The 57,671-nt window shown below is 72.9% G+C and carries 37 protein-coding genes and 1 pseudogene (1 of these 38 running past the window's edge); 20 read left to right on the top strand and 18 right to left on the bottom strand.

Annotation, left to right across the window (positions count from 1 at the left end; genetic code table 11):
* Both BL253_RS16205 and BL253_RS16200 read left to right on the top strand, forming a co-directional pair.
* Positions 1 to 1,811 carry the 3' portion of an ABC transporter permease subunit gene (locus tag BL253_RS16205; RefSeq protein WP_081438364.1) on the top strand. Its footprint begins 1,612 nt before the window's first position, so the window shows 1,811 of its 3,423 coding nt (coding positions 1,613-3,423); its start codon lies beyond the left edge, outside the window; it ends in the stop codon at positions 1,809 to 1,811.
* Positions 1,808 to 2,563, top strand: a complete 756-nt coding sequence (locus BL253_RS16200; RefSeq protein WP_241834844.1) for an ABC transporter ATP-binding protein — start codon at positions 1,808 to 1,810, stop codon at positions 2,561 to 2,563. The genes BL253_RS16205 and BL253_RS16200 overlap by 4 nt, the downstream gene beginning before the upstream one ends.
* On the opposite strand, the gene BL253_RS16195 is transcribed toward BL253_RS16200, so the two are convergent.
* Both BL253_RS16195 and mtnA read right to left on the bottom strand, forming a co-directional pair.
* Positions 2,545 to 3,687 (bottom strand): LacI family DNA-binding transcriptional regulator, encoded by a 1,143-nt coding sequence (locus BL253_RS16195; RefSeq protein WP_076817797.1) that lies wholly within the window; start codon positions 3,685 to 3,687, stop codon positions 2,545 to 2,547. The genes BL253_RS16200 and BL253_RS16195 overlap by 19 nt on opposite strands.
* A gap of 225 nt (positions 3,688 to 3,912) precedes the next feature.
* Positions 3,913 to 5,160: an S-methyl-5-thioribose-1-phosphate isomerase gene (gene mtnA, locus BL253_RS16190; protein ID WP_274535214.1), complete on the bottom strand. Its 1,248-nt coding sequence runs from the start codon at positions 5,158 to 5,160 to the stop codon at positions 3,913 to 3,915.
* 175 nt (positions 5,161 to 5,335) lie between these two features.
* On the opposite strand from mtnA, the gene BL253_RS16185 reads away from it, so the two are divergent.
* The 5 genes from BL253_RS16185 to hrpA all read left to right on the top strand — a co-directional run bounded on the left by BL253_RS16185 (position 5,336) and on the right by hrpA (position 15,680).
* On the top strand, positions 5,336 to 5,944 hold the full coding sequence (locus tag BL253_RS16185; protein WP_076817796.1) for a 1,2-dihydroxy-3-keto-5-methylthiopentene dioxygenase: 609 nt from the start codon (positions 5,336 to 5,338) through the stop codon (positions 5,942 to 5,944).
* A gap of 101 nt (positions 5,945 to 6,045) precedes the next feature.
* A complete protein-coding gene (locus BL253_RS16180; protein ID WP_076817794.1) occupies positions 6,046 to 8,067 on the top strand; it encodes an AfsR/SARP family transcriptional regulator in 2,022 nt (673 codons plus the stop codon).
* 64 nt (positions 8,068 to 8,131) lie between these two features.
* Entirely contained in the window at positions 8,132 to 8,791 is a 660-nt protein-coding gene (locus BL253_RS16175) for a peroxiredoxin (RefSeq protein ID WP_076817792.1), read from the top strand.
* A gap of 407 nt (positions 8,792 to 9,198) precedes the next feature.
* Positions 9,199 to 10,743: an NAD(P)/FAD-dependent oxidoreductase gene (locus BL253_RS16170; protein ID WP_241834843.1), complete on the top strand. Its 1,545-nt coding sequence runs from the start codon at positions 9,199 to 9,201 to the stop codon at positions 10,741 to 10,743.
* Positions 10,744 to 11,408: 665 nt separating this feature from the next.
* Positions 11,409 to 15,680, top strand: coding sequence for an ATP-dependent RNA helicase HrpA (gene hrpA / locus BL253_RS16165; RefSeq protein WP_241834858.1), 4,272 nt, complete (start codon positions 11,409 to 11,411; stop codon positions 15,678 to 15,680).
* A gap of 39 nt (positions 15,681 to 15,719) precedes the next feature.
* Here hrpA and BL253_RS16160 read toward each other — a convergent pair whose 3' ends face one another.
* The 4 genes from BL253_RS16160 to BL253_RS16145 all read right to left on the bottom strand — a co-directional run bounded on the left by BL253_RS16160 (position 15,720) and on the right by BL253_RS16145 (position 21,604).
* Entirely contained in the window at positions 15,720 to 17,003 is a 1,284-nt protein-coding gene (locus tag BL253_RS16160) for an ATP-binding protein (protein WP_076817778.1), read from the bottom strand.
* Between the two features lie 507 nt (positions 17,004 to 17,510).
* Positions 17,511 to 19,133 carry a succinic semialdehyde dehydrogenase gene (locus BL253_RS16155; protein WP_076817774.1) on the bottom strand — a complete coding sequence of 541 codons (1,623 nt, stop codon included), beginning with the start codon at positions 19,131 to 19,133 and terminating at the stop codon, positions 17,511 to 17,513.
* A gap of 186 nt (positions 19,134 to 19,319) precedes the next feature.
* A complete protein-coding gene (locus BL253_RS16150) occupies positions 19,320 to 20,096 on the bottom strand; it encodes a GDSL-type esterase/lipase family protein (protein ID WP_076817773.1) in 777 nt (258 codons plus the stop codon).
* Positions 20,093 to 21,604, bottom strand: coding sequence for an MFS transporter (locus tag BL253_RS16145; protein WP_076817771.1), 1,512 nt, complete (start codon positions 21,602 to 21,604; stop codon positions 20,093 to 20,095). Before BL253_RS16145 ends, BL253_RS16150 begins: the two co-directional genes overlap by 4 nt.
* 67 nt (positions 21,605 to 21,671) lie before the next feature.
* On the opposite strand from BL253_RS16145, the gene BL253_RS16140 reads away from it, so the two are divergent.
* Positions 21,672 to 22,289: a TetR/AcrR family transcriptional regulator gene (locus tag BL253_RS16140; RefSeq protein WP_076817769.1), complete on the top strand. Its 618-nt coding sequence runs from the start codon at positions 21,672 to 21,674 to the stop codon at positions 22,287 to 22,289.
* Positions 22,290 to 22,453: 164 nt separating this feature from the next.
* On the opposite strand, the gene BL253_RS16135 is transcribed toward BL253_RS16140, so the two are convergent.
* From BL253_RS16135 to BL253_RS16115, 4 genes are all read right to left on the bottom strand, one after another.
* Complete coding sequence (locus BL253_RS16135) at positions 22,454 to 23,845, bottom strand: NAD(P)(+) transhydrogenase (Re/Si-specific) subunit beta (RefSeq protein WP_076817768.1); 1,392 nt, start codon at positions 23,843 to 23,845, stop codon at positions 22,454 to 22,456.
* Positions 23,842 to 24,267, bottom strand: coding sequence for an NAD(P) transhydrogenase subunit alpha part 2 (locus tag BL253_RS16130; protein WP_076817767.1), 426 nt, complete (start codon positions 24,265 to 24,267; stop codon positions 23,842 to 23,844). Before BL253_RS16130 ends, BL253_RS16135 begins: the two co-directional genes overlap by 4 nt.
* Positions 24,268 to 24,272: 5 nt before the next feature.
* Positions 24,273 to 25,565: an NAD(P) transhydrogenase subunit alpha gene (locus BL253_RS16125; protein WP_241834842.1), complete on the bottom strand. Its 1,293-nt coding sequence runs from the start codon at positions 25,563 to 25,565 to the stop codon at positions 24,273 to 24,275.
* A gap of 1,265 nt (positions 25,566 to 26,830) precedes the next feature.
* The gene (locus BL253_RS16115) at positions 26,831 to 27,553 is read right to left on the bottom strand and encodes an SACE_7040 family transcriptional regulator (RefSeq protein WP_198946281.1); all 723 of its coding nucleotides are present in this window, start codon (positions 27,551 to 27,553) and stop codon (positions 26,831 to 26,833) included.
* Positions 27,554 to 27,832: 279 nt separating this feature from the next.
* Here BL253_RS16115 and BL253_RS16110 point away from each other — a divergent pair, with 279 nt between their 5' ends.
* Positions 27,833 to 28,732, top strand: coding sequence for an SMP-30/gluconolactonase/LRE family protein (locus tag BL253_RS16110; RefSeq protein WP_198946280.1), 900 nt, complete (start codon positions 27,833 to 27,835; stop codon positions 28,730 to 28,732).
* A 268-nt stretch (positions 28,733 to 29,000) separates the two neighbouring features.
* Positions 29,001 to 31,742 (top strand): ATP-binding protein, encoded by a 2,742-nt coding sequence (locus BL253_RS16105; RefSeq protein WP_096336018.1) that lies wholly within the window; start codon positions 29,001 to 29,003, stop codon positions 31,740 to 31,742.
* Between the two features lie 36 nt (positions 31,743 to 31,778).
* Here the strand turns inward: BL253_RS16105 and BL253_RS16100 are convergent, their stop codons facing one another.
* On the bottom strand, positions 31,779 to 33,470 hold the full coding sequence (locus tag BL253_RS16100) for a glycerol-3-phosphate dehydrogenase/oxidase (RefSeq protein WP_076817759.1): 1,692 nt from the start codon (positions 33,468 to 33,470) through the stop codon (positions 31,779 to 31,781).
* A gap of 256 nt (positions 33,471 to 33,726) precedes the next feature.
* On the opposite strand from BL253_RS16100, the gene BL253_RS16095 reads away from it, so the two are divergent.
* The 5 genes from BL253_RS16095 to BL253_RS16075 all read left to right on the top strand — a co-directional run bounded on the left by BL253_RS16095 (position 33,727) and on the right by BL253_RS16075 (position 41,731).
* Complete coding sequence (locus BL253_RS16095; protein ID WP_076817758.1) at positions 33,727 to 35,544, top strand: FAD-binding oxidoreductase; 1,818 nt, start codon at positions 33,727 to 33,729, stop codon at positions 35,542 to 35,544.
* Between the two features lie 118 nt (positions 35,545 to 35,662).
* Positions 35,663 to 35,821, top strand: coding sequence for a hypothetical protein (locus tag BL253_RS42915; protein WP_198946279.1), 159 nt, complete (start codon positions 35,663 to 35,665; stop codon positions 35,819 to 35,821).
* A 142-nt stretch (positions 35,822 to 35,963) separates the two neighbouring features.
* On the top strand, positions 35,964 to 36,737 hold the full coding sequence (locus tag BL253_RS16085) for an SDR family NAD(P)-dependent oxidoreductase (protein WP_076817756.1): 774 nt from the start codon (positions 35,964 to 35,966) through the stop codon (positions 36,735 to 36,737).
* 266 nt (positions 36,738 to 37,003) lie between these two features.
* Positions 37,004 to 38,536, top strand: coding sequence for a DUF2993 domain-containing protein (locus BL253_RS16080; RefSeq protein WP_241834841.1), 1,533 nt, complete (start codon positions 37,004 to 37,006; stop codon positions 38,534 to 38,536).
* 627 nt (positions 38,537 to 39,163) lie between these two features.
* A complete protein-coding gene (locus tag BL253_RS16075; RefSeq protein WP_076817754.1) occupies positions 39,164 to 41,731 on the top strand; it encodes an ATP-binding cassette domain-containing protein in 2,568 nt (855 codons plus the stop codon).
* Between the two features lie 81 nt (positions 41,732 to 41,812).
* Here BL253_RS16075 and BL253_RS16070 read toward each other — a convergent pair whose 3' ends face one another.
* Both BL253_RS16070 and BL253_RS16065 read right to left on the bottom strand, forming a co-directional pair.
* Positions 41,813 to 43,090 (bottom strand): cytochrome P450, encoded by a 1,278-nt coding sequence (locus BL253_RS16070; protein ID WP_076817753.1) that lies wholly within the window; start codon positions 43,088 to 43,090, stop codon positions 41,813 to 41,815.
* A 10-nt stretch (positions 43,091 to 43,100) separates the two neighbouring features.
* Positions 43,101 to 43,565: a 2,4'-dihydroxyacetophenone dioxygenase family protein gene (locus BL253_RS16065; protein WP_076817752.1), complete on the bottom strand. Its 465-nt coding sequence runs from the start codon at positions 43,563 to 43,565 to the stop codon at positions 43,101 to 43,103.
* 1,000 nt (positions 43,566 to 44,565) lie between these two features.
* Between BL253_RS16065 and BL253_RS16060 the strand changes: the two genes are divergently transcribed.
* Entirely contained in the window at positions 44,566 to 46,779 is a 2,214-nt protein-coding gene (locus BL253_RS16060; RefSeq protein WP_076817751.1) for a protein kinase domain-containing protein, read from the top strand.
* A gap of 93 nt (positions 46,780 to 46,872) precedes the next feature.
* Here BL253_RS16060 and BL253_RS42290 read toward each other — a convergent pair whose 3' ends face one another.
* On the bottom strand, positions 46,873 to 47,493 hold the full coding sequence (locus BL253_RS42290) for a hypothetical protein (RefSeq protein WP_158230364.1): 621 nt from the start codon (positions 47,491 to 47,493) through the stop codon (positions 46,873 to 46,875).
* A 110-nt stretch (positions 47,494 to 47,603) separates the two neighbouring features.
* On the opposite strand from BL253_RS42290, the gene BL253_RS16050 reads away from it, so the two are divergent.
* The 3 genes from BL253_RS16050 (at position 47,604) to BL253_RS16040 (ending at position 52,308) form a co-directional block, all read left to right on the top strand.
* Positions 47,604 to 48,950, top strand: coding sequence for a M20 family metallopeptidase (locus BL253_RS16050; RefSeq protein ID WP_081438363.1), 1,347 nt, complete (start codon positions 47,604 to 47,606; stop codon positions 48,948 to 48,950).
* A 36-nt stretch (positions 48,951 to 48,986) separates the two neighbouring features.
* A complete protein-coding gene (locus BL253_RS16045) occupies positions 48,987 to 50,102 on the top strand; it encodes an ArsR/SmtB family transcription factor (protein WP_076817747.1) in 1,116 nt (371 codons plus the stop codon).
* A gap of 247 nt (positions 50,103 to 50,349) precedes the next feature.
* Complete coding sequence (locus BL253_RS16040; RefSeq protein ID WP_158230363.1) at positions 50,350 to 52,308, top strand: MFS transporter; 1,959 nt, start codon at positions 50,350 to 50,352, stop codon at positions 52,306 to 52,308.
* Positions 52,309 to 52,409: 101 nt separating this feature from the next.
* On the opposite strand, the gene BL253_RS16035 is transcribed toward BL253_RS16040, so the two are convergent.
* The 3 genes from BL253_RS16035 to BL253_RS16025 form a co-directional block, all read right to left on the bottom strand.
* The gene (locus BL253_RS16035; RefSeq protein WP_131831500.1) at positions 52,410 to 53,273 is read right to left on the bottom strand and encodes a poly(ethylene terephthalate) hydrolase family protein; all 864 of its coding nucleotides are present in this window, start codon (positions 53,271 to 53,273) and stop codon (positions 52,410 to 52,412) included.
* 1,101 nt (positions 53,274 to 54,374) lie between these two features.
* Positions 54,375 to 55,484: a nucleotidyltransferase domain-containing protein gene (locus BL253_RS16030; protein WP_241834840.1), complete on the bottom strand. Its 1,110-nt coding sequence runs from the start codon at positions 55,482 to 55,484 to the stop codon at positions 54,375 to 54,377.
* Between the two features lie 93 nt (positions 55,485 to 55,577).
* Positions 55,578 to 56,441 carry an alpha/beta fold hydrolase gene (locus tag BL253_RS16025; protein WP_076817743.1) on the bottom strand — a complete coding sequence of 288 codons (864 nt, stop codon included), beginning with the start codon at positions 56,439 to 56,441 and terminating at the stop codon, positions 55,578 to 55,580.
* Between the two features lie 563 nt (positions 56,442 to 57,004).
* Between BL253_RS16025 and BL253_RS43770 the strand changes: the two are divergent.
* Positions 57,005 to 57,298 (top strand): annotated as a pseudogene (locus BL253_RS43770) (SAM-dependent methyltransferase); the annotation flags it as partial.
* Positions 57,299 to 57,371: 73 nt separating this feature from the next.
* On the opposite strand, the gene BL253_RS16015 reads toward BL253_RS43770, so the two are convergent.
* Positions 57,372 to 57,671: WD40 repeat domain-containing protein (locus BL253_RS16015; protein WP_420801675.1), on the bottom strand; the 300-nt coding region annotated here is incomplete at its 5' end.

Below are 57,671 nucleotides of genomic sequence, written 5' to 3'. Positions count from 1 at the left end.
TCGGCGGTGTGCTCTATGCCTTCTATCTCTACGGCTCGCGCGGCAACATCGACTACGGCGGCATAACGTTCTCGCCGTTCAGCTCGATCCTGCTGATCGCGTTCGCGGTGCTCGGCGGCGTCGGCTGGGTCAGCGGCGCGTTCGCCGGCGCGGCCTGGGCCGCCGGCACGCTCGGGACCCGGTTCGGGGCCTGGCTCGGGAAGCTGCTGACCGATGTGGCGGCGTTCGCCAGGACGATGATCGCCCTCCTGGGCGCGGTGGCTGGTTTCAGCGCCGGCGCCGGCGCCCTTCGGCCGCGCGGCACGGCGCCGGACACGGCCGGCGACCAGGCCGAGGGTGACGACGGTGAGATGGACGGCGTGGGCGACGCGTCCGCGCCGGGAGACGCGACGCGGGCGGGCGCGGGCCAGCCGGCTTCGGCGCGGCCGGCCTCGCGCCGGCTCTGGCCATGGGCGGGCGCGCTGGTGTTCGCCGCCGCCGCGGTCGGAGTCAGCGGCTGGGTGCTCGACTGGCTGACCCAGCTCGACCGCTACGTGCCGCTGATCGGCGGCGTCGTGCTCGTCACGATCCTCGCCACCTCCGGCGGGGGGATGGCGCCTGGCAACGCGGCGCTGGCCAGCGCCGTCGCCGCTCGCTTCACGCCACCGTCGAGGAGGGCAGCGCGCGCGGCGCGCGAGCACCGGCGGCTCGCCCAGCTGCTGGCCGGCCCGGCGGGTGCCACGCCGGTCGTCGCCCCGGGGGCGCCGGGCGATGCGACCGTCACCACGTCCGTGGAGCACGTCGCCGCGGCGACGGCGGCCGCGACGGCCACGGCCACGGCCGCGGCCGTCGCGGGCACGGCGGCCAGGACGGCCGCGACCAGCACCGTCGCGGCCGCCGCGGCAGCGGGCGCGCGTGCCGCGAGACTCGCCGCGCTCGCGGGCGGCGCGGGGGTGATCCGGCCGGCGACGCTGTCGATCTGGGGTCTGACGGTCCGGTTCGGCGCCGTCACCGCCGTGGACGACGTGAGCCTGCGGGTCACGCCCGGCCAGATCGTCGGCCTGATCGGCCCGAACGGCGCGGGCAAGACCACCGTGATCGACGCGATCACCGGTTACACCCCGGCCAGGGCACGGCAGCTGACGCTCGGCGAGCACCGGCTCGACCGGCTGCCGGCACACCGGCGGGCGCGGCGCGGCGTCCAGCGCTCGTTCCAGAACCTCGAGCTCTTCGAAGACCTGACCGTGCTGGAGAACATCGAGGCCGCCAGTGACCCGCGTGATCTGCGCGCCTACCTGACGAACCTGTTCTGGCCGCGCACGAGCGTGCTGCCGCCGGCGGCGCGCGCGGCCATCGAGGCGTTCGGCCTGGCCGGCGACCTCACCCGTACCGTCACCGAACTGCCCTACGGCCGGCGCCGGCTGCTCGCGATCGCGCGGGCGGTCGCCGCCCGCCCGTCGGTGTTGCTGCTCGACGAGCCCTGCGCCGGGCTGGACGAGCAGGAGAGCGCCGAGGTCGCGGCCCTGCTGCGCCGGCTCGCCGACGAGTGGGGCCTGGGCATCCTGCTGAACGAGCACGACATGGACGTCGTCATGTCCGTCTGCGACCGGGTCGTCGTCCTCGACGCCGGCAGGACCATCGCCGAGGGCACCCCCGCGCAGGTCCGTGACGACCCGATGGTGCAGCTGGCCTACCTCGGGGAGAAGGTCACCGTCCCGCCCAGGCGGCGCGCTCCCGCCCAGCGGCCGTCGGCCGAGCGCGCCAGCGAGCCGGGCCTGACGGGCGAGTCGGGCCTGGCCGGCGAGCCGGTGGCGCCGGGGGCGGCCCGATGAGCGCGAAGGTGGGGGTGGCCAGGCAGCTGGCCGGCCGCGGCCGCCGGTCGCGGCCGGCGGCCGCCGCGCCTCCGGTGCTCGCGGCGCATGGGCTGTCGGCGGGCTACGGCGGGGCGCCGGTCGTCCGCCGGCTTGACATCCAGGTGCGCGCGGGCGAGGTCGTCGTCCTGCTCGGGCCGAACGGCGCGGGAAAGACGACGACGCTGCTCGCCCTCGCCGGGGCGCTCGCGCCGCAGGCGGGTGAGGTGCACTGGGCGGGCAGCGCGACGGCGGCGCCGCTGCACCGGCGCGCCCGTTCCGGGCTGAGCCTCGTCCCCGAGGACCGTTCGGTGATCATGAGCCTGACCGTGCGCGAGAACCTGCGCGTCGGCCGCTGCGACCCGGCGCTGGCGCTGGCGACGTTCCCCGAGCTGGCGGAGCACCTCGACCGCAGGGCCGGGCTGCTCTCCGGCGGCCAGCAGCAGATGGTGACGCTCGCCAGGGCGTTGGCCCGCCGCCCGACCGCGCTGCTCGCCGACGAGCTCTCGCTGGGGCTCGCGCCCCAGATCGTCACTCGGCTGCTGACCGCGGTGCGCGCCGCCGCCGACGAGGGCCTGGCCGTGCTGCTCGTCGAGCAGCATGTCCGCAGCGCCCTGACGATCGCCGACCACGTCCACGTCCTGCGCCACGGCCGGCTCGCCTGGTCCGGCACGGCGGCCGAGGCCGAGGCCAACCGCGACGCCGTCGCCAGCGCCTACCTGCCGCTGGCCTGACCGGACCGGATCGGGTCTGAGGACTCGAGACCGCGCCCTCGCTCCACCTCGGTCGGAGGGAGCATGCGCTGCTCGGCCCGGGTGTCGCCGGAGGCGACCATGCGCAGGGCGGTCACGGCGATGCTGGGCACCGGGCTGCGCACGGCCGCGTAGGCGTGGCGGACCGCCGCGCCCAGCGGTGGCGGGTCGTCGTCGAACCCGACAACCGCCACGTCGTCGCCGAGGCGGAGCCCCCGCTCGCGGCACACCTCGACGGCCGCCGTGGCGAGGCCGTCGTGGGCGGCGAAGATCGCCTCCGGCGGTCCGTCGGCCTCGAACGAGGCGCCGAGTGTCGCGGCGGCGTCCGGCACCCCGAGCCTGGAGCGCACCAGCCGGACCGGCTCGCCGAGCTCGGCCTGGTGGGAGAGATAGGTCTCGGTCCGTTCCCGTACGCACGGCAGGTCGTCCGGGCCCGCGACCAGCGTGACGCGCCGCCGGCCGAGCCCGGCCAGGTGCGTGAGCGCGGCCCGCGACGCGCGCGGGTTGTCGACGTCGACCGCGGCGACCTCCGGCGAGCAGGTCCCGAGCGTGACCGTCCGCCGCAGCATCTGGCGCGGCAGCGCGCCGAGTGCCTCGTGGCTGGGGTTGATGACGATGAGGCCGGCGAGCGCGCGGTCGACGGCGAGCGCTCGCAGCCCGGCGCCGTCCCCGTGCTCCAGCCTGCGCAGGAAGACGCCGAGGCCCGCCGTGCCGGCCTCCTTCGCGGCGGCGTAGGCGACCGTGCCGAAGAACCGGTCCTCCTCCGGGCACCAGGGATGCGAGATCGCCACGATGGCGACGCGGTCGCCCCGCCCGCCGGCGAGCGCGCGAGCGGCGAGGCTCGGCACGAAGCCGAGCTCGCCGGCCGCGGCGAGTACCCGGTCCCGGGTGGCTGGGATGACGTGGGTACTGCCGTTGAGGACGCGGGAGACGGTCGCACGTGACACCCCGGCGAGCGCCGCGACGTCCTCGATGGTGTGACGCCGCTGCGTCGCGTCGGCGTCTGCCGTTCCGTCATGCGCCGAGTGGTCGACGACACGGCCGGCGGCGCCCCCAGGCCGGCTTTCCGTGGGCCGCCCGGCCGCCGTCCACTTGGTATGACTCATGACGACCAGTGTCGGACGATCACCCTGGCCGCTTCAACGCCTCCACCGACCAGATCGACGCGTGCCGGTCAGGCGGTGATCGTCGTCTGTGCCCTGCCGGGGTTACCAGCCCGATCGTGATCAGCCCGATCGTGACCACCGGAGAGCACAGATGACGATCAAGGTACGTGCCGGCGCTGGGGGCGGGCGGTCGTGAGCTCGCGAGTCGTCGTTGTCCGCGCGAAGTCACAGATGTGGGGCTTGGGCACCGTGTTCCGTGATGAGGGCGCTGACCAGGCTCGCGGGGGTGACGTCGAAGGCTGGGTTGTGGGCACGAGCACCGGGCGGGGCGACGCGGCGGCCGGACCAGGCCAGCACCTCGTCGTCGGCGCGCCACTCGATCGGGATCAGGGATCCGCGGGGCAGGTCCTCGTCCACCGCTGCGGCCGAGGCGGCGACGACGAACGGGATGCCGGCGTGCGCGCAGGCCAGCGCCACGCCGAGGGTGCCGACCTTGTTCGCGACGTCGCCGTTCACCGCGACGCGGTCCGCGCCGACGACGGCCACGTCGACGAGGCCGCCGACGATCGTGCCGGCCGCGGCGCCATCCACCTGCACCCGGTAGTCGACGCCGGCCTGGGACAGCTCCCAGGCGGTGAGCCGGCTGCCCTGCAGCGACGGCCGGGTCTCGTCGACGTAGACCAGCTCGACGCGGCCGCGGGCGTGCAGCTCGTGGATGATCCCGAGGCCGGTATCCCGGGCGGCGGTGGCCGGCGTGCCGGTGCCGCGGTGGGTGAGGACGCGTAGCGAGCGGTCGCCGAGCCGGCCGAGGATCCAGTCGGCGCCGTGGCGGCCGATCGCGCGGCTCGCCCGCTCGTCGGCCTCGGCGAGGGCATGCCCGACCGCCACGACCGCGTCCAGGCCGTCGTCGACGACGGCATAGGCGGCGTCGACGCCCTGTACGAGCGCGAGCGCCGTCGGCCGGGCGGCGCGCAGCCGGCCGACGGCGGCGGTGAACGTGGAGCCGTCCCAGCCCTCACGCGCCGCCTGCACGATCGCGAGGGCGACGCCGTAGGCACCGGCGATCCCGAGTGCGGGCTCGCCTCGGACGACGAGCCGGCGGATGGCGGCCACCAGGTCGTCGACCCGGTGGACGTCCACGTTCGCGAGACGGTCCGGCAGCTGGGTCTCATCCAGCAGACGGACGGACGCACCCGTCCAGGCGACCGGGCGCGGGCTCGCCGTCCACGCCGCCCCGGCTCCCGCCCCCGGCGGCGTGGCCGGCCGCCGTGCCGGCCGCGGGCGCGGTGGAGACGGCCGCGGCTGGGGCTGGCCGGGCGGGGACGGTGAGGATGGCGGCCGCGACAGCGTGGAGAGGTCGGGAGACGGCGGCGGCCACCGGTGCGGTGGCCGGGGGGCTGGCCGCGGCGGGGGCCAGCTGGAACCAGCCAGCGGGACGGATCCGCTCTGGTCCGGGTCTGGCGGCTCCGACATGCCGGCACTATGCGGATCGTGACCGGCCCCGGTCAAGCGGGCGGCGCCGGTGCCACATCGTTGCCACCGGAACCTCGTGATGGCGCCCGCGCCTTGACTCGGGTTTTCCGTCGGCCGGAAGATCAGCGGGTCCCGTCCTGAGGACGGCGGTTCGGCGTGGGCCGGGGAGGCACGGATGACCGCTCTGACGACCTGGCCGGCGCACGACCCGACGACCGTGGCACTGGCGACCACCAACGCGGCGCTGATCGGCTCGTTCCTCGGTGGGCTCGGTTTCCGGTTCGAGCGCTGGCCGCTGGTGGCTGGTCCGCGTTCCGCCGCGCGGGCCGAGGACGTCCTCGCCGCCTACCGTGACCCGATCGAGCGGGTCGCCCGGGCCGACGGCTTCGCCCAGGTCGACGTGGTCGCGCTGCGCCCGACCGGCGCGCCGAGCTTCGCGGCGACGGCGGCGGTGGCCCGGGCGAAGTTCCGCGCCGAGCACACCCACGCCGACGACGAGGTCCGCTTCTTCGCCGCCGGCCGCGGCGTCTTCTACCTGCACACCCGCGACGCCACCCGGGGCGAGGAGGTGCACGCCGTGCTGTGCGAGGCCGGCGACCTGCTGTTCGTACCCGCCGGGACCACTCACTGGTTCGACATGGGGGCGACGCCCTCGTTCACCGCGGTCCGGTTCCTCCACGACCCCGACGGCTGGGTAGGTGACTTCACCGGCAGCGACATCGCCCTTCGCTTCCCCGACTTCGACACGCTCGCGTGCGGCGGCGCCGCCGCGGCCGGGGCGTGACGGGCGGTCCCCGCGGCGATGGTCGCGCTCGGCGTCGATCCGGACTCCTCATCCTCCTCACCTGGCACGATGGCTGGTGGGGCACGTAATGGGGGTATCGGGTGGAAGTCCTCTGGATCGAGCTGTTCGGCCGGTTCCGGGTCGTGGTCGGAGACCGGGCCGTGCCGGACGCCGCGTGGTCGCGTCGCAAGCCGGCGGCGCTGGTCAAGCTGCTCGCGCTGGCTCCGGGACATCGGCTGCGCCGCGAGCAGGTGATGGACGTGCTGTGGCCGGAGCTCGACCCGTCGGCCGCCGCGGCGAACCTTCGCAAGGCGCTGCACGCGGCGCGCCGGGCGCTGGGCGGCTCCGATGGCGCGGACGGCGCGGGCCTCATCGTCTCGATCGGTGATCTGCTGTGCCTGCCGTCGGAGCGCCTGCGCGTCGATGTGGACGACTACCGGACGTTCGCCGCGGCGGCGCGGCGAACCCAGGACGTCAATGCCTACTCGAGCGCCCTGGAGCTCTACCGGGACGGTCTGCTGCCCGAGGACGTCTACGACGACTGGGCGGGCGGCCCCCGCGACGAGCTGCGCGACGACTGGACCGCGCTGGCCAGGGAGCTCGCCCGGCTGCTCGAGGCTCGCGGTGAGGTCAACGAGGCCGCGCACACGGTGGCCCGGCTGGTTGGCGCGGATCCGTCGCACGAGGAGAACAACGCCTGGCTGATGCGGCTGTACGCGCTGGCGGGACGGCGCGATGACGCTCGGCGGCAGTACGACCGGCTGCGCGAGCGGCTCGCCGCCGAGCTGGGTACCGAGCCGGGCCCGCGGACGCAGCGCCTCTACGAGGAGATCCGCGGCGACGCGCGGGCCGAGCCGGCGCTGTCGACGGATCTGTGGGAGAAGGTCGGCGACCTCCGGGTGCAGGCGGGCGACGCCGTCGCCGCCGTACGGGCCTACGAGCAGGCGCTCGCGGCCTCGACCGACGCGGCGGCGTGCGCGCGGCTACACCGCCGGTGCGCCACCGCCCTGTTGATGCAGCACCTGCCGGACGCGGCCGAGCCGCACCTCGCCGCCGCCGACGGGTTCGCGCGGGACGAGGCCGAGCGGGGGCGGATCGCCTGCGCGCGGGCGAGCGTCATGTGGGAGCGCAGCGAGCTCGGCGCGGCCCAGGACCTGGCCACGAGCGCACACGCGGCGGCCGTGGCGCACGGCGACGAGGACGGCGTGACGGACGCGCTGGAGATACTCGCGATGATCTCGCATATGCGGGGCGACTGGCGCACCTCGCTTCAGGCCACGATCCGGCGGCTCGCGGCCGACGACCTGGGCGGCCGGGTCAGCCGGTTCTACGAGATCAACCACTGCATCGGGCAGCACCAGCTCTACGGGGACGGCAGCGCCGGCGACGTCGAGGAGTACGCGCGGCAGACGCTGGTGCTGGCCGAGCGGGCCGACGCGATCGCGGCGCAGGCGTTCGCCTGGTGCCTGCTCGGCGAGTCGCTGCTGCTGCGCGGCCACTGGGACGAGGCGGGTGCCTGCCTCGAACGCAGCTGCGAGCTCTACACGCCGATGGGCAGCAGATCCGTCGCGCTGCCGTGGATGCGCCTGGCCGAGCTCGCCGTCTGCACCGGCGCCCCCGACGACGCCGCGCCGTACCTGAAGCGGGCCACCGCCATCGCGACCGTCGCCCCGACGTCCCGGCGCCATGCCTGGGGACGGCTGCACGCGACGGCCGCGCTGGTCGCCCTGGAACAGGGTGACCAGGAGCGGGCGCTGCGGTCGGTCGGCGCGGCGCGGGCCGCGGTGGCCCGGTACGGCGACTGCCCGAGCTGCGGCGCGATGCTCAACCAGGTCGGCGCCGAGGCGCTCGCGCTGGCCGGGGACCGCGCGGGCGCCCGGGCCTTCGCCGAGGCGGCGAGGAACACGGCGGAGCGCTTCGACAGCTCGGCCTGGAGCGCGATGGCGGAGGCGGCCGCCGGCAGTGCCGCGGCGGCGGACGGCGACCCGGCTCAGGCTCACGCGAGGTTCGAGGCGGCGGCGGCGCTGTACGAGAAGGCCGAGCAGCCGTTCTGGGCGGCCCGGTCGCGACGGCAGGCGATCGCCGCCGCGCGAGGGAACGTTCAGGGAACGAGGCGTCCGTAGAGTCGCCTCTGACCTGAACATAACCCGGCGCGGCGCGCGCCGGACATATCCGACGGAGACAACGATGAGTCTGACGATCGGCGACACCGCCCCCGACTTCGTGGCCGCGACCACGGAGGGCCCGATCTCCTTCCACGACTGGATCGGCGACTCCTGGGCGGTGCTCTTCTCGCACCCCAAGAACTTCACGCCCATCTGCACCACCGAGCTCGGCTACGTCGCCTCGATCAAGCCCGAGTTCGACCGCCGGGGCGTGAAGATCATCGGCCTGTCGGWGGACCCGGTCGAGCTGCACGCTGACTGGGCCAAGGACATCGAGGAGACGCAGGGCACCGCGCCCAACTACCCGCTGATCGGCGACGCCGACTTCACGATCTCGAAGGCCTACGGCATGCTGGGCGCCGACGTCAGCGGCGACCCGTCCGACCGGACGGCGGCGGACAACCAGACCGTGCGCAACGTGTTCGTCATCGKCCCGGACAAGAAGATCAAGCTGATCCTGGTGTACCCGATGACGACCGGCCGCAACTTCGACGAGGTCCTGCGCGTGATCGACTCGCTGCAGCTCACCGCGAAGCACAAGGTGGCCACGCCGGTGAACTGGAAGCAGGGCGAGAACGTCGTGATCGCCGGCTCCGTCAACAACGACCAGGCCAAGGAGATCTTCGGTACCTGGGAGGCGCCGAAGCCCTACCTGCGCATCGTTCCGCAGCCGGGCGCCTGACCCACGGCACTCGGCCGCGCTCGCGGCTGGCGTTGGTCGACCTGGTACCCGGTGGGCGCTGGGTCGACCGACGCCGAAGGCGTCGGCGAGACGTGGCGGACGTGTGCGCCGCGGAATAGAAGTTGTCCAGTTCTGCTTGGAAAGTACGTGATTCTGGCGGATTTCTCCGGCGACTGGCGGCCACCGGCGGTGGCGGGTCGGCTCAGGTGATCGGGACGGTTCGGGGGTCGTGATACAGCGACATTCTCCCGGGGTGTGATTTCTGCGACAGGGCCGCCTGGCGTATGCGAACGGTCCGCGGGTTGAAGGTCACTCCGGTACGGCTGTCAGCCCCTGACGTTCCTGTGAGATGGTCTGGGGGAACGGCGGAAACCGCGCTCGCCCGAGTGGATGAGTGGAGAGGAATTGTGACCGCGAACACTGTTACCACCAGTGGTACCCAAGTCGGCGCGATCGAGGATGGTGTCTACCGGCACCGCGTCCTGGTCATTGGCTCAGGGTTCGGTGGGCTGTTCGCCGCCCAGGCGCTTCGCAGCGCCTGGGCTGACGTCACGATCGTGGGGAAGACGTCCCACCATCTCTTCCAGCCGCTGCTCTACCAGGTCGCGACCGGGATCCTCTCGGAGGGGGAGATCGCCCCGTCGACCCGCGAGGTGCTGCGCCGCCAGCGCAACGTCCGGGTCGTGCTCGGCGAGGTCACCAACATCGACCTCGAGGCGAGGACCGTCACCTCGGAACTGGTCGGGCGTACGGCCGTGCACCATTACGACAGCCTGATCGTCGCCGCCGGCGCCGGGCAGTCGTATTTCGGTAACGACCGGTTCGCCGAGCACGCGCCCGGGATGAAGAGCATCGACGACGCCCTCGAGCTGCGCGGCCGCATTCTCGGCATGTTCGAGCTGGCGGAGGCGTCCACCGACGAGGCGGATATTGAGCGGCTGCTCACCTTCGTCGTTGTCGGCGCGGGCCCGACCGGTGTCGAGATGGCCGGCCAGATCGCCGAGCTCGCGCACCGGACTCTCCGCAGGGATTTCCGCCACATCGACCCGCGCAAGGCGCGGATTGTGCTGCTCGACGCGGCTCCCGTCGTGCTTCCCGCCTTCGGCGACAAGCTCGGTGGTTACGCCGCCGAGCGGCTGGAGAAGCTGGGTGTCGAGGTTCAGCTCGGCGCGATGGTGACCGACGTCGACGCGACCGGTATCGAGGTCAAGGAGGCCGACGGCACGGGGCGGCGCATCGAGTCGGTCTGCAAGGTGTGGGCGGCCGGAGTGCAGGCGAGCCCGCTGGGCAGGCAGCTCGCCGAGCAGAGCGGCGCGGGAATCGACCGGGCCGGCCGGGTCGAGGTCCAGCCGGACCTGACCCTGCCCGGTCACCCGGAGGTCTACGTCATCGGCGACATGATGTCGCTGAACCGGCTGCCGGGAGTGGCCCAGGTCGCCATCCAGGGCGGCCGGCACGCGGCCCGTGACATCCGAGCCCGGATCGAGGGCCGGCAGTCCGGCAAGCTGTTCAAGTACCACGACAAGGGCAGCATGGCGACGATCTCGCGGTTCAGCGCGGTCGCCAGCATCGGCGGGCTGAAGCTCACCGGCTTCGTGGCATGGCTGATGTGGCTGGCCGTGCACCTCGTCTACATCATCGGCTTCAAGCACCGCGTGACGACGCTGCTGCACTGGGCCGTGAGCTTCGTCGGCCGGGGCCGCTCGGAGCGGACCGTGACACATCAGCAGATCTTCGCCAGGACGGCGATCAGCCGCCTCGGGGACGACTTCTCGCCGTCRCTGCCGCCGGACCCCGACGCCCGGCCATCGTGGCGGGGGAACGGCGCGGCGCCCCTCATGCCTGGTCCGGCCATCCCGGCCAACCCAGCCATCCCGGCCGGCCCAGCGACGGTTACCGAGGCGGCGGCCCCTGAGGAGGGGCTGGAGCCTGCCGCCTCCGGTGTCGCGTGACCCGGGTCGGGTGATCGGCGTGGCCAGCGCTGGTCGCCGGCCACTGGCGCTGAGCGTCCCTCCCAGCCCGGCGGGGGCTCGATATTGGCTTGCGGCGGCGGCGCGGCGGGAATATGCATGGTGGACGCATGCGTCTGACATGCGGGGACGCGGACGGGGACGCCGCATGATGCGTCGCGAGTCGCCCGCCGTGACCGCCTTGGTGTAGCCGGGGCTGTGAGACCCTCGATTACCGCTGTAAGCCCTGATCAGGAAACATGGACTCCGCTCGCGCCGTGACGTTGCCGCACGCCCAGCAGCCGGTCGAACCGCTGACCGGCGGTGCCGTCGACCCCGCCGCCGCCCAGACGGACCGGCCGGCCACTTCGGCGGCCTCGGCCTCAGGCTCGGCCTCGGTCGGGGGCAGCCGCGGCGCGCCGGAGCGGGCTGGCCGTCCGGGCCGCCGGCGCCGGCCTGGAGCGTCGGGCCGCTCGGGTGGTGACGCGGCCGGTGGCGGCCGTGGTGACGCGGGCGGCGGCCGTGGTGGCGTGGCCGGCGGCGGCCGTGGTGGGGTGTCGGGCCGCGGGCCGGTGGGGAAGCAGCGTGACGGCGGCGGCCGGCCCGTCGATCTCGGGCCCGCCGAGCGGTCGGAGCTCGCGGGGCTGTCGGCGAGGCTGCCCGCGCTGATGCCGCGCGACGGGCACCGGCTGGCGCGGCGCCTCGACGCGGTCCGCCACGATCCGGACGCCGAGGCGCGGGCCCGCGCGGTCGGCGAGATCACCGGTGAGGTCGAGACGGCGGAGATTCGCGTCGCGTTGCGCCGCGACGCCGTGCCGGCGCTGAAATACCCGGACGAGCTGCCGGTCAGCCAGCGCAGGGACGAGATCCTCGCGGCGATCCGCGACAACCAGGTCGTCATCGTGGCCGGCGAGACCGGCTCAGGCAAGACGACGCAGATCCCGAAGATCTGCCTTGAGCTCGGCCGCGGTGTCACCGGGATGATCGGGCACACCCAGCCGCGGCGGCTGGCCGCTCGCACCGTCGCCGACCGGATCGCCGAGGAGACGGGCGCGGGGAGCCTGGGCGGGATCATCGGCTACCAGGTGCGGTTCACMGACCAGGTCGGCGAGGACACRCTGGTCAAGCTGATGACCGACGGCATCCTGCTCRCCGAGCTGGCCACGGACCGGCTGCTGCGCCAGTACGACACGCTCATCATCGACGAGGCGCACGAGCGCAGCCTCAACATCGACTTCATCCTCGGCTACCTGCACCGGATCCTGCCGCGCCGGCCGGACCTGAAGGTCGTCATCACCTCGGCGACGATCGAGACGGAGCGGTTCTCCCGGCACTTCGGCGACGCGCCGATCATCGAGGTGTCCGGCCGGACCTATCCGGTCGAGGTCCGCTACCGGCCCGTCATCGACCCGGACGACCCGGACGCCGATCCGGACCGGGATGTCGTCACCGCGATCTGCGACGCGGCCGACGAGCTGTCGGCCGCCGGGCCCGGCGACATCCTCGTCTTCCTGTCCGGCGAGCGGGAGATCCGCGACACCGCGGACGCGCTGGCCCGCCGGCCGAGGCCGAGCAGGGAACTGCTGCCCTGGGAGATCCTGCCGCTGTACGCGCGGTTGTCCGCCGCCGAGCAACATCGGGTGTTCCAGCCGCATCAGGGCCGGCGGATCGTGCTCGCGACGAATGTCGCCGAGACGTCGTTGACCGTCCCGGGAATCAAGTACGTCATCGACGCCGGCACGGCCCGGATCTCCCGGTACAGCCACCGGCTGAAGGTGCAGCGGCTGCCGATCGAGCCGGTGTCGCGGGCGTCGGCGAACCAGCGGGCCGGACGCTGCGGGCGGACGTCCGCCGGCATCTGCGTCCGCCTCTACTCGGAGGACGACTTCGAGGGCCGGCCCGAATACACCGACCCGGAGATCCTCCGTACCAACCTCGCGTCCGTGATCCTGTCGATGGCGTCGCTGGGGCTCGGCGAGGTCGCGGACTTCCCGTTCCTCGACCCGCCCGACCCCCGCCAGATCACCGACGGCATGGCGCTGCTCCACGAGCTCGGCGCGTTCGAGTCGCCGCGGCGGCCGCCCGCCCCGGCGAGACCGGCCGCCGGCGCCGAGACCGGCGCGCCCGAAGCCGCCGGCGCCGACGGTGCCGTCGACGCCAGCCGCGGGGCCGTCTCAGGTGACGGACCGGGTCACGGACCGGGCCGCGGGGGTGAGGCGCGCGGCGGCGGGCACATGCCGAGGCTGACGCCGCTCGGGCGCCGGCTCGCCCGGCTGCCGATCGACCCGCGGCTGGCCCGCATGATCGTGGCGGCGGAGGAGCAGGGCGCTCTCGCGGAGGTGCTCGTCATCGCCGCGGCGCTGGCCGTCGGGGACCCCCGCGAGCGCCCGCCCGACGCCCAGCAGGCGGCGGCGGAGAAACACGCCCGGTTCACCGAGCCGACGTCGGACTTCCTCGGCCACCTGAACCTGTGGAACTACCTGCGGGAGAAGGCCGCGGAGCTGTCGTCCAACCAGTTCCGCAAGATGTGCCGCACCGAGTTCCTGCACTACCTGCGGGTCCGGGAATGGCAGGACGTCCACAGCCAGCTGCGCCAGTCGGCCCGCTCGCTGGGCCTGTCGACGAACGCCACCCCGGCGAGCCCCCAGCAGGTGCACGCCGCGCTGCTCACCGGCCTGCTGTCGCACATAGGCCTGTTCGACCCGGAGAAACGGGACTACCTGGGCGCGCGCGGCGCGCGGTTCGCCGTCTTCCCCGGCTCGGCGCTGTTCAAGAAGCCGCCGCGCTGGGTGGTCGCCGCCGAGCTGGTCGAGACGTCGCGGCTGTGGGGACGGGTCGCGGCGAAGATCGAGCCCGAGTGGGTCGAGCCACTCGCCGGGCACCTRGTCCGCCGTTCCTACAGCGAGCCGCGCTGGTCGCGCCGGTCCGCCGCCGTCGTCGCCACCGAGAAGGTGACGTTGTACGGCGTGCCGATCGTGGCCGCGCGKACGGTCAACTACGGCGCGATCGACCCCGTTCTCTGCCGGGAGCTGTTCATCCGGCACGCGCTCGTCGAGGGCGACTGGGAGACGCGGCACGCGTTCTTCTCCGAGAACCGGCGGCTGCTCGCGGACGCCGAGGAGCTCGAGCACCGCGCCCGCCGCCGCGACATCGTCGTCGACGACCAGACGATCTTCGACTTCTACGACGCGCGCATACCCGCGGACGTCGTCTCGGGCCGCCATTTCGACGCCTGGTGGAAGAAGACCCGTCCGGGTACGCCCGACCTGCTCGTCCTCACCCCGGAGATGCTCGTCAACCCGAGCGCGGCGGGCGTGAGCGCCGCGGACTTCCCGGACCTCTGGCCAGGCCGGCCCGGGGACGAGCACCAGATCGCCCTGACCTACCAGTTCGAGCCCGGGTCGGCCGCCGACGGCGTGACGGCGCACATCCCACTCGCGATTCTCAACCAGATCGAGCCGGACGGTTTCGACTGGCAGGTGCCCGGGCTGCGCGAGGATCTCGTCACCGAGCTGATCCGCTCGCTGCCGAAGGCACTGCGGCGCAGCTTCGTCCCCGCGCCCAACTACGCGCGCGCGGTGCTGGACCGCGTCGGCCCGGCCGACGGCCCGCTGCTCGCCGTCGTCGAACGCGAGCTGAACCGGATCGGGGGCGGCACGACCGTCTCCCGCGCGGACTGGGACCTGAGCCGGCTGCCAGCGCACCTGAGGATCACGTTCCGCGTCTACGACGGCCAGAAGCAGCGTGACGGCCAGAAGCAGCGTGACGGCCAGAAGCAGCATGACGGCCAGAAACAGCGCGATGGGAACGCCGAGCGGCCGTCGCCGCCGGGGGCGGCGCTCGCCGAGGGCAAGGACCTCGACGAGCTCAAGCGCCAGCTGGCGCCGAAGCTGACGGCGGCGGTGTCGGCCGCCGGCGGGAACCTGGAACGGACCGGCCTGACCGGCTGGGGCGACCTGGGTACCATCCCGCGCACCGTCGAGCGCAGGTCCGGACGTCATGTGGTCCGTGGCTACCCAGCGCTGGTAGCCGAGCCTTCCGGGGGCGCCGCGCTTCGGGTGCTGGCGACCGAGGCCGAGCAGGGCAGGGCCCATCCCGTCGGCACCAGGGCCCTGGTTCTCGCATCGGTGCCGTCACCGGTGCGGTACATCAACACCCAGCTCTCGAACGCGTCGAAACTCGCCCTGCGCCACCATCCGCACGCGAGCATCGGCGACCTGCTCGACGACGCCGTCGCCGCGGCCGCCGACGCGCTGATCGCCGAGGCGGGCGGCCCGGTATGGGACGAGGCCGCGTTCGAGCGGCTACGAGACGCGGTCCGGGGGGAACTGCCCGATCGCTCGCTCGCCGTCGTCCGATCCGTCCAGCAGGTTCTCACCCTCGCCCACGACGTGAAGACCCGGACGGAGGCGCTGGGGGGTGGTTCACCAGCGGGCGGTTCGTCAGCGAGCCGCCCGGCGGCCGGCCGCCCCGTCCAGGTCAAGGACCTGCGGTCATTGTCCTCGGCCTTCGCCGCCGCCCAGGGCGGCGGCGGCACGCGGACCGCCGTCAAGGTCACCCCGGCGCTCGCCGCGAGCCTCGACGACCTGCGCCGCCAGCTCGCCGCGCTCGTCTACCCGGGGTTCGTCACGGCCACCGGCGCCGATCGTCTCGACGACCTGACCCGTTACCTGACCGGCGCCCTGCGCCGCCTGGACCGTCTCCCGGCCGACGTGGCCAGCGAGCAGCCCAAGCTGGCCAAGATCGCCCGTGTCCGCGCCGCCTACGACGAGCTGACGGCGGACTTCCTTCCGCCGGGCACGCCGCCGGGCCCCGACCTCCTGAACATCCGCTGGATGATCGAGGAACTGCGCGTCAGCCTCTTCGCCCAGACGCTGCGCACCCCCTACCCCGTCTCCGAGGAGCGCCTCTACCGCGCCATGGACGACCTCGCCCCCTGACATCGTCTGCCTGGTTAGGCCAGAGGCCGGTATGGGGGTCTATGACGATGACGGGGACGGTGGGGTAGTCCAGAGAGTGGAGATCGGTACTGCTCGCATGCGCGGACCGAATCGGAGCACCTCGGCGCCCGCGTAAAGGACGTAGCCGGCGTGAAAGTGCTCATCTCCTAGCCGTTCATAGAGGTGACGCAATCCACGAAAGTCCTCCGCGCGTACAGTCTCGGCCGCTTTCACCTCGATGCCCACGATCTCTCCGGACGAGCGTTCCAGCACCGCGTCTACCTCGTGACGGTCTTGGTCCCGGTAGTGAAACATGGAGACTGGTTCTTCGGACCAGGTCAGCTGCCGGGCCAGTTCGCCGAGCGCAAAATTTTCGATCAGCGGTCCGATGGCGGCCGCCGGATGAGAAGCCTGGCGAATCGTCATTCCCGTCAGATGGCCGGCGAGGCCAGAGTCCACGAATATGACCTTGGGCTTGTGGKTGACCCTGGCTGTGAGGTTTCTTGACCAGGCTGGGATTCTWCGGACAACGTAGACGAGCTCAAGCGCGTCGATGTATCGCCGAACGGTTGTGACCGGCACTTCCAGGTCGCTGCTGAGGCGGTGGGGAACAAGTATGCCGCTCATCACCGCGRCCAGAGCATGGACGAGTCTGCGCAGTTCCGCGATCTTCTCGATCTCGGAGACCTGGCGGATATCTCGAACGACGAGATCATCTATATATGCTTCAAAGAAGCGCGAGCGCCRCCGGGGGTCAACTCGTCGAACGGCCCCGGGAAACCCTCCCTGCAGCGCGCGCTCAATATAGTCCCGGCGGCGTAGTGGGCTGCGTGCCAGAACTGGCTCGGTCTCGGTGAAGACCCTGTCCACGAACCCGTCAGGCTGCCCGTTGATCTCGCCCTGAGAGAGTGGCCACAGCTCGATGGTCTCGGATCTCCCGGGGAGGATGTCCGGAATGCTCCGCATCGCCCATAGCTGAGCGGATCCGGTGAGCAGGAAGCGGCCTGGCCGGGGATTCCGATCGACTTCACGCTTGATCGGAAGTAGTAGTCTCGGCATGCGCTGGATCTCGTCGATCATGATGAGACCGTCGTGGCTGACGAAGCCGGTGGGATCATATTCCGCGGCGGTTCGGGTGGCCTCGTCGTCCAGGTAAAGGGCCAGYGTGTTGTCGCGAGCGCCAACCGTGATCTCGGCAAGGGTGCTCTTGCCGACCTGGCGCGCGCCGCTGATGACGACTACCCGTGTGTCGGCGAGTGCCTCCGATACGCGTTCGGCGGCGCGCCGAGGGAAGAGGTCAAGGCTCAGCTGCTCGGACATCATCCCGACCTCCGTTGGCTCTGCGGGCCGATGTTGGTTCTGGACCCGGTCCCGGTCGGTTCGCGGCCATGGTCACGGTCAGTTTACAGGCATGATCGTGGTTGGTTCACGACCATGGTCACGGTCAGTTTACGGCCATGGTCACGGTCGTTTTGAGGGCATGATCCCGGTCGGTTTGTGGCCATGATCATGTTCGATCCGCGGAGGCGGTCACGGTCGAGGCGCCGACCATGGTTCCGCGGAACCATGGTCGGCCGGGCGGAGCCCGCGCCGGGCTCCCATGGGCTGCGGTCGGTGACAGCCCACCCGCGTACGAACGGGGCTACTCGACAGCGGAACGACCACGTGGGTGTGGCGGACTGTGCGTGGTCATGCGGGCAGATGGATCGTGGAGGGCGCGGCGGACTGACCGTGATCATGTTGGCAGACTGGCCGTCGATCATGTGGTGGCCGCRCCGACGCGGTCCGGACACCGACCACGATCCCGACAGCTGGCGCGATGCGCCGGCCCTACCGGATGTGGAGGCGCTTCAGGGCGGTGAGGGTGTGGGTGAGGACGGTGGCGTAGCGGTCGGGGCCGAGGAAGGCGGGCGGGTCGAAACCGAGGAGGTGCTGGCTGGCGACGGTCTGGGGTTCGGTGAGCTTGAGCAGGCCCTCGTCGCCGTGGCGCCGGCCGAGACCGGAGGCCTTCATGCCGCCCATGGGCGCTCCCTGCGAMCCGTAGGCCGACGCGTAGCCCTCGTTGATGTTGACCGTGCCGGCGTCGATGCGTGCCGCGACCGCGCGGGCATGACCGGTGTCCCGGCTCCACACGCAGGCGTTCAGGCCGTACTCGGTGTCGTTGGCCGCGGCGACCGCGGCCTCGTCGCCGTCCACCGGGTAGATCGCCACGACGGGCCCGAACGTCTCGTCGCGGTAGAGAGACATGTCGGGGGTGACGTCGGTGAGCACGGTCGGCTCGTAGAACAGCGGGCCCAGGTCGGGGCGCTGCCTGCCGCCGGCGAGCACCGTCGCTCCCCGGGAGACCGCGTCGTCGACGTGCGCGCGGACGGCGTCGAGCTGGCGCTGGTAGGTGAGCGAGCCCACGTCGGTCGTGCGGTCGAGGGTGGCGCCGAGCCGGAGCCGGCCGACCGCGCCCACGAACGCCCGCACGAACGCGTCGTGCACGGAACGGTCGACGTAGATCCGCTCGATGGAGACGCACAGCTGACCGGCGTTGTTGAAGCAGGCCCGGATGGCGCCTCTGGCCGCCTTGTCGACGTCGGCGTCGGCGAGCACGACCATCGGGTTCTTGCCGCCCAGCTCGAGGGAGCACCCGATCAGCCGCTGGCCGGCGCGCGCGGCGATCGTCCGGCCGGCGGTGGTCGACCCGGTGAACGCGACGAAGTCCGCGCCGTCGATCAGCGGGTCGCCGATGGTGTCCCGGTCACCCAGCACCACCTGCCACAGCGCGGACGGCAGGCCGGCCTCGATCGCCAGCTCGCGTAGCCAGAGCGCGGACAACGCCGTCTGCGTGTCCGGCTTCTGCACGACCGCGTTGCCCGCCACCAGGGCCGGCAGGACGTCGTCGGACAGCGCGAGCGGGTAGTTCCACGGGGTGATCACGCAGACGACGCCCTTCGGCCGGCGTGACTCGACGGCCCGCGTCAACACGGGGAACGCGCCGGGCCGGCGGCGCGGCGCGAGCAGCCGGGGCGCTCTGCGGCTGAAGTGCTGCGCGCAGGCGGCGACCTCGAGCACCTCCTCGAACGCGTGCCCACGGGCCTTGCCGGTCTCCCACTGCAGGATGTCGAGCGCCTCGTCCCGCCGACGCAGCACCAGGTCGTGCAGCAGGGCGAGGACGGTGGACCGGTCGCGGACCGGTGTGGCGGCCCATGAGGCCTGCGCCGCCCGCGCTGAGGCGTAGGCGGCCTGGACGTCATCGGCCGTCGACTGCGGCAACGAGACCAGCGGCTCGCCGGTGAACGGGGCCGTGACCGTCGTCGGCTCGCCCGTGGCGGTCACGCCCGCGACCAGCCGCGCCAGCAGCGCCGCGTCGAGCCGGCGCGTAAGCCCGGTGGCCGCGGCGGCGGGGGGCGTGGCCGCGGGGGGCGAGGCGGCGGGGGAGGCGCCTACGGGCGTCGTCGCGGTCATCGCGTTCCTCCTGGCACGGACTGCGGGCAGCCAAGGGCGTGGCCCGGCGGGCCGGGCCTTCGATCGGTAGGCCCAATTTTGTCCCTGAGCCGCGCCGGCCGTAGCTCTGCCGAACGGTAACCACGCTACGCCGGCCCCGTCACCCGGATCCGGGATCAGCGCGCTCGCGGGCCAGCACGGCCGGGCTCACTGACGATCCACCCGCTGCCCGGCGTCGGGGTCCCCCAGACGGGCCGCGAGCGTTCGGATGATCGCGGCCGACGCGATGGCGTGGCCGGCCGCGTTGGCGTGCACGCGGTCGCTGGCGAAGATCGCCGGGTCGGCCGCGCGCGGATGGTGATGGGTGTCGACGTGCAGGCCCCCGACCTGGGCCGCGACGGCGGCGGTGATCACGTCGAGCCGGTCGAGCCGGCTGGCCATCGTCGCCCCGGTCCGTGGCGAGACCAGCCCCGAGCGGGCGAGGTCGAACAGGCCGATGGTCACCACCAGCACACCCCGGTCGGCGAGCGGGAGGGCGATGTCCAGCAGCTCGCGCCAGGCCCGGTCGGGGTCGTAGTCGGGGCGGAGCGTGTCATTGCCGCCGGCGGCGATCAGCGCGAGGTCCGGCTCGAACCGCAGCGCCGCGGGCAGCTGGCCGTCGCGGACGTCGGTGAGACAGGCCCACGGCACGCCGAGGTTGAGATAGTCGAGGTTGAGATAGTCCAGATGGCGGGCGTCACCGGGTTCGCCTGACCGGTGAGGCCGGTCCCGCGGTGCCTTTCTCCCGTCGGCGAGCGCCGCCGCGAGCCGGTCGGCGAAGCACAGGTCCCGGTAGCCGGCGCGGGGTTCGCGCACCCCGGCGGCGATGCTGTCGCCCAGCACCACCAGCCGCCGCCACGGCGCGGCGCGCAGCAGGGCGGCCTCCTCGGCGGGGGTCAGACAGTCGGGATCCGTCCGCTCCAGGGTGTCGTCAAGGACGGTCACCGGCCGGCCTCCTGGGTGGGCCGGCTCGGGCGACGCGACGGGCGCAGCAGGAGGCCGACGACGGCGACCGCGCCGCACAGCGCCGTCATCATCCAGTAGACGTCCCGGAAAGCGCCGATGCCGTCGCCAGGCTGGCCGTCGAGCAGGAGCGCGGTCGCGGCCACCCCGACCGCCCCGCCGACCTGGCGCGCCGCGATGTTCAGGCCGACCGCCGCCGCGAACCGCCGGGGCTCCACCGCCAGGGCCGCGGCGCTGGACACCCCGACGCTGACCGCGCCGATGCCGACGCCGAGGCCCAGCCCGGCCGGCAGCCAGACGGTGAGGAAGCGCGGGTCGGCGGGAAGCCAGATCGCGAGCACCAGTGAGGTCACGGTGATCAGGGTGCCGCCGCCGACGACCAGCACCCAGGGCGCCGGTTGCCGCCGGGACCGGCCGATCGAGACACCGACGAGCGCGGCCCAGCCGGCCGTCGGCGTCATCGCGAGGCCGGCGGTGAGCACCGAGTACTGCCAGGCTTCCACGAGGAACAGCACGCCGAGCAGCAGCGACGCGTACAGCGCGGCGCCGAACAGCGCGGAGATCACGTTGGCGAGCGCGTAGCCCGGGCTGCGCCACAGGTCGACCTCGATGGCCGGGGCCGGATGGTGGGCCGACCGGCCGACGGCCGCGGCCATGCCCAGGACGCCCCCCAGCAGGAACCCCAGCGTCGCCGGGCTCGCCCAGCCCCACCGCTCCGCCTCGGTCAGGCCGAGGACGACGGCACCGATGCCGCCGGCGAGCAGGACGGTGGCCAGGGCGTCAGGCGCGCGGCGCCGCGCGGTGTCGGCCCCGGTTGGCGCGGTCGCGGGCTGGTAGCGGACGGCGCGTTCGATCAACCACAACCCGATCGGCAGGTTGACGCAGAACAGCACCCGCCAGCTGGCGACGTCCACGAGAATTCCGCCGACCGCCGGGCCGGCGACCGCCGCGAGCCCCGCCGAGGCGCTCCACAGGCCGATGGCGGCGGCGCGGCGGTCGGGCGGAGTGTCGGCGAGCACGATCGCGAACGACGCGGGGATCAGCAGCGCCGCGCCGACTCCCTGCGCGGCGCGGGCGGCGAGGAGGACCCAGAACAGCGGCGCGACCACCGCCAGCAGCGAGGCGGCCGTGAACAGGGCCGCGCCGGCGACGAACAGCCGGCGGCGGCCGAACAGGTCGGCAAGCCGTCCGGAGGGCGCGAGGAGCGCGGCGAACGGCAGCGCGTAAAGCGTCACCACCCAGGACACCGAGGTCACGCCGACCTCGAAGTCGCGGGCGAGGTCGGGGACCGCCAGGTTGGTGATCGTCGCGTCCAGGAAGGCCAGGAACGAACCACCACAGGCGAGCACCATCGCGGTTCGGGCCGAGCGGGCTGGCGCCGCCGCGGACGGTGGCGCCGTCGCGGACGGCGTCGGCCCGTCCGGGGCTGGCGACTGGCCCGGGGCCGGGCTGGCCGGTGGGGCGGCGGAGGACAGGGGCTGGGAGCTCATGACGCCGAAATTTAGCGTCCGAACGTTCGTACTTCAAGAGCGAACGGTCGATCGGTATGCTGACCCGGTGACCGGCCGCCGCTCCGTCGCCGACGCGCTCGACACACGCGTGGCGATCCTGCGGCGCGCCGCCGACATCGCGTCGGTCGAAGGACTCGAGGGACTCACGATCGGGCGGCTCGCGGCCGACCTGGAGATGAGCAAGTCGGGCGTGATCGGCCACTTCGGCACCAAGGAGCAGCTCCAGCTCGCCACCCTCGACCACGCGGCGGATCTCTTTCGCCAACGAGTCTGGGAACCGGTGCGCCACCTGCGGCCGGGCCTGGAACGTCTGCTCGGGATCTGCGCCTCGTGGACCCGCTACGCCGAGGCACCCGGGTTCGCCGGCGGCTGCTTCATAGCCGAGACCAGTTTCGAGTGGGACGGCCGGATCGGTCCGGTGCACGACGCCCTGGTCGTCGTCACCGGCCGCTGGCGCCGCACCCTCGCCGCGGAGATCAGGACTGCCATCGCGGCCGGCGAGCTCGCCGCCGACCTCGACCCCGACCAGGCCGTCTTCGGCCTGGAGGCGCTGGCCGCCGGCATCAACCCGGCCCGGCAGCTCCACGGCGAGACCCAGGCGCCGACCTGGGCGCTGCGCACCATGCACGCCATCCTCGGCGTCTCGCCGGCGCCGGCGCGCTGACCCACGGAACGCGGAACACGACTCGGACCAGGTCGCGCCCGTGGGCCGCACCGTCGCCTTGATGAGACCGGCCGGGCCAGTCCAGTTTCATGTTTCATGGCTGCCGGGACCAGCCCAGTCACTCATTCCCTGGGCTGGTCCCGGTTGGAGCGAGCGTGCACGGCTCAGGCGTGCACGGATGCCTCCAGGTCACGGACGAGGCCCTCGGCGACCTTCTTGGCGTCGCCGAAGATCATGAGGGTCTTGTCCTGGTAGTAGAGCTCGTTCTCGACGCCGGCGAAGCCGGCCTTCATGCCGCGTTTGACGACCATGACGGTCCTGGCGCTTTCGACGTCGAGGATCGGCATGCCGTAGATCGGGCTGTCCTTGTTCGTCTTCGCGGCCGGGTTCGTCACGTCGTTCGCGCCGACGACGAGGGCGACGTCGGTCTGGGCGAAATCGGCGTTGATCTCGTCCATGTCGAGGATCTGGTCGTAGGGCACGTCAGCCTCGGCGAGCAGCACGTTCATGTGACCGGGCATCCGGCCGGCGACCGGGTGGATGGCGAACCGGACCTGGGCGCCGTTGCGGGTCAGCACGTCGGCCAGTTCGCGGATGCGGTGCTGGGCCTGGGCCACGGCGAGCCCGTAACCGGGCACGATGATGACCGAGCGGGCCGTCTCCAGCAGCATCGCCGCCTCCTCGGTGGAGGCGCTGCGCACCGGTCGCTCCTCCACGACGCCGGCCGCCGCGGCGGACGTGTCCGCCTGGCCGAACGCGCCGAACAGCACGTTCGTGAACGACCGGTTCATCGCCCGGCACATGATGACCGAGAGCAGGAACCCGGCCGAGCCGTCGAGCGCGCCCGCGATGATGAGCGCCTTGTTGTCCAGCGCGAAACCCATCGCGACCGAGGACAGGCCGGCGTAGGAGTTCAGCAGCGAGATGACGGTCGGCATGTCCGCGCCGCCGATCGGGATGATCAGCATGACGCCGAACGCCGCCGCCAGGACCGCGACGACCGGGAACAGGTACGTCCGCGACGGGTCGACGACCAGCCACACGCCCGCCGCCACGGCGACGACGAGCGTCAGAAGGTTCACGACGTTCTGTCCGCGGTACACCTGCGGGCGGCCGGGCAGGATCTCGTGCAGCTTGCCGAACGCCATCAGGCTGCCGGTGAAGGTGAGGAAACCGAGCAGCACCTCCAGCGTGATCGCGGCCATGGTGAAGGCCCCGATCTCGGGCTGGTGGTTGTAGTACTCGGCCGTGCCGACGAGACCGGCGGCGAGCGCGCCGAAGGCGTGCGAGAGCGCGATCCGCTGTGGCATGGCCGTCATCGGGACGAAGACCGCCATCAGCGCGCCAATGGCCGATCCGACGACGAACGCCAGGATGATCCAGCGGAAGTCGACGATCTCCTTGTTGACCAGCGTGCCGATGATCGCGAACAGCATGCCGAGCTCCGCGGCCTGCAGTCCGCGCCGCGCCGTCTTCGGCTGGGTGATGCCCTTGAGCCCGACGATGAACAGACCACCGGCGGCCAGGTAGCACAGGGGCACGATGTAGTCGTTCATCGAGCGGTCTCCTGGGCAGTCGCGGTCCCGGTCCTGGTCGTGGCCCCGGTCGTGGTGGCGGTGTCCTTGCGGAACCTGGCGCGCAGCCAGTCGGCGGCGCTGGGGCCCGCCCCGCCGGCCGGCGMGCCCTTACCGGCCGCGTCGCGGGGGCGGAACATCTTCAGCATCCGGTCGGTGATGAGGAACCCACCGACCACGTTGATCGTCGACGCCGTGACGGCGATCGTGCCGAGGAGGGTCGACACGACGCCATGGTCGGAGCCGGCGATGACCAGGCTGCCGACCAGCGAGATGCCGGCGACCGCGTTGGTCAGCGACATCAGCGGGGTGTGGAACAACGGCGGCACCCGCCGGATCACCTCGAAGCCGACGAAGCTCGCCAGCAGGAACACGTACAGGCCGCTCTCGATCGCGGGGGACATCGGGCTCACCCTCCAGCCGTGGTCGCGGTGGCGGCCGTCTCGCGGCCGCTGTCGGCGGCACCGGTATTGGTCGCCGCGCCGGCATCCGTCGCCGCGGCGATGTCCGCAGATCCGGCCTCATCGGGAGAGCCGGTGGCGTCTGTCGCCGTGGTGGTGTCGAGAGCCGCGAGGCCCAGCAGATCGCGCACCCGGGCGGAGACGACCTCGCCGCCATGGGTGATCAGCGTGTCCGCGATGATCGGGTCCGTCAGGTCGAGGCGGACCGCGTCGTCGACGAGGAGCAACCGGAGGAAGTTGACGAGGTTCTTCGCGTACAGCCGGCTGGCGTGCGCGGGCACGGTCGCCGGCAGGTTCGTCGGGGCGAGCACCGTCACCCCGCCGACGTCGACCTCCTCGTCCGGCCTCGACAGCTCGCAGTTGCCGCCCTGCGCGGCGGCGATGTCGACCACGATCGAGCCGGGCGCCATCGCCCGGACCATGTCCGCGGTCACGATCACCGGTGCGCGCCTGCCCTGCACCTGCGCGGTCGAGATCACGATGTCCTGGGCGGCGACGACCTTGCCGAGCGCCTCCCGCTGGCGGCGCAGGAAGTCCTCGCTCTGCGCGCTGGCGTAGCCGCCGGCAGTCTCGGCGCTCTCCGTCTCCAGTCCCAGGTCGACGAACGTCGCGCCGACGCTCGCGGCCTGCTCGGCGGCGGCCGCGCGCACGTCATAGGCGGAGACGACCGCCCCGATCCGCTTGCAGGTCGCGATCGCCTGCAGACCGGCCACCCCGGCGCCGATCACCAGCGCCCGCGCCGGGGGCAGCGTGCCCGCGGCCGTCGTCATCATCGGGAGGATCTTGTTCAGCCGGCCGGCGGCGAGCAGAGCCGCCTTGTAGCCCGCGAGCGTCGCCTGCGAGCTCAGCACGTCCATCGCCTGCGCCCGGGTGATACGAGGCAGCAGCTCCAGCGCGAAGCTGGTGACGCCGCGCGCGGCGAGCGCGGCCGCGGCCGCGGGCGTCCCCAACGGGTCGCCGAGGCCGATGACCACCTGCCCCGGCCGTAGCCCGCCGACGAGCTCGCCCGCCTCCGCGGCGGCCGATCCAGGGGTGCGGACGAACAGCGTGACGTCGGTGGCGAGCACGTCGGACGCGGTGCCGACGATCGCGCCGCGTTCGGCGTAGGCCGCGTCGGGGAAGCCCGCGCTCTCGCCGGCGCCGGCCTCGACGACCACGTCGTGGCCGGCCTTGCGCAGGCCGTCGATCTCCTGCGGGATGAGGGCGACCCGCCGTTCGCCCGGCGCGGTCTCGCGCGCCACACCGATCCTCATCGGGCCCGGGCTCCCGTCCGGACCGGCGACGGAGTCCCCGCCGGATCGGCGACGGGGATCCGGCAGGTCCGCGAGGCGGCGGGTTCGCCGCCGCCGCCGAGGCGGCCGGAGCTGCGACGCACCTGGCGGGTCACCCCGCGGGTGGCGACCTCGCCGAGACCGGCGGAGCGAGTGGAGAGACCGCCGAAGGGCTTGAACGTGTTTTCGGCGATGGGGGACAGGGCCTGGATACCCAGCCCACCGGCCGAGGCGCCGGTGGATGGGGGCAATGCGGTACGCCGCCGTGGTGACCCGGCGGCGCGTGGCGCCGACGGGGCCGATGTCCGGTGCATGAGGGAACCTCCAGTGGTGGTTTCGGGGATGCCGACGACGGCGCCCCGGTCCTGGGACAACGAGTGCGGGAACACGAGATCCGTTCGCGACGACGGGCATCGCGAACGGGTTGGGAAAGAAACGCTGCTGGCGGGCCGGCCACCCCCGGGGTCTCCAGGGATCCGCGGGAGCGGATCTCCGAGCGGGGAGGGTCGTCTGGGCAGGCGGTCTGTCTGGTCAGGAGTCGTCTGGTCAGGCGAGCGCGCGGGCCGGGTTCTGGGGTTTCAACCTCAGCGAACCTCCGCCAGCGAAACCTGGCCATGCCAGTGGCCGGGGTACCCGACCACTTCGGCTGCACTGCCGACAGGGGACATGACCAGTGCGTTTGATGCGTCGCGTCACCGACGAACGGCGGCACTGCCAAAGGAGGGACGCGCGGATGCCTCACCCGCGCGTCCCTCCGAACGTCGGATACGCGGTGAAATAGTTGGTACCGAGGCGGCGGTTCGTGGTCAATCACTTGTGTCTGCGCGCCGTGTGTGGTGCGTCCCGGGCGGGCTGAAATACCTGGCGCCGGATGGGCGGCGTGGCGTGCCCGTCTCGCCCGGTACTCCCGACGGCATGGCTGTTACCTGCGGGTACACGCCGAGGCGCCGCTGCGCCTTGGACTCGGCAGGGCGCGCTGGGGCGTTGTGAACGTCACAGCGGGAAGCGTGCCCGCTTTCGGGGGCGGTCCTGGCGGGTGCCTAGAGGAAGGGCCGTCGGTAAAGCTGCCGAAACAAGGGCGCGGGTCCATACGTTGCGCCGCGGACCCGAATGTGCAGCGACCAGCATTCACGGAAACAGAAGAACGGTATTAAATATCCACTCGAGGTGCCTCGGGTCCCGGACCAGGAGCGTGCGCGAGGACCGGTCTCGTCCTGGACGAGGCCGCGGCCGGCTCAGCTGGCGGCGTGCAGGGCGGCCAGGCCCAGGCGGTGCAGGAGGTTGGCCATGCGGGCGCGGCCGAGGCGGGCGGCGCCGCCCGTGGCGCTGTACGGAGTCGAGTTGAGCAGGCCGAACGTGGCGTGGACGGCGGCGCGCGCCGCGTCCTCGGCGGTCCCCGGGTCGCGTGCCCGCAGCTGGGCCACCCAGATCTCCACGTACCGGCGCTGCAGGCGGCGGACGGACCGCGCCGCCGTCTCGTCCATGCTGGCGAGGTCGCGGTCCTGGAGGCGGATCAGCTCGGGGGAACCGAGCGCGAACGACACGTGCCAGTGCACCAGCGCGTCCAACGCCTCGTCGGGGCTCGCCGCGGCCTCGGCCCTGATCGTCCCCTCGGCCAGCAGCCGCTCGCTGATGCCCACCAGCAGCTCGGTGAGGATCGCCTGCTTGCTGGGGAAGTGCTTGTAGACCGCGGGGCCGGAGACGCCGGCTGCCGCGCCGATGTCGTTGATGCTGACGCCGTGGTAGCCCCGGTCGGCCATCAGCCGCGCCGCGGCGGCCAACAACTGCTCGCGCCGTGCCCCCGGCGCGGGCGCGGGCGCAGCGGCCACGGGCGCCGCTGGCGCCGTGGTGTTCTCCGCCGCGCTCCCGGCCACGGCGCCGTCGGGGCCGTCGGGGCCACCCGGAGGGCTGTCGTCTGAGGAGGTCGCCTCGGCGCCTGTCGTGGTGCGCCCTGGCATGCAGGCAGATTACCGCTCGCGAGAGCCGTCTTGGCTCGGCTGGTTAGCAGCCCCTAACTTCCTGGGGGTTAGCCGTCGCTAACCACGGGTCCCAGGCCCGCGTCGGTGCCCTCGGCGCTGTCTCGTCCGGCCCGGCATGCCTCATGCGGCGGTATAGGAATCCTGCCCTGAAGGGGCACCTATGACCCAGAGAAGCCGGCCGTTACGGTGTGGGGTCGGATCCGTCGGTCGACGCTGGCGACGGGGCCGTCGCGCTCACGTCGACGAATGGAGATCCGGGTGACCCCCACCCCTGTTTCGGTGCTGCTCGAAGGTCGTTCGTTCCTGGAGGGACCTCGCTGGCGCGCCGGCCGGCTGTGGGTCTCCGATCTCTACCTGGGCGAGGTGCTCGCGGTCGACCCGGTCAGCGGCTCGGCCGAGGTGGTGGCCGAGGTGCCGGGCCAGCCGTCCGGCCTTGGCTGGCTGCCCGACGGCCGGATGCTCGTCGTCTCGATGCTCGACCGGCACCTGCTGCGCCAGGAGCCGACCGGTGACCTCGCCGTGCACGCCGACCTGGCCGCGTTCTGCGGCGGACATCTCAACGACCTCGTGGTCGACGAGCACGGCCGCGCGTACGCCGGGAACTTCGGTTTCGACCTGATGGCCGGCGAGACGCCCCGTCCGACCGTGCTCATGCGCGTCGACCCGGACGGCGCCACCAGCGTCGCGGCCAAGGACCTGATGTTCCCGAACGGCTCGGTCATCCTCCCCGCCGCCGGCGGCCCGCGGACGCTCGTCGTCGCCGAGACCTTCGAGAACCGGCTCACCGCCTTCGACATCGCCGAGGACGGCGCTCTGGTCAACCAGCGGGTCTGGGCCGACCTCGGCTCCGGCGCGCTGCGGGCGCCCGGCCTGCCGGCCGATGACAGGCCCGCGGCCGCGGACGGCATCTGCGCCGACGCGGAGGGTGCCATCTGGGTCGCGGACGCGTTCCACGACCGGGTGCTGCGGGTCCACGAGGGCGGCGAGGTCAGCGAGGAGGTGCGGACAGGCGTCGAGACCGCCTACGCCTGCGCGCTGGGCGGCGCCGACGGGCACACCCTGTTCATCTGCACGGCCCGCTCGTTCCTGGACGACGAGCGCCGCGCGACCCGGGAGTCCCGCGTGCTCACCTGCCGCGTCGACGTACCCGCCGCGTAGCGAGCCGCTGGCCGCGCGGCTTCGCCATGGTCGCGTGGCCTTTGGCCTGTGCCGTCTGGTGGGGCCTCCGGCCACGCGGGCTTCGCCATGGTCGCGTGGCCTTTGGCCTGTGCCGTCTGGTGGGGCCGCCCGAAAGGGCCCCCGGCCGCCGCGGCGAACGCGCCGGCACCGACGGCGCCGTGGCGGACACCCCACGCGCCCGGTAAATGCGGCATCGTAGAAAGACACGGGACTGCGCCGCTCTGCAGGCAGTGGGGGGAAACGCCGAATGCCGGCCCGCGCTCTTGACACATTTTCCGCGGTGTTCTTCCGCGGCCTGGCCGTGCTGCGCGGCCTGGTCGTGGTGTTCACCATCGTCTACGTATGGATCTGGTGGCACGACTGGTACGGCCAACATCCGGGCGGCCTGGTCGGCCCGGTGCTCGTGGTGGCCTGGAGCCTCGTCTACATCGCGATCACCGCCCGGCGGGCGCTGCCACGGGCACTGGTCCTTGTCGACGTGGCCGTCGGGATCGCCGTCGGGCTGACGGCGCCCTGGACGGTGCCCGACGCCTCGTTGGGTGACCCGAGCTCGTGGGTCTGCCTCACCGTCGTGTTCGCCGCCCTGAGCGCGGACTGCACGCTGCGCACGCGCTTCTCACTGGTGGCGATCCTGGCCCTCGCCTGCGCCCACTTCATTCCGGCCTATGACCATCGGCCGCAGTCCCTGACCTCTACCGGCCTGCTGCTGTTCRTCGGGCTCACGCTGCGCCAGGGGGTGGTCCTGCTGCTGCGGGTGGCGCTGGGCGCGGATGCCTGGCTGGACGCGGTCGGTGCCCGGTCGCGCGCCGAGCTGGTCGCCGGGGCGCGTGCGCGGTCGGCGAGGGCGAGCGAGCGCTTCCTGCACGACACGGTGCTGAACATGCTCGCCGGCATCGGACTCGGCGGTGTCGGACTCGAGGTCGCCAGCGCCAGTGGTGGCGGTGGCGTGGAGACCGGCGGCGCCGGCTCGGCCGATGGGACGCTCGCGCGGGCCAGGGCGCGCTGTGGCCGCGTCGTCGCGCAGGTGGAGCAGCTGCTCGCCAGCTCCGGCGGTGCCGCCGACGCCCCCGCCGACTCGGACGCCGAGATGGAACGCCAGGTGCGCGCGGTCGCCGAGGAGGCCGTCGACGACGGCCTGGACGTGACGGTGAGCTTCACCCGCGTCGACGACCGGCGGTGGCCGCGGCGGGCGAAACGGTCGCGCGACGTCGAGCCGGCCGAGGGCGTGGACGACCTGCTGCCCGCGGAGGTGCTGAACGCGCTCACCGCGGCGATGCGCGAGGCGTTGACCAACATCCGCCGGCACGCCGGCGTCGGCGCGGCGCGCGTCAGTGTCGTGCGCTGGCGCGACGGGGTGCGCGTCGAGATCGAGGACGACGGCGTCGGCTTCGACGCCGTCCGGTACGACCCCGCGCTCGCGCGCGACTCCGCCGCCCCTGCCGTCGATGGCGGGAACGGCGCTGACGGCGGTGAAGGCGGTGAAAGCGCAGAGGAGGCCCACCTCGGGATCAGCGGCTCGGTGCACGGCCGGATGGTCGACGTCGGCGGCTGGGCCGGGATCGTGTCCGCACCCGGGCAGGGCACCCGGGTCGAGCTGGACTGGCAGGCGGCGCGCCCCGCGGTCGTCGAGTCGGCCGACGGCGCCGACCTGCGCCGGGACTACGAGCGGGCCATCCGTCGCGCTGTCGGTATCGCCGTGCTGGCCGGCGTCGCGGTGCTCGCGCTGCCCGCGGTCGCCTTCCGCGCGCACTCCCAGCCGTCGCTGGACGTCCTCTCCCCGATCGCGCCGTACGCGTCGATCCTGCTGTGGGCGGTGGTGGCCGGGGGCGCGTTCCGGGTCGTGGCCGTCACCTGGCGACGCGCGCTGACCGGCGTCGAGGCACTGGCGACCCTTGGCTTCACCGTCGCGGTGACCCTGGCCGGCGCGGCGTTCGTCTCCGGCCCCGACGTGATCAGGATCTACAACTGGGCCGGGATACTGGCGCCGACGGTGCTGCTGCTGACGATCACCGTGTCCAGGCCGGCCCGGCAGTGGGCCGCGGCCGTGGGGGTGATGGTCGCGGTGACCCTGGCGGTCGACCTGCCCCGGATCGACGCGACTCCGCTGGAGCTGGTGCGGCTGCTGGGCACCATCTACGGGATGTCCACGATCCAGCTGCTGGTGACGACCGCCGGGCCGGTGCTGCGGGCGACCGCCGACGCGACCACACGGGCGGCGCACCTCGACGCGGAGCTGGGCGCGCACCAGGACGCGGCCGCCGTGGTGCGCCGCGACCGGGCTCGCCGGCTCGCCCGGCTCAACCGGGACGTCCTCCCGCTGCTGCGCGCCGTCGCGGACGGCTCGGCCGACCCGCGCGACGAGCAGGTCCGCCGGCTCTGCGCGAACCGGGCCAGGGCGCTGCGCCGGATGCTGTCCGGCTCCGGCGGCCGCGCCGGCCCGCTCGCCGAGCTGGAGACGGCGATCGACGCGGCCGAGGCGCGCGGCGCGACCGTCACCCTCCAGGTGGGCGGCGAGTTCGCCGACATCCCCTGCGAGGTCCGTGAGGAGCTCGTCGACCTGCTGAGCGAGACCCTGCGGGTCGCGCCGGCCGGCCTGGTGACGGTGACCCTGCTGTGCGCGGGCGGCACCGGCGAGGGCTATATCTCCTACCCCGCGGTCTCCGGCCTCACGGCGGCCATCCCCGGCGGCGCCGCCCGGAGCCGCTCCGCGGGCCCGGGGGGCCGGCTGGCCGCCGACAGCCTGGGCGCCGTCACCGGCGTGGCCGTCCTCGACGGCGAGGCGTCCTCGGGCGAGGCATCCCTGGACAGGACGGCGCCGGGCGGGGCGGCGCCGGGCGGGGCGGCGCCGGGCGGGGCGGCGCCGGGCGGGGCGGCCGCGCCGGACGGCACACCCTGGCCGTGGACGTGCGCGCTGGTCACCCAGGTCGAGCTGGACGAGGGCAACGCGATCATCGAGCTGGCCTGGCCGCCCCCGCCCCGCGCCGACTGATCCGGGGACCAGCCACCCGCCCGGGGCCGAGACCGGTCAGACCCGGTCGCCGGCGACGAGGTCGATGAGCCGGGCCGCGCGCGGCGCGGCCGCGGCGCGGTCCGCCGCCACCAGGCCGATCCGGGTGCGCCGGTCGAGAAGGTCGTCGACGTCGAGCGCGCCCTCGTGCCGCAGCGCGAACAGCAGCTCCGCGCCCGTGGCGGACATGCCCGCGGCGACCGGCGCGAGCAGATCCGGATCGCCGCCCGCCTCGGCGAGCACGGCCGGTGCCTCGGTGCCGTACCGCTCGACCAGCCGCCGCGGCGCGGCGACGGCGGCGAGCTCGGCCCGCGGCGCCGCGCCGACCAGCGGCAGCCTGGCGGTGCGGCACGCCCCGGCGTCGAGGCCGGCGTGCGCGACCGCGGCGTCCACCGCGTCGCGCGCCATCCGGCGGTAGGTCGTCAGCTTGCCGCCGACGACGGTGACGACGCCACCGGGGCCGACGAGCACGGCGTGCCGGCGGGACAGGTCCGCGCTGCGGGACGAGCGCGGGAGCGAAGGCGCGGAGTGGACGCCCGACGAAGGAGAACGGCCGCGTAGCGAGTGAGCGACGGAGTGAGCCAGCGACGCCGCGCGGCCCCCCACGCCCCCCGTGGCGCCGGCGGTGTCCGCGACGTCGAGGAGCGGGCGCAGCCCGGCGAACGCGCCGAGCATGTCGGCCCGGTCCAGCGGAGCGTCCAGTACCCCGGAGACGATGCCGAGCAGCTCCTCGACCTCGGCGGCGGTCGGGCGCGGCACATCCTCCACCGTGTCCGCCGGGACGTCGGTGAGTCCCACGTAGACCCGGTCGTCGTCCTGCGGCAGCACCAGCGCGTAGCGGTTGCGCTCGCCGGGTATCGGCACGGTCAGCGCGGTGCGGGTGCCCCCGAACGCGCCCGCGGCGACCACCAGGTGGGTGCCCCGGCTCGGGCGCAGCCGCACCTCGGGCGCGAGCGTCCGCGCCCACACCCCCGTCGCGTTCACGACCGCGCGGGCCCGCAGCGAGAACGTCGAACCGGTCAGGGTGTCCTCGACGAGCGCCCCGGTGCCGTCGAGCGTGCGTACCCGCAGCCGGGTGAGCACCCGGGCGCCGTAGGCCGCGGCCGTGCGCGCGATCGCGACGACGAGGCGGGCGTCGTCGACCAGCTGGCCGTCCCAGTAGAGCAGTCCACCGCGCAGCCCGGTCTCGCGCAGCGTCGGGGCGAGCTGGTGTGCCTCGACGGCGGTGAGCCGTCGCGGCGGCGGCAGCGTGCCGCTGGGGGTGCGCGCGGCGTGCCGCAGCCCGTCGGCGACCCGCAGGCCGGCGGTCATCATCGCCGCGTCGGTGCGCCGCACGGCCGGCGTCAGCGGCACCATGATCGGTACTGGGTGGACCAGGTGCGGCGCGGTCCGGCGCAGCAGGATGTCCCGTTCGGTGGCGCTCTCCATCGCCAGCCCCAGGTCGCCGCTGGCCAGGTAGCGCAGGCCGCCGTGGACCAGCTTCGAGCTCCACCGGCTGGTGCCCCAGGCGAGGTCCCGCGCCTCGACGAGCGCGACCGACAGCCCTCGGCTCGCGGCGTCGAGGGCGACGCCCGCACCGGTCACCCCGCCGCCGACGACCAGCAGGTCGACGACCTCGCCGCCGGCCAGGCGGGCCAGCTCGCGCTCGCGGCGCGCCGGCGACAGCGACCCACCCGGCGCGGGTGTCGAAATGGGGCTGGCCCCGTTCATCGCGTCCTCCCTCTGCCGCGCCTGGCGTTGGGTGTGGCGTCGGGGTGCGGCCTCGCGACACCAGCGTGCGTGGTCGGCCGGGCAGCGTCCACCCTGACGTTCCCAACGACCCCGCCTTTCCAACGACGCAGGTCCGCTAATCGGGGCCTTACGGATGAACGTGGTGGTGGTGACCCTTGCCACACGACTCCAGGCGCCCGCCTGGGGCCTGGCGCGGCGGGTTGCCAGCCGGGTCAGGGGGAGCAGAGTTGGTGGGGTGACCGAGTCGCGCAATCCGCCGGACAGCCTCCGCCAGCGCCAGGCCTCGCCCTCCTCCGGCGGGCGCGAGCGGGCCGATGGCCCCGATGGCCCCGATGGCCCGGATGACGCCGGCGACCTGGCCTGGTGGGGGTGGGGGAGCCCCGACGAGCGGGTGGAGCTGCCCACCGCGGTCCGGGCGCTGCTCGTCGACGGGCTTGGCTTCGCCGAACGGCCGAGCGCGCCGGTGGATCTCGATGCCGTCGAGCTCCCGCCGTCCGGGCTGCCCGGACCGGCGCGCGGCGACCTGGCCGGCATCGTCGGCGCCGAGCACGTCCGCGACGACCGGGAGACCAGGATCCGGCACTGCCGGGGGCGCTCCACGACCGATCTGCTCGCGCTGCGCGCCGGCGATGCCTCCGCCGCCCCGGACGCGGTGCTGACGCCAACCGGCCACGACGAGGTCGCCGCGGTGCTCGCCGCCTGCGCCGAGCACCGCGTCGCTGTCGTGCCGTTCGGCGGCGGTACCTCCGTCGTCGGCGGCCTCGCGCCCAGGAGGGCCGGCTTCGCGGCCGTCGTCGCGCTCGACCTGCGCCGGATGAACCGGCTGCTGGACGTCGACCGGGTCTCGCTCACCGCCACGCTGGAGCCGGGGCTGCGCGGCCCCGCGGCCGAGGCGCTGCTCGCCGAGCACGGCCTGACCCTCGGCCACGTCCCGCAGTCCTGGGAGTACGCGACCATCGGCGGCTTCGCCGCGACCCGCTCCAGCGGGCAGGCATCCAGCGGCTACGGCCGGTTCGACGCCGTCGTCGTGGGGCTGCGGGTGGCGACCCCGCTCGGTGACTGGGAGCTCGGCCGGGCGCCGGCCTCCGCGGCCGGCCCCGACCTGCGCCAGCTGGTGCTCGGCTCGGAGGGAGCCTTCGGGGTGATCACCGCGGTGCGGGTACGAGTGCGCCCGATGCCGGCGGAGCGCCGCTACGAGGGCTGGCGGGTCGACACGTTCGCCGCCGGCCTCGACCTGATGCGCGAGCTGGCCCAGCGCGACCTGCTCCCGGCGGTCGCCCGGCTCTCCGACGAGCTGGAGACGGCCGCGGGCGCCGCCACCCCGCACGGCGCCGGCGAGCCGACCGGAGAGGGGGCGAACGGCGCCGGCGGGGACGGCGGGGACGGCGCCGGTGGGAACCCTGGCTGTTACGTCGTGCTCGGGTACGAGGGGGAGCCCGAGCGGGTGCGTCGGCGGGCCGCGGATCTCGCCGAGCTGCTGAGCGCCCGCGGCGCGCGCCCACTGGGCACCGAGGTCGGCGACGACTGGGTGCGCGGACGGTTCCACGGCCCCCGGCTGCGCGACGCGCTGCTCGACGCCGGCATGCTCGCGGAGACGCTGGAGACGGCCACGTTCTGGTCGGGGCTCCCGGGCCTGTACGCGGGCGTGCGCGACGCCCTCACCGAGGTCTACGCCGCCGCCGGGGTGCCGGCGGTGGTCCTCTGCCACGTCTCGCATCTGTACCCGACCGGCGCGTCGCTGTACTTCACGCTGGTCGCCGGCCACAGCGACGACCGCGTGGGCCTGTGGGCCAAGGCGAAGGCGGCCGCGAGCGACGCGATCGTCRCCGCCGGCGGGACGATCACCCATCACCACGCGGTCGGGACGGATCACCGCCCCTGGCTGGGCGCCGAGATCGGCGACGTCGGCGTCGCCGTGCTGCGCGCGGTCAAGCAGACGCTCGACCCCGCCGGCATCCTCAACCCCGGCGTGCTCGTTCCCGAACGGTCCGCGTCCGCGCGACAGCCGTCGGCGGAGGGGCTCGGCGCGTCCGGCGCGGGATCGATAGGCTGACACCACCGCCTACGACATTCGGTAGAACCGATGGTGACACCGCCGACGGTGGTATCGGTGTGACCAGGCGGGCGCTTGAGGATCTTCCCCCGTTGTGGGGGCGCGAGAGGGGTACGCAGTGGTAATCGGGGCAGTAGTGATCTTCGCGCTGTTGATGGCGATCCCACCGCTGATCGTCTTCCCGCCGATCATCTACTACTACCGGAAGTCGGCTCCGCTGCGCGCCCAGGCCGAGCTCGACCGCACCCGCAGGGCCCGCGAGCTCGCCGGCCGCTGACCGGCCGGCCCGGCCGGCCGGGCCGGCGGTCCGCCGGCCGGGCCGCGGGCCGGCCGGCGCGGGTGCGTCGACGGAGCCTCGTTCGAACAAATTTTCGGCGCCCTGGTCGTGTGTTGACGTAGGGACAGTCCAAGATGGACCCATGCCACGGGACACCCCGGCCGCGGCGACGGTCACGGGCGCGGCCGCGTCCACGCCCGAGCCCGCGCCGCCGTCCGTGCCCGTGACGCGTGGGCTGGTGGTCGTCGGTCCGGGCGCCGCGTTCGGTACCGAGCTGCTCGCCAGGTTCGGGCGGGAGGGCTTCCGGCTCGGCGTGGTGGCCCGTTCCGCGGACACGCTCGACCGGGTGGCCGGGGAGCTCGCCAGCGCCGGGCTGACCATGCGCGGCGCGGTCGCCGACGTCACCGACGACGCCGCCCTGGCCTCGACGCTGGAAAGGCTCGCCGAGGATCTCGGCGGCCTGACCGTGCTCGTCTACAACGCCAAGCTCTCGATCCGCGGCAGCGCGCTCTCCGTCCCCGCCGAGGTCCTCAACCAGACGCTCGCCGTCAACGTCACCGGCGCCCTGACCGCGGTCCAGGCCGTCACGCCGCTGCTGGTCGACCGGGTCGGCGCGACGATCCTGGTGACCGTGGCCGGCAGCCGCACCGAACCGCCCAGCGGGCGGTTCGCGCTCGCGGTCGGCAAGGCGGGGCTCGCGGCGCTGGCGGCCGCCGTGGGCCCGTCGCTCGCCGACCAGGGCGTCCGGATGCGCACCGTCGTCCTCGACGGCAAGGTCGGGCCCGCCGGCCCCCTGCGCCCGGAGGTGGTCGCCGACCACTTCTGGCAGGCCTACGCGTCACCGCGTGGCGCGGTCTTCCGCCTCGCCCCACCCGGCCTGCGCCGGTCCGCCGCCACGCTGCCGCTCGAGGTCTGACGGGCCACGTCGGCTCCCCGGGCCGCTCACGGTCCGCGCGCGGTGCCCGCTTCCGCCTTTCCTCGGGAGCGGGACATCACCTCGCGGATGGCGGCGGGGCGGTGACGCTGGGAAGCGTCGGAAACTGGACACCCGCACCGTGGTAACGATCACCCCCTCGGCGCTCCAGGGAGGGTCTGGACGTGGGACCATCCGTTGGATGAGCCGACGGGGTGGGGAAGTCCTCGCGCGCGTGGGTCGGCGCGGCCCTGATGGGAGATGACCCCGTGAACAACCCAACAGACGACGAGGCGTACGAACCCGGCGAGGTCGCCCGGGTCCGACGCGACTCCGCGGACAGGCGCGGGCGCCCGAACCGCCCGGGTGCGCCCAGCGCGCCGCCGCCGCCCCCGGAGTCCTTCCGGCCGGCCGGCCCACCGCCGCCGGCGGACTGGTTCAAGCCGGCGTCCGGCCGCCCCGCCCCCGGCGGCGCCGGGGGCGACGAGACGGCCCGGCCACGGCGCGACGCCCGCGGCCCGGGCAGCAGCGGCTACACCTCGCAGCCCGGCATCCCCGTCGAGCGGTACCCGACCCCGCGCCCCGGTGAGTTCCCGCCGCCGGTTCCGCCGACTCGCCGCACCCAGCAGCCGGCGTCGGGCGGCACGCCCAGGCCCCAGGAACGCTCCGGCGGGGAACGCCCCGGCGGGGAGCGGCCCACCGAGTACATCGGCCGGGTCGGCTCCGGCGGGGCCGCCGGCGCCCGGACCTCGGGTCAGGGCGGCGGGGCCAGCAAGCCGACCGAGCAACTGGGTTACGGCCAGCGCGAGGACGAGGACGAATACGTCGACCCCGCCGCCAGTACCGAGTTCAACGAGCCCTACTCGCCGACCCCGGCCGGAGGCTGGCAGGACGCCCGGGCGGACGGCGGCGGCTGGCGTGACGGCACGGGCGGCCCGTCGGCGCCAGGGTCCGGCACCGGCGGCACGCCGATCCCGGGCGGCGAGCAGAAGCCACCGAAGCGGCGGCGTAAGCGCGGGCGGCTGATCGCGCTCATCGTTGTCATCCTGCTGCTGATCCTGGCTATCCCGGTCGACCGCCTCGCGGCACACATAGCCGTGGGCCAGATGCGCAAGCAGGTCGAGGTCGCCGTCGCCCAGAACATCAAGGACGGGCAGCAGCCGCCGATCGTGCGCAGGGTCAGCCTCGGCGGCTTCCCGTTCCTCACCCAGGTCCTGTTCGGCAAGTTCAAGGACATCGGCGTCTCGCTGGAGAACATTCCGACCACCGCGGACGGGCCGGAGATCTCCGGCGTCGACGCGCACCTGAAGGGCGCGCACGTCCCGCTCGGCGACGCGATCTCGAACAACGTCGGCAAGGTTCCGGTCGACAACGTCGAGGCGACCGTGCGGATCGACTACGACCAGATCAACGCCTTCCTCAAGGACAAGCCGTTCCACTGGCAGCTCGCCCCGGCCGACGGCGGCAAGAAGGTGCAGATCACCGGCTCGACCACGCAGTCGGTGCCCTTTGCCGGACAGGTCGACGTGACGCTGACCGGCGTCGGATCGTTCACGGTGGAGAAAAATCAACTCAAGATCACCCCGTCCGGTCTCAACGTCAAGGTCGGCACGTCGCTGGGCGGCCTCGGCGGTGGCGGCAGTGTGCCGATCCCGACCGAGGCCACGGTGCCTGTCCCGTTGCCCCTGCCGGACAATCTGCCGTTCGACCTGAACATCGTCGACGCCAGCACGACGGCGACCGGTCTGTCGGTGTCGGCGACGGCGAAGAACGTCGTGCTGCCCGCCCAGTCCGGTAAGTAGCGCGGTTCCCGCCGCCTGATCCGGTCTGGCCATGTCGGCGAGGCCGGATCTCGGCGGCGGTCCGTGGCGGCGGGCGAAGTTCGCCGTGGTCACGGGTCGCTCCGGTGGCGGACCAAGGTCAGGTCAACGACAGACCCGGGTTGACCGGCTTCGAGCGGAGGATGCTCGAACCGGCCCGATCCGGATAGCCAGTCCACGGATCGGTACCGTCGTCGAAGCGTGTGCGCGGCCTTCGGGGGAGCGTTCGTGGGACCGGTCGCCAGGCAGGAGGAGCGGAATCCGGATGGTGGTTGGTGAGGTCGTTGGCCTCACGGCGCGTGGCCGGCCGCGGTCGTTGCGCGCCAACAGGTCTCTGTTTCTTGGTGTCCCGGTGATGAGATGTCCGACAAACGGGTCGCGCGGTCACCCGGCTCGGGTGGGCCCCGGAGTGCGACGCTACGATCTGCCACAAGATCGGTCGTTTCGTGACGAGGTTGGTCTGGTAGTGACACCGTCGAGCTACCCGTCCTGGGTGCCCGGGATTTCCCCGGTCCCGGGCGCGCCCACCGCCGGTGGGCAGACGGTTGTTGGACAGAACGAGCTCGGCGGGGCAGCCCGGCCAGCGTCCCGTCGTGAAGGGGGAAACACGTGTCTACGGCCGTTCTGAGGATCAGCAGCGAGGCCGGTCAGGTCATCGTGCCGACCGGGCAGCCACGGTTCATCATCGGCCGGGCCCGGAACGCGGACTACGTGATCGCGGACAGCCGGGTGTCCCGGCAGCACCTCATGATCGAGGAGACGCCCGACGGCTGGGCCGTGCGGGACGTGAGCTCCAACGGCACCTGGCTCGGTGGCCAGCGGATGCTGCAGACCGTCGAGGTCCGCGGCGAGACGCTGTTCCGGCTGGGCACGCCGACCGGTCCCGAGGTCACCATCCTCAGCGAGTTCCCGTCGCAGCGGTCGCCGTACGACTACGGCGGCGACGCGGACATGCAGACCATGCTGCCGAACCAGGCGGGCTACATCCCGCCGCGTTCGCCCGGCGCCAACCGGCCGACCCGGCCGACCCGGGGCGACGACCTCGACTACCAGGACGCCCGCTCCGGCGGCTACCGCCAGGACGACTACGCCCAGGCGGAGCAGAGCGGGCACACCCGGCTCGACCGTGAGCACGAGCGCAGCAAGACCTACCCGCTGCGCCAGGGCACGATGACGATCGGCCGCGGCCGCGACAACGACATCACCATCACCGACCTGCTCGCCTCCCGTCACCACGCCCAGGTGTCCGTCCGGGGCAACAACATCGAGCTCGTCGACCTCGACTCGGCGAACGGCTCGTTCCTCAACGGCAAGCGCGTTCAGCGGGGCCGGGTCGGCCAGGGCGACGTGATCGCCGTCGGGCACCACGTCTTCCAGCTCGAGGGCAACCTGCTCGTCGAGTACGTGGACTCCGGTGACGTCAGCTTCGAGGCCGACGGCCTCAACGTCTGGGCGCCAGGCGGCGGCAAGCAGCTCATGCACGACATGACGTTCCGGCTGCCCGGGCGGGCGCTGCTCGGCGTCGTCGGCCCGTCGGGCGCCGGCAAGTCGACGCTGCTCAACGCGCTCACCGGCTTCCGCCCGGCGGACAAGGGCACGGTCCGGTACGCCGGCCGGGACCTCTACGACGAGTACGACGAGCTGCGCCGCCGGATCGGTTAYGTGCCGCAGGACGACATCCTGCACACCTCGCTGACGGTGCGAAAGGCGCTCGAGCTGGGTGCCGAGCTGCGATTCCCGCCGGACGTGACCCCGACCGAGCGTTCCGCCCGGATCGACGAGGTGCTCGGCGAGCTCGGCCTCACCCAGCACGCGAACACGGTCGTCTCCCGGCTGTCCGGTGGCCAGCGCAAGCGGACCTCGGTCGCGCTCGAGCTGCTGACCCGGCCGACGTTGCTGTACTTGGACGAGCCGACCTCCGGTCTCGACCCGGGCATGGACCTCAACGTCATGGAGTCGCTGCGCAAGCTCGCCGACGACGGCCGCACGGTCATCGTCGTGACGCACTCCGTGCTGCAGCTCGACCTGTGTGACTACGTCCTGGTGCTCGCCCCCGGCGGCTACGTCGCCTACTTCGGCCCGCCGCAGGACGCGCTGCCGTTCTTCGGCGAGAGCAACTACCCCCGGGTCTTCCGGGGGCTGGAGGCGACGCCTGGCGCCGAGTCGGCGGCGACCTTCCGCCAGTCGCGGCACTACGTTCCCTCGGCGGTGACCGCGCCGTCGGCGCGGCCGGCGCCGGAGGAGCTGCCCAGCATCCGGCAGCAGTCGGTCGGGAAACAGCTGATCACGCTGAGCCGGCGAACATTCGCGGTCATCGCGTCCGACAAGGGCTACCTGCGATTGTCGATCGCACTGCCGTTCGTGCTCGGCGCGATCCCGCTGGCCATCGGCGGTGACTTCAAGGACACCAACGACAACTTCACGCCCAACTCGGACGCGCCCACGATCGTCCTGATCATGGTGTTGTGCGCGTGCTTCATGGGCATGTCGAACTCCATCCGCGAGATCGTCAAGGAACGCGAGATCTATCGCCGAGAACGGGCGATCGGCCTCTCGCGGGGCGCCTACGTGGGTTCCAAGGTCGTCGTACTAGGGGCCATCTCGGCGCTGCAGTCGATCCCGTTCACGATCATCGCGATCGGCACCCGGCTACCACCGGACGCGCTGCTCGTGAACACGCTGCTCGAGTTCATGCTCGCGGTGTTCGTGGTGCTCTTCGCCTCCGCCATGGTCGGCCTGATGATCTCCGCGCTCGTGGACAACGCCGACAAGACGATGCCGCTGATGGTGGTCGTCACGATGATCCAGCTGGTGTTCAGCGCCGGTATCGTGCCGGTGTCGGGCACGCCCGGCCTCCAGCAGGTCGCGGTCATCTCGCCGGCCCGGTGGGGCTACGCGGCCATGGCGTCGGTCGGTGACTTCAACCTGCTCACCAAGGCGGGCCTGAAGCGTCCGGAGACCAAGAACGGGAAGCCGGTGGCGGGCAGCGAGGTGCCGGTCAACCCGCGGGCACCCGAGCGGGACGCGCTCTTCGACCACACGGCGAAGCAGTACGTGACCGACGTGGGGGTCGGCCTCCTCGGCGCAGCCGTGTTCATCGGCATCGCCTCGAGGCTGCTGCGCCGGCTCGACCCGAAGTCGAACAAGAAGCGGGCCAAGGCACCCGCCAGCGCCTGACTCAGGTCCCGACCTCGCGACCGACGGCGGCGGACAGGCTCCTCCCTTGTTGTGGAGGACGGTCCGCCGCCGTCGGCGTTCTCAGGATGTTCCGGCGGGGGTGAGCCGGACCGGGAGTGACTTCAGGCCGTTGTTCAGATTGGAACGGACCCGGACGGGTGGGCCGGCCAGCTCGATCGCGGCGAACGAGGAGAGCAGCTCCTCGAGGAACACCCGGCCCTCGAGGCGGGCCAGATGGGCGCCGAGGCAGAAGTGCTCGCCCTTGCCGAACGACAGGTGCCGGTTGGGGGAGCGGCGGATGTCGAAACGGTCCGGGTCCGCGAAGACGGTCTCGTCCCGGTTGGCGGCGGTGAAGTAGGTGGCGAGCCGGTCACCCGCCCTGATCCGGACACCGCCGACCTCGGCGTCGGCGGCCGCCGTTCGCCGGAAGTAGTGCAGCGGGTTCGCCCAGCGCAGGATCTCCTCCACCGCCCCGGGCGCGAGCGACGGGTCGGCCCGCAGGTCGGCGAGCTGGTCGGGGTGCGTGAGCAGGGCGAGCAGCCCGGAGGACAGCATCGTCTGGGTGGTGTCGTTGCCGGCGGTGACGAGCTGGACGAAGAAGCTGCCGTAGTCGAGGTCCGACATCGTCCGGCCACCGAAGTCGCCGGCCAGCAGCAGGCCGGTCAGGTCGTCGCGGGGCGGCCGCGCGCGCCGGCCGGCGGCGAACCCGGCGGCGTACATCGCCATCTCGACGGTCGGCGCCGCCGCGCCCTCGCCGCCGCCCCCGCCCGCTCCGTCTCCCTCGGCGGCGGCTCGGTCCGCGCCGCCGGCGTCCTGGCCGCGGTTGAGGGCCTCGGCCAGCCGATGGACGTAGTCCCAGTCCTCGCGGGGCAGGCCCATCAGCTCGCCGACGACGCGCGTGGGCAGCTGGCCGGCGACCTCGCCGACGAACTCGACCTCGCCGCCTCCGTGGCCGCGCTCGGCGGCCTCCCGCATGATCGCGCGGGAGGCGTCGCGCACCCGCCCCTCGAGCATGGCGATCGCGCGGTGGGTGAACCGGTGCGCGAGCGGGCGGCGGTAGTCCCGATGCCGCGGCGGGTCCATCGCCAGCAGCATGCCCCGCATCTGGGCGAGCCGGTCGGGTGGCAGGTCGTCGAGCACGACGCCGCCCTTCTCCGAGCTGAACAGCTCGGGTTCGCACAGCACGTGCTCGACCTCGGCGTAGCCGAGCACGGCCCAGTAACCCGGGGCGGCGGGGCCCGTCGGCACCTCCCGCCAGTGGACGGGCGCCGCGCGCCGCAGCGCGGCGAACGCCTCGTGCGGCGGGCCGGCGAGGTAGGTGTCCGGGTCGTAGAGGTCGGCGAGCGCGCTGGTCGTCATCGCGCCGCGGTCAGCCGACGAGGACGTTCGGGCGGCCGAAGCCCTGCGCCTCGCAGAGCGCCACGTAGGCGGCCAGCGCGGACGGGCCGTCGGTCACCGACTCGACCTGCCCGTCCGGCCGCAGGTTGAGGTTGCAGCCGTACATCTGGAACCAGGCCTGGGTACCGTCCTCGACGCACATCAGGGTGTGTACGGAACCCGCGGGCTCGTAGAGGAACGACCCGGCACGGTTCACATAGTCGTACTCCTTGTACTTCCACGCGCCGGAGATGGTGTAGCCGTACACCGGACCGGTGTGCCGGTGGGTCGCGACCTCATAACCGGCCTGGAAGATGTTCTCCACGATCCATAAGCCCTCGTCGGCGCGGACCTGGATCACCTTGAGCTTGTTCCCGCCGCCGATCTCGACGAAGGGCAGGTCGCCCGCGCCGACGTGGACCGCGGGYGGGGTGCTCGTGCTGTCAAGAACCGTCATGGCATATGCCTTTCCGCGCCGTAGACGTTGGATTGGCAGCGGACGCTACGTGGGCGACAAAGGCCGGTCAAGGGACCACTCGCGGAGCAAAGGCCGGTCCACGGATGCCGGCCGCGGCCCGAGGCTATTTCTTCGCGCTGTGCAAACACGTATTGTGGCGCCAGGCGAGTGAGCGAGCGAGTGAGCGAGCGAGTTAGCGGTGCTGTGCCGCCGTGGTGCCGTGCCGCCGTGGCGCCGTGCGGAGCACGCCGCCAGCGGTGAGGTGGGAGACTCCGGCCAGCGCGTCGGACCGCGCCAAGCGGTGCCGGGGCACGCCGGGCGCCGGTGAGAGCGGCCGCCGGCCAACCTTTCGAGGAATACTCGGAAACCCGTAAAGATACGAGGTCGGCGCGGCCTGTTCGCGGTGTGCTGGTACTGGCTGGACCGTCTCCCAGAACCGGCACGTGGGGGGCGTCAGTTCGGGTCAGCGGCCGGCGGTCCAGCCTTCTCCCACCACTGCGCCCTTGTCGGGCGGGCACCAGCTCGCGGGTTCGATGCCGCCAGGCGGCCGAGCGGCGGATCGCTGGGGGCCTTCGGTTCTCGGCGGCCGTGACCGCCGCGGCCGGGGCCGGCCGCCGCGGCGGGTGCCGGCCGCCGCGCGACGCTGATCCGCGCCGGTGCCCGGTAAGGCATCGATCCGCGGCGTCGCGGTGGACGTTCAGTCGAGAACTGGACATTCCGCGCCACTCGGATACCGACGTGGCTAGTGACGCCCCGAGGTGCCATGGGGTGGCGGCCGGATCGTGCCGCCTGCCAGGCATGGGATGGCGCCGGGGCGCCGGCCGGCGCCGTCCGCGGATCTCCGCTCAGGGCCTTCCCGCGCCGCTGTCGTGGCAACGACTGCGCCGGTCTGGTTTCCCGCCCATTGGTAGAAATCGCCAGACGGTAGCATTCTGCCCGCACGGGATCGTCATTCTGGGCCGTCGCGTGGCCGGCGTCCGTTAGGGAGAGAGGTGGGGCGATGACGTCGTCAGAGGCGAACGTCAGCAGCCGCGCGACACCGCTGGGCGAGAACGACCCGCGGACGCTGGGCAACTACACGCTGCTGGGCAAGCTGGGCCAGGGCGGCATGGGAACCGTCTATCTGGGGCGGTCGGAGCTTGGTCGGCTCGTCGCCATCAAGGTCGTGCGGGCCGACGTGGCCGACGACGCGCAGTTCCGTAGCCGGTTCCGCCAGGAGGCGGCCACCGCGCGCCGGGTCGCCCGGGTCTGCACCGCCGAGGTCCTGGACTTCGACCCGGAGGCCGAGCAGCCCTACCTGGTCACCGAGTTCATCGAGGGCCCGACGCTGCAGTCGTTCGTCAGCCGGGGCGGCCCGCTGGCGGACGCGAACCTCGAGCAGCTCGCCGTCGGCGTCGCCGCCGCGCTGCGCGCCATCCACGCCGCCGGCATCGTGCACCGCGACCTCAAGCCGTCGAACGTGGTCCTTTCCCCGTTCGGGCCGCGCGTCATCGACTTCGGCATCGCGCGGGCGCTGGACTCGGGGGCCGGCCTGACCGGAGACCTCCAGCAGCTCGGCACTCCGGCGTTCATGTCGCCCGAGCAGGTCCGGGGCGACCCGATCACCTCGAAGGCCGACATCTGGGCCTGGGGCGGCCTGGTGACCTTCGCGGCCACCGGCCAGTACCCGTTCGGCGCTGGCAGCGCGCAGGTGCTGCTCTTCCGGGCGCTGAACGAGGAGCCGAGGCTCGACGGCGTCGACCCCGCGCTGCGCCCGATCGTCTGGGACTCGATGCGCAAGAACCCGTACGAGCGACCGAACGCCAGCCAGCTGATGGACCGCCTCCTTGGCGACGCGGGTGACACCGGCGACCAGAACGAGCAGGTCACCAACGTGCTCGCCGACTGGAAGGTGCCCCCGGCCCCGGCGGGCGGCAGGGGCCCGGCCACCAGCGGCGGCCCCGGCCAGGCCGACTACGCCACCCTCGCCGCCACCCGTCCCGGCCAGCCCGCCGACGAGAACTACGTCCCGACCCAGGCCGCGACCCGGTACGCCGACGCTCCCTCCGTCGGCGCCCAGCAGTATGGACATCCCGGGCAGCCGCAGTACGGCCATCCCGGCCAGGCGCCGGCCGGACAGCCAGAGAAGCGCCGCGGCCGCAGACCGCTCATCCTCGGCATCGTCGCGGCCGTCGTGGTGATCGCCGCGCTCGCCGCCGTGCTGCCGATGGTCCTGAAGGACAAGGACAAGTCGAACGACCCGAGCGCGTTCCTGCCCCGATCGGCCGCCCCGCTGGGCCTGGACACCATGGTCCTCGCCCAGAAGGTCGGAAGCGACCCGAAGTACCACATCGTCACCGCGCAGGTGCCTGACCCCGACAACCCGGCCGCGGGCGGACCACCGATCACCCAGTTCAAGCCCGTCATCAGTGGGCCTGACGACCTGTTGCTCCCGGCCATCAGCCCGGACCGCCAGACGATCTTCTACATCGATCAGGGCGTCAAGAACACCATGATGGCGATCGCGGCCGACGGATCCGGCCAATCGGTCCCGTTGTTCACGTCGGGTCCGGCGGCGAACATCTCCATCGTTCGGGACGCCCGGCCGTCGATCTCCCCTGAGGGCAAGTTCGTGGTGATCCGGTCGACCACCGACGAGACCGGCCAGGCGCGACCGGGCCTCTACATCATCGCGATGGACGGATCCTCGGTCCGGAGGCTGGACACGGCACCGCAGGCGACCGACCCCTCCTGGTCGCCGGACGGGGAGCGGATCGCTTACTGGTCGAGCGAGACCGGCGGCGACCGGGGCTTCCTGGTGGTGATCTCGGCCGAGCCGGGCTCCAAGGCGGTGCCGCTCAACAAGGCCGAGAACGCCACGACCGGCAACCTCGACGCGGACCCGACCTGGTCGTCGGACGGCAAGCAGCTCGCGTTCAGCCGACTGGTGAAAGGCAACGACAGCAACGGCGGCACCGACGAGCTCGAGGTCTACGTGATGGACGTGAGCACCAAGAAGGTCGGGGTGGTCACCAAGGAGCGCGGCGCCGACGACCAGGACCCGGCCTGGTCCCCTGGAAGCAGCAGCATCCTGACCTTCACGTCCAACCGGGACCCGAACAACCCAGGCGACCGCGAGATCTACATGACCAACGTCAGGGACGCGGACAAGCCCGACCGTCAGCTGACCACCGGCCACGGCTACCACGGCCAGCTCCGCTGGGACTCCCGCTGACCGACACCGGAATCTCCGTCCCCTAGCGATCCTCACGACGGCGGCCGGCCAGAGCGCGCGACGCGCTCCGGCCGGCCGCGGACCGAGGTTCGGTCAGCGCCTGCGAATCAGGCGGTAGACCAGGAACAGCACCACGACCAGGACCAGGATGATGACGACCCCGATGGTGATGTCGGAGGCGTCGCGCTCCTTCTTGGCCTCGATTACCGGCGTCGCCGCCGCGGCGGCACTCGCCGATACCAGCATCAGCACCGCCGCCGCCAGCACCACCTGGCCGGCCCGGCGCGCGTGGCGCGCGAACGCCGTCGCCCCGAGCCTCGAGGACTGGCCAGCGTCGCCGCCGTCGATTCCGCGGCGTGCCGGCCAACCAGCCGGGTGGCGAGCCTGGCGCTGCTCGGTCGTCGCCGTTGCGATGTCGTTCGTCATCTGTCCCCGCCGCTCGTAAGGGTCTCCCAGTACCGACGTCCTGTCCGGCGGGCACGTTGCCCACCAGACCGCCTTACGGCCGGATCCGTCGAAACTCTGGGAATGCGCCGAAATGCTAGCGGCTTCCGCCCGCACCTCGTTCGGCCGGCGGCCGGCCAGACCACGCCGGCCGCCGGCCGATGACCGCGCGTCGCGGCGTCCAACCAGCCGCGGTTGCCGGCAAGCTCGTCTACGAGCCTGGCCATGGCCGGATAGGCGGTTACCGCGGTCGCGGTAACCGAAGGCCATCCGTGCCACCGAGGCCGCAGCATCGTCGTCACGTGGCGAATTCACCGCACGTGACGACGCGTCGGCTCGCACGACGCGCGTCGCCTCGAGTTTCGTGCGACGGGAGTTCCATGTCCGCCAGTCCTGCCAGGCCCACCTTTGACCGCGGCCCAACGCTGGAGAGCCTGACCGCCGAGCTCACAGTGCTACGGCCCCGAATGGACGCGGTAAGCCTGGCGATCCACACCAGCCCGGAGCTGAAGTTCGCCGAGTTCCACGCCCAGCGGACGCTGACCGACTGGCTCGCGGAGTCGGGCTTCACGGTGCGGACGCCGGCGGGCGGGCTGAAGACGGCGTTCGTGGCTGTGCACCAGGGAAGCCGCCCCGGCCCGCGGATCGCCGTCCTCGCCGAGTACGACGCGCTGCCCGGAGTCGGGCACGGCTGTGGCCACAACCTCATCGCCGCCGGGGGAGTGGCCGCGGCGATCGCCGCGGTACGAGCGCTGCCCGACCATCCGGGCACGGTCGCCGTCATCGGCACGCCCGGTGAGGAGATGGGCGGCGCGGGCAAGGTACGGCTCGCCGAGGCCGGGGTGTTCGACGGGGTGGACGCCGCGGTGATGTTCCATCCGGGCGACCGGTCGCTGACCACCCGGCCGGGGCTCGCGGCGGCGCACCTGCGAATCGCCTTCACCGGGGTGAGCGCACACGCGTCGACCTCGCCGTGGCTGGGCCGCAGCGCGCTGGCCGGAGCGCAGGTGTTCCTCACCGCGCTCGACGCGATGCGCCAGTTCGTGCCGCCGACCGCCCGGATCCACGGCGTCGTCGCCGACGGCGGGCAGGCGCCGAACGTCGTCCCGGCGCACGCCGCCGTGGATCTGTACGTGCGGGACCGCACGGCGGCCGAGGCGCTGGAACTGGTGACGCGGGTCCGCCGGGCGGCCGAGGGCGCGGCGCTGGCGACCGGGACGCGGGCCGAGGTAGGCGAGACTGGTCCGATGTACGCGGAACGCCGCGACAGCCTGGTGCTGGCGGAGCGCTTCGCCGAGGCGGTGCGTGCCCTCGGCGTGCCCATCGCCGCCGGCGGGCCGGACAGCCCGGCGGGATCCTCCGACATCGGCAACCTCGGGCGGCTGCTGCCGGTCATCCATCCCTACATCCAGATCGCCGAGGCGGGGACACCGGGCCATTCCGAGGCGATGCGGCTGGCGGCGGGGACCCCCTTCGCCCACGACCGCACCCAGGTCGCGGCGGCCGGGCTGGCCCGCGTCGTCACCGGCCTGCTCACCGACCCGGAGCTGCTCGCGGCCGCGCGCGCCGAGTTCGCCGCGACGCGGGCGGAGGTCACCGCGCGGGCGGACGCCGTGGCGCCGGGGATCGAGGACGAGAGGCCGGGAACCGAGAACGCGGGGCCGGGAACGGAGAACGCGAGGCCGGAGCTGGAAGCCGTCATGGCCGGCGGGGCGGCCGGCGGGTGACGAGGTGAGTCGCGGGCGACGGTGTCAGGCCCGGCCATGTCGGTCGTGATCGTTTTGGACGGGGCCGGTCCTGACCGGTTCCCCGTCGCCGTGTCGCCGCTGGCGGAGCTGGCCGCGAGCCTGCACGTGCTGACCGAACACGCGCACCACGCCGACCACGCGGGCTGGGCGGCGGCGGTCGTCCGGACAGCCCCACCCGCCTTCCGGGCGGGGCTGCGCCGCTTCGCGCCGCTGTGGACGGCGCTGCGGTGGCGCGCCTTCTACCCGGGCCTCGGCGGGCCGGCGCCGGGCGGCTCCGTGCCCGGCGGGCTCACCCTGGATGTGCCGCTGTCCCAGCTGTCCCTGGACCGGTTCGCCGAGCTGACCGCCTACACCTGCGTCAGCGGATACCGCGGCTTCGACTTCAGGCGGGTGCTGCGCGACTCCGGCCAGGCCGCCGTCCTGCGCCAGACCGCGGCCGCGCTGCCCGAGCCCCATCCAGCTCTCGCCGACGACCTGCTGCGTGACGCCGAGCTGCTGCGCTCCGACGTCCTGCGCTTTCTCGACCTGTGCCGCCAGGTCTTCTTCGGCACGCTGTGGGCCGCGACGGAACCCGTTCTCACCCTGGCCGCGCACCGGGTACGCCGCCTGCTCGCCGACGAGGGCCCGGCGGCGGCGCTGATCTCCCTCAGCCCGTCCAGCGCGCGCCTGACGCGTCCCGCGGGGCTGGCAGCGGGTGGTCCCGCGCGGGTCGTCTTCGACAAGGTGCACCACGCGGTGCTCAGCCCGGCGCGCACGCCGGTCCTGCTCATCCCGACCCGGTACGGCACTCCGCACCTGCTGGTGAAGAACGAGCCCAGGCTGCCAACCGTCGTGCACTTCCCGGTGCGGGCCCCGGTGGTGAGCGTCACCCTGGCCCGCGCCCGCCTGCTCGCGCTCACCGACCCGAGCCGGGTACGGCTGTGCCGGCTGATCGCGCGCCAGGCCATGACCACCGCCGACCTCGCGGACCGGCTGGGGATGACCCGACCGCAGGTCTCCCGCCACCTGCGGGTCCTGCGCGACCTGGAACTGGCGCGGGTGGAGCGCAGCGGCCGCTACGCGCACTACCGGCTCGACCTCGCGGTGGTCGAACGGATCGGCCGGGATCTCGCCACCGCCCTGCAGTTCTGACGCCGGCCGCCCCGCGCCTGCGGTTGGCGCTCGCCACGGCGATCCACGAGGTTCCAGGCCGTCGCGTCCTCGATCCAGAAGCGGCGCCGACCTGGATCCTGGCGCGGGTGTTAGCAGGGCGACATGTCGGGTCAGCACCAGTGACCGGGGCGTCGACAGCGGGGACGCTGGTTCCCGTGACGACAGACGACGGCCCCGCGCGGTGCGCCCGCCCGTGTGTGCCCGGTCCGCCGCGGAGGTGCCGGCCGTGACCCTCCCGGCGGTCACCGCTCCCTGGCCAGGACGCACGACGCGGCCGCGGCGAGGTGGTGCGGGTGAGGGGGCGCTGCCGGTGGTCGGCTGGCTGCTGGCGCTCGCCGTGGCGGTCGCCTTCGCGGACGCCTCGATCGTCGTGCTCGCCGCGCCGGAGCTGCTCGCCGAGTACGACTCGACCGTGTCGGCGGTCTCGTGGGTGGTGACCGGCTACAACGTCGCGATCGTGCTCGCGGCGGTTCCCGTCCTGCCGCTCGTGCGCAGGCGCGGCTGGCTCGCGCTGACCGCCCTTGGCCTGGTCGTGTTCCTCCTCGCGTCCCTGGGATGCGCCACCGCGGGCTCGCTCGGGTCGCTGACCTGGCTGCGCGTCGTCCAGGGCGCCGGCGCGGCGTTCCTGCTCGCCGGCTCGCTCCCGCTGCTCGCGCGGCTCGCCGGATCGGACAAGGCGGGCCTCGCGGCCTGGTCGGCGGCGGCCGCGGTCGGGTCGGCGCTCGGGCCCGCCGCGGGTGGCCTGCTGACCGAGCTGTTCAGCTGGCGGGCGATCTTCTTCGTCCAGGCCCCGCTGGCCGCGGCCGCGATCGTGGCGCTGCCGCGCGCCGCCCGGGCCGCGCCCCCATCCGCGCCCGCCGTCGTTCCGGGCCCACCCGGCCTGGCGCACGCCGGGGAGACGCGGCCGTCGCGGCTGGTCGCCGCGCACGTGGGGCTGGCGCTGGTCTCGGCGGCGCTGGTCGGCGCGCTGTTCCTCGTCATCCTCCTGATGATCAACGGTTGGGGCGCGACGCCGCTGACCGCCGCCGCCGTGGCGACCGTGCTCCCGGTCGGCACCCTCGCCAGTCGCTACGTCACGGCCGGGCGCCGGCCGCGCACGCTGGCGCTGGCCGGCTGCGTGACCGTCGCCGGCGGGCTTGCCACCCTCGCCCTGGTCCCCGACAAGGGCTGGGCGACGGCCGCCGCCGCGCTCGCCGTGACCGGTTTCGGCCTGGGGCTCGCGGTCCCCACACTCACCGAGGCGTCCATCCGTCTCGGCCCGCGCCTGGCGTTCGACGGCACCGTCTCGGTCGCCGCGCGTCACGCCGGTCTCGTGCTCGCCCTCGCCGTGGTCACCCCCCTGCTGGCCTCCTCGCTGACCACTCGGCTCGACGACGCGATCATGGCTGGCACCGAGGCCGGGCTGAGCGAGCCCGTGCCGCTGGGCGACAAGGTCTCGCTTGCCCGCTCGCTGGGGGAGGCACTGGGCGACACGCCCACTGGAGAGCTGCCCGACCTGGACAAGGTGTTCGACCAGGTGGCGCCCGACGGCAGCCTCGACACCCTCGAACACACCCTGTCCGGCATCATCACGACGGCGGTCACCGGCGCCTTCCGGAACTCGCTCGCCCTGTGCGCCCTGTTCGCGCTCCTCGCGCTGATACCGGCGTCGCGGATCGGGCCAGGGCGATGGTCGGTACCGGCACCGCGCGGGCCGACGCCACACCCTGCCCGCCCTGCCCGCCCTGCCCGCCCTGCCCGCCCTGCCCGGCTCGGACGGGCGACGAGGGCGGTCGCCGTCATCCTGGCGCCCGTGCTGGCGATCGCGCTCACAGCTTCGACGTTCCGCTCCGGTGGGCGGGGAACCCTGTCCGTGCCCGATCCCTGCACGACCCAGCCCGCGTTCGCGCTCGGCGGCGCCGACGGGTTCGTCCAACAGGTCGCGCTCGACACCCTCGACGGGGCGGCCTGTGAGCTCAGGACGAGCCGGGCCGCGCTGCTGCTGACCCTGCTGCCGGAAAGCGGCCAGCCGCGGCTGCCCCTCTCGAACGGCGAGCTCACACCCGCCATCCGGCAGGGCCTCGGCCATGCCGTCGACCGCCGCGACGACGACGGCGACCTCCCGGGGTGGGCGGCGACGGTGCTACGGCTCGCGATCCGCGTCGGCCCGGTCGGCTGGCTGGTGGACCAGCTGCGCGCGGACTGACGACTCCGCGCAGGATGGGACGCGACCGACCGGACAGAGGAGAACGTGAGTCTCAGCCTGGGCGTCTTCGACATCTTCGCCTACACGGTTCCTGGCTCGCTCTACTTGGCGGCGCTGTCGGGCCAGTTGGTGTTGCTGACGAGTTCGGGTCGCGCGCCGCCGAACGCTGCCGCCGCCGTGGCATCGCCACGCAGTTGGGCGCACAGCCACGCGGTGACGTAGCCGAGGAAGCCCGCGGGGCCGTAGCGGTCCTCGATGGAGCTGTGGTCGGCTTTCCTTCCGTCCGAGTTCTGGATGAGGCCGAGCACGGCGTGGCCCGGCATCTGGTTGTAGAAGRCACGCTCGGTCGAGACGCTCGCGATCAGCGAGTCGAAGACGCCGTGCGTCGCGACGAAGAAGGCCGGCTGGCTCAGCTGGGCCGGGTCGTACATGCAGTCGTTCTTCGTCGGGCAGTCCGGGTTCGCCGCGACCCAGATCTTGTTGGGCAGGGAGAACGTGACGACGGTGTCAATCAACGTCCGGTTGTTGGTGGCCGCCCGGATCGCGCCGCCAGCTCCCTGGGAATGGCCGGCCGCGGCCACGCTGTCGACGTCGAGGCGGCCCTGGAAGACACTCCCGCCGGCGCCGGCCTGGGCGATCAGGTAACGCACCGCCGCCGCCATCGCCGTGCCGCTGCCGGTGTTCGGCCGCACCGGGGCGATCACCGTGAACCCATACGACGCCAGATGGCTCAGCAGGACGCAGTACAGGTCGGGGGCGCCACCGGTACCGTTTCCCCAGGTGATGATCGGGCTCAGGAACCCGAGCGTCGAATAGTCAGCGGGACGGAAGACCTGGTACTGCGCGGCGCCCGCGGCGTCCGCCACGACCTGGGTCGTCGTGGCGTACTGACCGGCTGGCGAGAAGCTCGCCTCCACGAGATGAGCTGGCGTGGCCGCCGTCTGGGCGGAAGCCGGGGGGCACACGAGCGACTGCGCGATTATCAATACCGGCAGAACAGGCGCGATGCGAGTGAGCCAGGTCCGGAACCTGCCTGGAGCCTGGCGCGCGGTGGCGTGAGCCTGGTGTGCGGTGGCGCCGTCACGGTAACCAACCGATGTCGCTGAAAGTAGTTGCATCACGCCACCTCTTCCGCGTCCCGTGATCCACCGGGCAACTTGCTGTTAACGCGTTGTCCATGTATCGATCAAGGACTTTGGGTGACGAAAAGTCAACGGTCAAACAATTAGTTCTCGACGCAAGATGCCGTAGGCGAGATGGGTGGAAGTGGTCCGAGGCGGGAGGCTCGGCCGCGGTGCCCTTCTGAATGATCTACCGACATCCCTCTGAACAGGTCGTTGTCCAAAGTGGGGTGGGTGGGCGGGTGAGGGCTGCCGCGTCCACGCGGACGTCGGCTGCTGAGTTGGCTCTCCGAGTGATGGCACTTAAGTGCCGAGGCCTCCACACTCGATTCTGACTCGCTGTGACGCCTGGACCGGGCATCTGGTTGGCTCGCGGCGAGCCCGTGTTGCGCCCGCGTATCGGTTCCTGCGCGTCGATAGCAACGGAACGCACTCGCCATCCCTGGCTTCGACGGCCTTGATGACCGGATCACGTGGGACCCATGCCTTCACGATGTTCGGCGCGATGGCCGCCGCGTTGTCCCGCACCGGGACCGTGGAGTGTTCGGGCCTGATGTCGCCGCGGTCCGCGCGGGGCTTGATGTCCAAGGGAATCGCGCATCGGTGAAGGCCGCCGGCGGTTCGTGGTCGGGTCGTCGTCGGTGACGAGGCCACGTCGACCGGCCCTGTCCAGGTCGACCTGACCGACGATGGCTGGACAGGTCCCCTTGACACGAAAACGCTGGACGGGCTTCTCGCCGACGGAAAGGTCACATCCACCTCCCCGCGTCACAGCCCAAACCAGCGATACCGCCGCGCGACCGTAGAGGCGACGGCCTGACGATGCCCCACCCTGCCGGGCCAGGATGGAGCATCGTCACCGCGCAGCACGACGTCTCGTGACGTTCCACTGGTGACCCGACCTGCGCGGCCGAGTCCAGGGGCCGCCCGGCCGGTTGGGCCGGGTCAGGCGGAGGTCCAGCCCCAGTGGCGGCGGTGGGCGTCGGTGGACCAGTCGCTGATCGCGGCCAGGTCTGGGGATGGGGGGAGCGGGGTGCGGCCGGTCTCGAGCAGAGTGGTGATCTCGGATTCGACGGTGGCGATCTCATCGAGGACCCTGGTGACGTCGCGGACCTCGCCACGCTTGACCCGCAGGACCCGTTCGCGTTCGTCATCGGGCATGGGAAGCGTGAGGCGGCCGTGGGTGGCGACCTCACGACCCTGGAACGCGAGCCGCAGCGCGTGCGAGGCGAACTTGACGTCGTAGCCGTACCTGGCGACCAGTTCCGGGCGCGCCCGCCCACCGTGCCGCGCCGCCAGGCCCCTGCCCGCGGGCGTGGCCTGACCGCCGATGCGGGCCCGTTGACCTGCGAGATAGCCCAGGAAACGGCGTACCGCTCGCTGGGAGAGGACAGCGGGCGCCAGCGCGCGCAGTTCCTCGCCCAGCGGCGTCAGAACCACGACCGCGTCCGCGGGTGCGTAGAGCGGCAACAGGGCGGTCGGGTTTCCCTGAGTGGCGAGCCGCAGGTACTTGCGGAGGGCGTAAATCACCAGGTCGGTGTCGCCGGGACCGGAACGCGCCCCTTCTGGCTGGGTCCGGTACACATAGTGCTCGAACCGGCCGGCCATTCCCAGGACATGGTTGGCGGGCTCGACGAAGATACCCATCTCGTCGTGGTCGTCGGTCCCCGCGATCGCGATCCCGTGCAGCCCGGAGCCCACGACAGTCCGCAGGATCTCCCCGGTCAGGGCCAGATCCCGGTTTCCGTACTCGGTGTGCGCCGCGGTCGCCGACATGCCCCGACCATCCCACACAACCTGGCCGGTATCGAATGATTTGCGCCGGCCGCGGACGGCGATCAGGCGCGCATGCCCCGCCTGCAGGAGGTGCATGCGCTGCCGCTGTTCCTGGGCTCTCGCGACCGTCTCGTCGCCCTCGGGCGAGGATCCCTGTGCGTACTTGGGCGAGAGATTTCCGTCCGTGCCCGGCGGGTCGTTGGTGTGAGGCGTTTCGACAGAGCCGTACTGCTTGCGATGGTTGGCGAGGATCGCGTACGCCGCGCCGATCATCTGCATGGCTCTGGTGTTCGCCGGGTCGTTTCCGTCCCGGCTTGGGGGCGCCGCGGACCGGGCCGCCTGGTCTCTGGCGTGCCGAACAACCCGAAGACCTCAGGTGAACGGATGTTCCGCGTCGAGGAACCGCGCCGCCTGGCTGACGAACAGGTCGGGGTACTGGAAGATCGATCCGTGGCCGGAGTCCGGGTAGAGGACCAACTGGGCGTTCGGAATGTGCTGGGCCAGGATGTAGGAGTTGATCGTCGGGATCATGATGTCTCGGCGGCCGTTGACCACGAGGGTCGGCGCCGTGATCCGGGCCAGCTCCGAATAGCGCTCGCCTCGCTGCTGGGCCCACTCCTCCATGGCGGTGAGCTGGGCGACCATCGTTTCCTTCGTCGTCAGCGGGTCGACGTCGACAGTGCGCCGGTGGCGCCGCTCCCAGAACGCCCGGCCGGCGGCCTGGCTCGTCTCGGACGGTTCGAAGAACAGGTAGAGAAAGTCCCCCAGGGTCGGCACCTCGTTCCGGGTGGCGACCTCGATCATGTCGGGCGCCGTGCCCTCGACCTCACCCGCGCGCGGCTTGAACCCAGCGATGATCAGACGTCGGACCAGCTCGGGGCGACGCAGTGCGAGCTCCTGGGCGACCGCCCCGCCTATCGACAGCCCCAGCACATCGACCCGCGCCAGGCCGAGCGCGTCGACGAACTGGGCAGCGTTGTCCGCCATCGTGTCGAACATGTCCGGTGTCTCGCCGGTGGAGCTGGCGACCCCCGCGTTGTTGAGGAGGATCACCTCCCGGTGGGCGGCCAGCCCGTCGGTCACCGCCGGATCCCAATGGTCAAGCCCGCCACGAAAATGCTGCAGGAACAGCAGGGGTGTTCCGGTACCGCCGCCGAACCGCCGGTGGGCGTAACGGACGCCGTTGGCCTCGGCGTACCGGGTAGGTGCGGACACATGGGAAAAACCCGTCGTCATAGCTCGTCCTCCAGGCGAAAGATGTTAATCAGGACCGCGTGGCGTAGCGACTTGGAAATAGGTGATGTCGCGATATCCAGCATTGAGCGGAACGTGTGCGCGCCGTTCCCCGGGGCGGCCGGCCAGCAGATACCCGTGGATGAGAACAACGGGGTTGTGCCCAGTGGCGTGGCGGGGGTAAGCCGCCGCGCCGCCAGGCGAGGCCGCGGTGCGGGCACCTCGCGTCAGCCGACGCTCTCGGAGATGCGGGGCCGCGAGGGCGAGGTGCTCGACGCGGGTGACGCGGGCGGCATGGCCCGAACGCCATGGGGCCGCGGCGACAGGCGGCGGCGAACGGGACGGCGACGACGTCGTCTTCTCGCTGGGCTGCTGCCGACGGCTGTGCGGCGGCCCGGTGCTTAGCGCGACACCCTGGAGACGCGGCGTCTTCGCCGGTTAGGGTGAATCGTGTCGATCGTTGGCCATGAGGGGGCATTGTGGCCCAGACGGACGGTTCGCAATCGATCGGCAGTCCTGACTGGGACTGGACGAGTTCGGCACAGGGCGTCCCGGTCCGGGATCATCTGGACGCCGGTCAGGCGCACACGGCCCGCATGTACGACTACTACCTGGGTGGCAAGGACAACTTCCCCGCCGACCGCGAGGCCGCGGAACAGGTTCTCGCCGCGTTCCCGGACRGACGGACCGGTGCCCAGCAGAACCGGGCRTTCATGCACCGCGCGGTCCGCTACCTGGCGGGCGAGCTGGGCATCCGCCAGTTCCTCGACATCGRCACCGGCATCCCGACCAGGCCGAACCTGMACGAGGTCGCGCAGCAGATCATCCCCGAGGYCCGGGTGGTCTACGCGGACAACGACCGTTTCAAGTCGGGTTGTACACACGCTCGCTGGGGTTCGCGGCCACCCCTCAGCCACAGCATGGGCGTGGAGATCAAGTGATCGCCCACAGGCACACCGTCTCGTCGCCAGAGAAGGTGGCGAGCAGGGCGCTGTCCGGCGAGAACACCCCTTGCGACGCCACGGCGGCGAGAGTGGCGCGTTCCCGACCGTTGGGCATATCCCACAGCCGGACCGCGCCATCCCGGGAGCCGGTGGCGAGCAGGGCGCCGTCCGGCGAGAACACCCCCGACAACACCGTGTCGGTGTGGCCGGTGACAGTGGCGCGTTCCCGACCGCTGGGCATATCCCACAGCCGGACCGTCCCGTCTTCGTGGCCGGTGGCGAGCAGGGC

The organism is Pseudofrankia asymbiotica, from assembly GCF_001983105.1.
Classification (GTDB): domain Bacteria; phylum Actinomycetota; class Actinomycetes; order Frankiales; family Frankiaceae; genus Pseudofrankia; species Pseudofrankia asymbiotica.
Note: the sequence above shows the minus strand (reverse complement) of the source record. Positions and strands in the feature narration are given on the sequence as shown.

What these genes read in the sequence shown, in the direction of transcription:
- BL253_RS16200 (WP_241834844.1), top strand. Translation starts at nt 1,808, where the DNA reads ATGAGCGCGAAGGTGGGGGTGGCCAGGCAGCTGGCCGGCCGCGGCCGC.
- BL253_RS16195 (WP_076817797.1), bottom strand. Translation starts at nt 3,687, where the DNA reads ATGAGTCATACCAAGTGGACGGCGGCCGGGCGGCCCACGGAAAGCCGG.
- mtnA (WP_274535214.1), bottom strand. Translation starts at nt 5,160, where the DNA reads ATGTCGGAGCCGCCAGACCCGGACCAGAGCGGATCCGTCCCGCTGGCT.
- BL253_RS16185 (WP_076817796.1), top strand. Translation starts at nt 5,336, where the DNA reads ATGACCGCTCTGACGACCTGGCCGGCGCACGACCCGACGACCGTGGCA.
- BL253_RS16145 (WP_076817771.1), bottom strand. Translation starts at nt 21,604, where the DNA reads ATGAGCTCCCAGCCCCTGTCCTCCGCCGCCCCACCGGCCAGCCCGGCC.
- BL253_RS16135 (WP_076817768.1), bottom strand. Translation starts at nt 23,845, where the DNA reads ATGAACGACTACATCGTGCCCCTGTGCTACCTGGCCGCCGGTGGTCTG.
- BL253_RS16115 (WP_198946281.1), bottom strand. Translation starts at nt 27,553, where the DNA reads ATGCCAGGGCGCACCACGACAGGCGCCGAGGCGACCTCCTCAGACGAC.
- BL253_RS16100 (WP_076817759.1), bottom strand. Translation starts at nt 33,470, where the DNA reads ATGAACGGGGCCAGCCCCATTTCGACACCCGCGCCGGGTGGGTCGCTG.
- BL253_RS16085 (WP_076817756.1), top strand. Translation starts at nt 35,964, where the DNA reads ATGCCACGGGACACCCCGGCCGCGGCGACGGTCACGGGCGCGGCCGCG.
- BL253_RS16070 (WP_076817753.1), bottom strand. Translation starts at nt 43,090, where the DNA reads ATGACGACCAGCGCGCTCGCCGACCTCTACGACCCGGACACCTACCTC.
- BL253_RS16060 (WP_076817751.1), top strand. Translation starts at nt 44,566, where the DNA reads ATGACGTCGTCAGAGGCGAACGTCAGCAGCCGCGCGACACCGCTGGGC.
- BL253_RS42290 (WP_158230364.1), bottom strand. Translation starts at nt 47,493, where the DNA reads ATGGCCTTCGGTTACCGCGACCGCGGTAACCGCCTATCCGGCCATGGC.
- BL253_RS16050 (WP_081438363.1), top strand. Translation starts at nt 47,604, where the DNA reads ATGTCCGCCAGTCCTGCCAGGCCCACCTTTGACCGCGGCCCAACGCTG.
- BL253_RS16045 (WP_076817747.1), top strand. Translation starts at nt 48,987, where the DNA reads ATGTCGGTCGTGATCGTTTTGGACGGGGCCGGTCCTGACCGGTTCCCC.
- BL253_RS16030 (WP_241834840.1), bottom strand. Translation starts at nt 55,484, where the DNA reads ATGCAGATGATCGGCGCGGCGTACGCGATCCTCGCCAACCATCGCAAG.
- BL253_RS16025 (WP_076817743.1), bottom strand. Translation starts at nt 56,441, where the DNA reads ATGACGACGGGTTTTTCCCATGTGTCCGCACCTACCCGGTACGCCGAG.